This window comes from Streptomyces sp. NPDC000151, assembly GCF_040301705.1.
GTDB lineage: Bacteria > Actinomycetota > Actinomycetes > Streptomycetales > Streptomycetaceae > Streptomyces.
The window spans coordinates 1-57671 of the sequence record NZ_JBEPFC010000020.1; the positions used below are offsets into that span (position 1 = coordinate 1).

Here is a 57671-nt window from a genome sequence, read left to right on the forward strand (position 1 = left end):
GGCGCCCGGGGCGGCGACGGCCGGGGTCGCGAGCGGCGCCTTCTCCGGGGGCAGCGGCTTGCGCGCGGCGGGCTGCTCCTGGGGGGACGTTTCCGCTGGGGACGCCGGGGACGCCGGGGACGGTACGGCCGGCTTCCCGGCCGGTGCCGCCTTCATGGCCGGTGCCTTGGCGCTCTTCGCCCCGTGCCAGCTGGCCGCCCCCTGGGCGAGGTGGAAGGACGCGGTGTCCCGGTACCCGGGCGGCGCCGGACGGCTGGGCTTCGGCGGGACCGCGGGCCGGGGCGGAACGGCGGGGATGTCCGCCGCGGGTTCCTCGTGAGCGGCACCGGAAGGGGTGGCGCCGGAAGCGGCGGCGCCCGGGGCAGCGGCCCCCGGGGCAGCAGCGCCCGGGGCAGCAGCGGCCGGCCGGTACGGCGGTGGCGGAGGTATCGGAGGCAGGCGACGCGGGCCGGCGTAGTTCGCTTCGGTGCTCACCCGCGCTCCCCCTCGCGCAGTTCGGCCCCGTGCCCGGGCGGCGTGCGGGGCGGGACGGTATGGATCAGACCTGATGCCGCGGGTCTGCGGGCCGCGGTCTGCGCCACTTTACGGGCTGTCGCGCCCCCGGCCGCAACTCCTGTCCGGTACCGGTCCCTCCTTGTGTCCGGTCTGTCGCGATCTCTCCCCTACCCTGCGGTAATGCCGTCTGGCAGGCTGCCGTCATGAGCCGGTTCACGTCCGATTCCCCTGCCTTGGGGGCCCGTTACGACCGGGCCACCGCCCATCTCGACGCACCGCTGGCCATCGTCGACCTCGCGGCGTTCGATGCCAACGCCGCGGATCTGGTACGGCGCGCGCACGGCAAACCGGTGCGGGTGGCGAGCAAGTCCGTACGCTGCCGCGCCCTGCTGGAACGCGTGCTGGCCCGGGACGGGTTCGCCGGGATCATGAGCTTCACGCTCGCCGAGTCGCTCTGGCTGGCCCGCTCCGGCTTCTCCGACGTCCTGCTGGCCTATCCGTCGGCGGACCGGGCCGCGTTCGCCGAGCTGGCGGGCGATCCGAAGCTGGCCGCCGCGGTGACGGTACTGGTCGACGACGTGGCGCAGCTGGCGCTGATCGACGCGGCGCGGGGCGGCGGCCGGGCGGAGATCCGGGTGTGTCTGGAGCTGGACACGTCCTTCCGGACGGGCGGCGGCCGGGTGCGGGTGGGGGCACGCCGCTCGCCGCTGCGCGACCCCGCACAACTGGCTGAATTCGCGCGGGTGGTGGCGCGCCGCCCCGGCTTCAAGGTCGTCGGCCTGATGGCGTACGAGGGCCATGTGGCGGGCGTCGGGGACGCGGTGGCGGGCCGGCCGCTGTTCTCGCGCTCGGTGCGCGTCATGCAGGCCGCGGCGCGCAAGGAGCTGGCGCGGCGGCGCTGGGAGGCGGTGCGCGCCGTCCGGGCCGAGGCGCCGGACCTGGAGTTCGTCAACGGCGGCGGGACGGGCAGCGTGCAGCACACCGCGGCGGAGGCGGCGGTGACGGAGGTCGCGGCCGGATCGGGGCTGTACGTGCCGCGGCTGTTCGACAACTTCCGTTCGTTCAGCGGGCGGCCGGCGGCGCTGTTCGCGATGCCGGTCGTGCGGCGGCCGGGGCCCGGCGTGGTGACCGTACTGGGCGGCGGCTATCCCGCGTCCGGCGCGGCGGGCCCGGACCGGCTGCCGGAGCCGTATCTGCCCGCGGGGCTGGCGTACGACCCGCAGGAGGGGGCCGGCGAGGTGCAGACGCCGCTGCTGGGCGCGGCCGCCGACCGGCTGCGGGTCGGGGACAGGGTGTGGTTCCGGCACGCCAAGGCCGGTGAGCTGTGCGAGCGTTTCGACGCGCTGCGGCTGGTGGACGGGGACCGGGTGGTGGCGACCGTACCGACGTACCGGGGCGAGGGGCAGACGTTCCTGTGACCGGGGCGCGGGAGTACGGGGCGGCGGACCGCCCCGTACGCGCTACGCCGTCGGCTCGATGCCTTCGAGGATCTTGTCCATGTCGGCGAGCGGCGGGGCCTGGCCGCCGACGTCGAAATTGAAGCGGACGACGACCATCGAGCCGGAGCCGCCGGGCGAGGGGAAGGCGACGGACTGCGCGATGCCGTCCGGGCCCTTCTTGTTGGTGACCTTCCAGCGCACCAGGTAGCCCTGCTGGCCCGCGACGGTCACCTTCGCCGCCTTCAGCTCCTCGTGGTTCTCGACGCCGCCGTAGTGGTCCTTCTCCCCGTACTGGCCCTTGCCGTAGGTCTCCTCGACGTTCTTCTTGATGTCGGCCTCGGCGATGCCCCGGGCCGTGGTCTCGGCGAAGCCGGCCGCGGTCTCGGAGAGGACCTTGCCGCGCATGCACTGCTTGGACGCGTCGCCCTTGCACTCGTACGGACCGATGTACAGGTCCATGTCCCGGCCGAAGTCGTCCTTGTGCCAGCCGTCCAGGACCGGGATGGCGATGCTGTTCAGGGCGTCGACGAGGGTGTCCTCGTCGTCGCTGGGGGCCGGTTCGGGCGCGGCCGAGGTGGTGGCGGGCTCGGGGGACGGGCTCTCACTGGCACTCGCCGTCGCCGTCGGGCCTGGCTCGGGGTCGACGTGCGGCTCCTCACCGCCGCCGACGGCGAGGGTGATGCCGACGACGGCGGCGGCCACGACGACCGCCGCACCGGCGATCGCGGCGATCATCGGGCCGCGCTTCCTGCCCCCGCCGCCTTGCCCGGGGCCACCGGGCTGCGGGCCGCCGGGCTGCGCGGGCCCGAAACCGCCCGGCGCACCCTGCGGGTATCCGTAGCCGGGCTGCTGCTGCGCCTGCTGCGGATACCCGTAGGCGCCGGGCGTGCCTTGCTGCGGATAGCCGTACGCCGCCGGGGCGGCAGCCTGTGCCGCGCGGGTGTGGTCGGTCCACGCCGAGCCGTCCCACCAGCGTTCGGGGGCGGGACCGTTGCCTGTGTACCCCGGGTCTGGATACCAGCCCGGCGGTGTCGTCATGCTCACGCCGGACACCTTATGGCCGGAATCAGCCGCCGTACACACGGTCCTGCTGGTCGGGCACCACGCCGCCGTCGGCGCGGCGCAGCGGTCCGAAGCCGCCCTCGGGCTTGTTGTACGCCGCGGTGGAGCACGGGTAGCTGCCGGACTTGCGCGGCAGCGGCTCGATGAACATGGGGTTGACCACCCAGCGTCCGTCGGCGTTGTCGTAGGCCCGGCACATGACCTCGTTCTTGTTGCGGTTCAGCACGAGGTGCGCGCCGGTGGCGTCGCCGACGAAGGTGACGTCGGTGTCCGCGTCGCCGCCGCCCAGCGCGATGCGGTGCGCGAAGTCCTGCTGCTGCCACGCCTTCGGGCCCTTGATCCCGAAGATGTCCTGGTTGATCCAGCAGCGCTTGCCGTCGATGTACGGGATGGCCTCGCCCTTGGTGTCGCCGACACCGCCGCAGCCCTCGTTCTCGTACGTGATGCGGCCGTGCTTCACGACGCTGCGGATGGCGATGGTGTGCTTCTCGTCGACGCCGATGCCCTTCGACCAGACCTCGGTGACGGGCTCGGAGCCGGCGGAGACGATGTAGACGTCGAAGCCGGCGCGCTGGAGGGTGCCGACCAGGTCCCGCTGCTGCGCGTAGTAGCGGACGTAGCCGGGGACGGTGTGGCTGCCGACCTTGTCCTTGCTGCCGATCGGCGCGGCCAGGACGTGCTTGCGCGCGGCGGCGGCGTAGGAGCGCAGCTCGGCGACGGTGTGGCCGGCGAACAGCTGCGGGATCCAGGCGTACTGGGGCACGGTGCGCCGGTGGTTCCAGCTGCCCTCGAAGGCCGCTGCGCCGTCGGCGGTCTTGGCCTCGTCGCGGATGGCGAAGATCTCGTCGGCGCAGGCGGTGTTGGTGGAGGTGTGCAGCGGCGCGCCGACGGGCACGGAGGTGCCGCACGCCTTGGTCAGGGCGCGGTCGGCGGCCGGGGTCAGCCACTTGCTGGTGTCGCGCCAGTGCGCCGGGCGGAGGATCTTGTCGTGGTTCAGGGACCAGACGAGCGTCGCGTCGGTGACGTCGTTCTTGGTGATCGTGTTGTCCCAGTCGAAGGCGGCGACCGGGCGCTGCCCGTGGCCGTGCGCCAGTTCCGGATGGGAGCAGACGCCGCGTTCGTCGATGGTGCGCTGGAGCTTGTCGCGGTTGGTGCCGTACCACTTCAGGCTCTGCGACAGCTGCGGGCAGCCGGCCTGCGGGGTCTTCGGTGCGGCCGGGGCCGCGCCGGCGGGCACGGCGGCCGCCAGGGTCGCGGTGACGGCCAGGGCCAGGGCCGGGGCGAGGGTGTGCCGGATGCGCATACGTCCTCCGTTACGGGTGCGGGCCGTGGAGCGGAACGGCTCCGGGGCCGGCAGCCCCGTGCTGCCGGCCCCGTTCATGATCGGGAAACTTTACCCGTGGCGCTTACATGGGAGTGACATACGCTCCGGCGATTCCGCCGTCGACGAGGAATTCGGCCGCGTTGACGAACGAGGAGTCGTCGCTGGCGAGGAAGGCGACCGCGGCGGCCATCTCCTCGGGCTCGGCGAACCGGCCCACGGGCACGTGCACCAGGCGGCGCGCGGCGCGCTCCGGGTCCTTGGCGAACAGCTCCTTGAGGAGCGGGGTGTTGACGGGCCCGGGGCAGAGCGCGTTCACGCGGATGCCCTCGCGGGCGAACTGCACGCCCAGCTCGCGGGACATCGACAGCACGCCGCCCTTGGAGGCGGTGTAGCTGATCTGGGAGGTGGCGGCGCCCATGACGGCGACGAAGGAGGCGGTGTTGATGATGGAGCCCCTGCCCTGGCGCTGCATGTACGGGAGGGCGTACTTGCAGCACAGGTAGACGGAGGTGAGGTTGACCTCCTGGACCCGCTTCCAGGCGTCGAGCCCGGTGGTGAGGATGGAGTCGTCGTCGGGCGGCGAGATGCCCGCGTTGTTGAAGGCGACGTCGACGGAGCCGTAGGTGTCGTACGCGGTCTTGAACAGCGCCTCGACCTGGCCTTCGTCGGTGACGTCGACCTGGACGAAGAGCCCGCCGACCTCGGCCGCAGCGGCCTTGCCGGCGCTCTCGTCGATGTCGGCGCAGACCACGTTGGCGCCTTCGGAGGCCAGCCGGCGGGTGGTGGCCAGGCCGATGCCGCTGCCGGCACCGGTGATCACGGCGGTACGGCCGACCAGTCGGCGGCACACGGGGGTCTCGGCGGTCCGGTCGGTCATGTCACTGCTCCTCGGTGCTGATGAAGACGTTCTTGGTCTCGGTGAAGGCGGCGAGCGCGTCGGGGCCCAGCTCACGGCCGAGCCCGGACTGCTTGTAGCCGCCGAACGGGGTCCAGTAGCGGACGCTGCTGTGCGAGTTGACGGAGAGGTTCCCGGCGGCGACGGCGCCGGAGACGCGCAGCGCGCGGCCCACGTCGCGGGTCCAGATCGAGCCGGAGAGGCCGTAGTCGGTGGCGTTGGCGAGCCGGACGGCCTCGGCCTCGTCCTCGAAGGGCAGGACCACGGCGACCGGGCCGAAGATCTCCTCGGTGGCGGCGCGGTCCCCGGGCCGGCCCTCCAGGACGGTCGCGGGGTACCAGAAGCCCTTGCCCTCCGGTGCCTCGCCGCGGATGGCGACCGGGGCGCCGTCGGGGACGTAGGACCGTACGCGGTCGCGCTGGGCCGCGGAGATCAGCGGGCCCATGCCGGTGGCGGGGTCGGCCGGGTCGCCGACGGTGACGGCCTTGACCGCGGGCTCCAGCAGCTCCAGGAAGCGGTCGTACACGGACCGCTGGACGAGGATGCGGCTGCGGGCGCAGCAGTCCTGGCCGGTGTTGTCGAGGAAGGAGCCGGGCGCCGCGGCGGCTGCCTTCTCGATGTCGGCGTCGGCGAAGACGATGTTGGGGCTCTTGCCGCCCAGTTCGAGCGTCACCCGCTTCACGCCGTCGGCGCACTTGGCCATGATCTGCTTGCCGACGCCGGTGGAGCCGGTGAAGACGACCTTGGCGACGCCGGGGTGCTCGACCAGCGCGCTGCCCGCGACGGGTCCGGCGCCGGGCAGGACCTGGAACAGGCCCTCGGGGAGGCCCGCTTCCAGGCCGAGCTCGGCGAGCCGGAGGGCGGTGAGCGGGGTCGTCTCGGCGGGCTTGAGGAGGACGGCGTTGCCCGCGGCGAGGGCGGGCGCGGTGCCCCAGGCGGCGATGGGCATCGGGAAGTTCCACGGCGCGATGACGGCGACGACGCCGAGCGGTTCGTGGAGCGTGATGTTGAGGCCGCCGGCGACCGGGATCTGCGTACCGGTCAGCCGCTCGATGCCGCCGGCCGCGTATTCGAGCAGGTCGCGGGCGTTGCCGGCCTCCCAGCGCGCGTTGCCGACCGGGTGGCCGGCCTCCCGTACCTCCAGCTGGGCGAGCTCTTCGAGGTGGCTGTCGACGGTGGCGGCGAAGCGGCGCAGCAGCCGGGCGCGGTCGCCGGGGGCGAGCGCGGCCCACTGCGCCTGTGCCCTGGTGGCCCGCGCGACGGCGGCGTCGACGTCCTCGGCCGTGGCGGCCGGTACCGTCGCGATGACCTCTTCGGTCGCCGGGTTGAGGATCTGGTGCTCGGAAGACAAGTGCGTGGTCCTCACATGCGTTCGAAGGAGCGGAACCGCTCCCAGTCGGTCACGGCGGAGTCGTAGGCGTCGAGCTCCACCCGGGCCATGTGGAGGTAGTGCTCGACGACCTCGTCACCGAAGGCGGCGCGTGCGATGGGGCTCTTCTCCCACAGGTCGGCGGCCTCGCGGAGGGTGGTCGGCACGTGCTCGGCGTCGCCGGTGTACGCGTTGCCGGTACAGGCGTCCGGCAGCTCCAGCTTGTGCTCTATCCCGTACAGCCCGGCCGCGACCATGCCGGCCACCGCGAGGTACGGATTCACGTCGCCGCCGGGGAGGCGGTTCTCGAAGCGGTGGGCGTGGCCGTGGCCGATGACGCGGAGCGCGCAGGTGCGGTTGTCCGGGCCCCAGGCGACCGCGGTGGGCGCGAAGGAGCCGGGCCGGAAGCGCTTGTAGGAGTTGATGTTCGGCGCGTACAGCAGCGTGAAGTCGCGCATCGCGGCGATCTGTCCGGCCAGGAAGTGCCGCATCAGCGACGACATGCCGTACTCGCCGTCCGCGTCGGCCAGTACGGGGGCGCCGTCCTCGTCGCGCAGCGAGAGGTGGATGTGGCAGGAGTTGCCCTCGCGCTCGTCGTACTTCGCCATGAAGGTGAGCGCCATGCCCTCCTGGGCCGCGATCTCCTTGGCGCCGGTCTTGTAGACGGCATGCTGGTCGCAGGTGGTGAGCGCCTCGTCGTAACGGAAGGCGATCTCGTGCTGGCCGAGGTTGCACTCGCCCTTGGCGGACTCCACCGTCATGCCTGCCGCGCCCATCTCGTTGCGGATGCGGCGCAGCAGCGGCTCGACCCGGCTGGTGCCGAGCACGGAGTAGTCCACGTTGTAGAGGTTGGCGGGGTGCATGTCGCGGTAGCCGCGGGACCAGGCGTCCTCGTAGCTGTCCTTGAAGACCATGAACTCCAGCTCGGTACCGGCGTAGGCGCGCCAGCCGCGCTCGGCGAGCCGGTCCAGCTGGCGGCGGAGGATCTGCCGCGGGGAGGCGACGACGGGGCTGCCGTCGTGCCAGGCGAGGTCGGCGGTGAGCAGCGCCGTACCGGGGCTCCAGGGCGTGCGGCGCAGCGTCCCGGTGTCGCCGTGCATGCAGAAGTCGCCGTAGCCGCGCTCCCAGGAGGACATGGCGTAGCCGTCGACGGTGTTGAGGTCGACGTCGACGGCGAGGAGGTAGTTGCAGCCCTCGCTGCCATGGGCCAGGACGTCGTCGAGGAAGAACCGGGCCGCGAACCGCTTGCCCTGGAGCCTGCCTTGCATATCGGTGAAGGCGAGGACGACAGTGTCGATCTCCCCGGTGTCGACGAGCCTTCTCAGCTCCTCGACCGAGAGCGGGGGCGTGCGGTCTGCCACGGTGGTGCCTCCTGTCGCTGCGTCCGGAGGTCATAAGGTAGGCACACGAACCATTGATTGGGAAGGGGTTGCGGTGGACGGAGCGGCGGACCGACTGGCGCCGGTGCTGCGCCCGGTGCGGGCGGGCAACGGTTTCGAGGAGGCGCTGGAGCAGATACTCCAGATCGTGCGGCTGGGACTGGTCCCCCGGGGCGAGCGGCTGCCGGCCGAACGCGAACTGGCCGAGCGGCTGCAGATCAGCCGGGTCACGCTGCGCGAGGTGCTGAAGGTGCTGCAGGACGAGGGGCTGGTGGTCAGCAGACGCGGGCGGTACGGCGGCACGTTCGTACGGGAACGGGCGGAGACCCCCGGCGAGGACGAGCTGCGCCGCCGCATCGCGCAGGTCGACGTCGAGGACACGCTGCGGTTCCGCGAGGTGCTGGAGGTGGGCGCGGCCGGGCTGTGCGCGGGGTACGGGCTGGATGGGGAGCAGGCGGGGCGGCTGCGGGAGGCGCTGGCGGCCACGCACGACGCGCCGCTGGCCGACTACCGGCGGCGGGACACGCTGCTGCATCTGACGCTGGCCGAGCTGTCGGGCTCGGCGACGCTCGCCGCGCAGTACGCGGCCGTCCGGGCGACCGTCAACGACCTGCTGGACTGCATCCCGCTGCTGGTGCGCAACCTGGAGCACTCCCAAGCGCAGCACACCGCGCTGGTGGAGGCGGTGCTGGAGGGCGACGCGGACGGGGCGCGGGAGGTGATGCGCGAGCACTGCTGCGGGACGGCGGCCCTGCTGCGCGGCTTCCTCACGGGCCGGCCGCCGACGCCGTAACCGTTCTTTTACGGCACGGGTCTTGCGCCCCACCCTCTCGTACGACAAAGGTATGGTGCTAAACCTTTACCCCGCCGAGGCAGGAGCGGCTCATGGCCGACAGCACGGAACCGCGCACCGCACCGCCCACTCCCCCGCCACCCGGGGCCGCGCCCGAGGACGCCTACCTGGAGAAGCGCTCGCTGCGCCGGGGCAGCGCCGGCCCGCTGCTGCTCACGGGCCTGGGCGTCGCGTACGTCGTCTCCGGCGACTTCTCCGGCTGGAACAACGGCCTGGCCCAGGGCGGCTTCGGCGGTCTGGCGCTGGCCGCGCTGCTGATGGGCGTGATGTACACCTGCCTGGTCTTCGCGCTCGCGGAGCTGGCGTCCGTGCTGCCCACGGCGGGCGGCGGCTACGGCTTCGCGCGCCGCGCGCTCGGCACCTGGGGCGGCTTCCTGACCGGTACGGCCATCCTCATCGAGTACGTCCTCGCACCCGCCGCGATCTCCATCTTCATCGGCGACTACGTCGAGTCCCTCGGCCTGTTCGGCCTGACGTCCAGCTGGCCGGTCTACCTCGCCTGCTTCGTGATCTTCATCGGCATCCACCTGTGGGGCGTCGGCGAGGCGCTGCGCTTCAGCCTGGTCGTCACCGCGATCGCGGTGGCCGCGCTGGTCGTCTTCGCGCTCGCCGCGGTCACCGACTTCCACGTGAGCGCGCTGAACGACATCCCGGCGGACAAGGGCGCCTTCGGCGCGTCCTCCTGGCTGCCCTTCGGGATACTCGGGATCTGGGCGGCGTTCCCCTTCGGCATGTGGTTCTTCCTCGGTGTCGAGGGCGTGCCGCTGGCCGCCGAGGAGACCAAGGACCCGGCCCGCACCCTGCCGCGCGCGATGGCCGCCGCGATCGGCGTCCTGCTGCTGCTCGCCCTGGTCACCTTCCTCACCGCGACCGGGGCGCGCGGCGCCGCCGCCCTCCAGTCCGTCGGCGACCCGCTGGTCCAGGCCCTGCAGCCGCACGGCGAGCCGACCGTCACCTCCCGCATCGTCAACTACGCGGGCCTGGCGGGCCTGATCGCCTCCTTCTTCTCCCTCATCTACGCCGGGTCCCGGCAGCTCTTCGCCCTCTCCCGGGCCGGCTACCTGCCCCGCTTCCTCTCCCTCACCAGCCGCCGCAAGGCCCCCTACCTGGGCCTCCTCGTGCCCGGCGCGCTGGGCTTCGCACTGGCGGCGGCCACCGGCGACGGCGCCCGGATGCTGAACGTCGCGGTCTTCGGCGCCACCATCTCCTACGCCCTGATGGCCCTCTCCCACATCGTGCTGCGCCGCCGCGAGCCGGGACTGGCGCGCCCGTACCGCACCCCCGGCGGCATCCTGACCTCCTCGATCGCCTTCGTCCTCGCCTGTTCCGCGCTGGTCGCGACGTTCCTGGTGGACAAGGAGGCGGCCTTCATCGCACTGGGCGTGTACGCCGTCGCGCTGGCGTACTTCGCGCTGTACTCGCGGCACCGGCTGGTGGCCGCGGCACCGGAGGAGGAATTCGCAGCGCTGGCCGCCGCCGAGGCCGAACTCGACCGCAACTGACCGCTCACCTGCACCCCGACCGGAGGTCCCCGTGCCCACCCCGCCGCTCATCGGCATCAGCACCTACCTGGAAGACGAAGCCCGCTGGGGCGTGTGGACCCTCCCGGCCGCACTGCTGCCGGCCGGCTACCACCGCCTGGTCCAGCGCTCCGGTGGCCTCGCCGCCATGCTGCCGCCGCACGAGCCGGACCTGGACCGGGACGCGGCGAAGGAGGCGGCGGCCGCGGTCGTGGCCCGCCTCGACGGCGTGGTGATCGCGGGCGGCCCCGACGTACGGCCCGACCGGTACGACGCCGAGACCGATCCCCGCACCGGGCCGCCGGCCCTCGCCCGCGACACCTGGGAAACGGCCCTCATCGAGGCAGCCATCGACTCGGGCACGCCCCTGCTCGGCATCTGCCGCGGCATGCAGCTGCTGAACGTCGCGCTCGGCGGCACGCTGTACCAGCACATCGAGGGCCACGGCGGGCCACCCGGCGTCTTCGACCACCACAAGGTCACCGCCGTGGCGGACAGCCGGCTCGCCGGCATCCTGCCCGAGCCGGTCTCCGTACCGACGTACCACCATCAGTCCGTCGACCGGCTCGGCCGCGGGCTGCTGGCCTCCGCGTACGCCGAGGACGGCACGGTGGAGGCGCTCGAACTGCCGGACGCGCCGGCCTTCGCGCTGGGCGTGCAGTGGCACCCCGAGGCGGGCACGGACACCCGGGTCATGGACGCACTGGTGGCGGCCGCCGCCCGCTGACGCTGCCTCAGAAGGACAGCTGCCTCAGAAAGACATGGGCTCAGAGCCCGATGTCGTCCGCGACCCCCACCAGAAGCACCCGCGTGCCCGCCTCCCGGGCGCGCCAGCGGTGCGTCACGCCGCCCGTGCAGTAGAGCGTGTCGCCGCGCCCCAGCTCGTACCGCTCCCCCTCGGCCTCCGCCTCCACGGCACCCTCGACGACGTACAGCAGCTCGTCGTTCGGGTGCCGGAACTCCCGCCCCCACTCGTGGGCGCCGGTGAACTCCAAGGCGTGCAGCTGCTGTTGGCCGCGTACCAGCGGCCGCACCGTGCCCGCCGCGCCGTCCTCCAGCGCGGCCGCCGCATCCGCGCGCACGACGTCGACGGCGCGGCGGTCCTCCGCCGCGCCCAGCAGCTGGACCGCCGTGCTCTCCAGCGCGTCCGCGATCCGCTGCAGCGACCGCATGCTGGGGCGGGCCCGGTCGTTCTCGACCTGGCTGAGGAAGGGCTTGGACAGGCCGGTACGCCCGGCCAGCTCGGCGAGCGTCAGGTCCAGCGCGCGGCGGCGGCGCCGCACCGCCCGGCCGACCCGCGGCACCGGCCCCTCCTGATCTTCACGCATCCTGCACTCCCTCTCCCCTTTATCGCCACGTTCACGGCATTGCAACAAACGGTCCCTAGCATCGAACCTGTTTGATGTCATCAAACAAAGTTTGACACTCCGACGAACAAGGGACGGACCCGCCATGACCGCTGTCGATCAAAACACACGCCGCCGCCGCGGCACCGGCCTGCTCGCCCTCGACGAGGACGCCGCCTCCCCCGGCTACACCCTCTACGCGCCGCTCACCGGCACCGGCGAGGTCTACCTCGTCGACCTGCACGGCGAGGTCGTCCACCAGTGGAACCTCCCCTATCGCCCGGGCCGGCACGCCCGCATCCTCCCCAACGGCAACCTGGCCTACAACGGCGTACTCCCGGACCAGGAAGCCCTGTTCCCGATGTGGCACAAGTACCGCGGCGGCGTGATGCAGGAGATCACCCCCGACGGCACCGTCGTCCGCGAGCACATCGACCCGCTCCAGCACCACGACGCGCACCACTGCGGTGACGGCCGCATCCTCTACGCCGCGCTGGAGCCGCTCACCGGCGAGCGCGCGGCAGCGGTACGCGGCGGCGTCCCCGGCTCCGAGCCGACGACGGCCGAGGGCCCGACCGTCTATGCCGACACCATCAAGGAGGTCGACGCGGACGGCACCGAGCTGTGGTCCTGGCGCGTCGCCGACCACCTCGACCGCGACGAGTTCCCCCTGCACCCCGACTACTCCCGCGAGCACTACCCCCTCATCAACGCCGTCCTCCCGCTCGCCGACGGCAACATCCTCGCCAGCCTCCGCAGCGCCTCCGCGGTGATCGTCATCAGCCGCGAAACCGGCAAGATCCTCTGGCGCACCGAGCCCGGCATCGTCTCCCAGCAGCACAACCCCACCGAACTGCCCAACGGCAACATCCTCATCTTCGACAACGGCGTCTTCCGCCCCGGCTGGGACGTCCCCTTCTCCCGCGTCATCGAGGTCGACCGCTCCTCCGGAAAGATCGCCTGGGAGTACCACGACCCGGCCCGCGAGGCGTTCTTCGCCCCCTTCATGGGCAGCGCCCAACGCCTCCCCAACGGCAACACCCTCGTCTGCGACTCCCCCGCCGGCCGGATCTTCGAGGTCACCGCCGACGGCTACCTCTGCTGGGAGTACGTCGTCCCGCACTTCGGCGGCTACCGCGAGCCCGAGGTCGGCCGGATCTTCCCCGCCCAGCACAACGCCCTGTTCCGCGCGTACCGTTACGGTGCCGAGGAACTGCCCTGGCTGCCGGAACAGGGATGACCGGTGGCCGCCCCCGCCGGCACCACCCGCACCGGAGGCGACGCCCCTGACGGCGGACCGCCCGGCCCCGACGGCCGGCCGGTCCACCCGGTGGACGAGCGGCTCCCGCTGCTCCGTCTCCTCCCCCTGGCCGCGCAGCACGTCCTCGCGATGCTCGCGGCCCCGGTCTCCACGGCGTTCCTGATCGCCACCGGCCTCGGCCTGCCCCCGGACCGCACAGCAGCACTCCTCAGCGCAACACTTGTACTGTGCGGCGCGGGGGCCCTCCTCCAGTCCTTCGGCGTCCTGCGGATCGGCGCCCGGCTGCCGTTCATGATGCTGCCGGGCGGCGCGGCCGTCGCGATCTTCCTGCAGATCAGCAAGGAACACGGCCCGGCCACCGCGTCCGGCTCCGTCCTGATCGCGGCCGCCTTCCTGCTCGCCGTCCTCCCCCTCTACGGCCGCATCGTGCGCTTCTTCCCACCGGTAGTCCTGGGCTCCACCGTCCTCCTCATCGGCATCAACATGATCAACGTCACCGCGCCGATGATCGCCCACGACACCTGGCTCGCCCTCGTCACCATCGGCGCCACCGCGCTGTGCTACCTAGCACTGCGCGGCGTGTGGCGCCAGATGTCGGTACTGGCGGGCATCGCGGCCGGAACCGCGGCCGCGCTCCTGACGGGCACCGGCATGAAGGCCATGCCCGAAGGCGGCACGGTACTGGCCCTCCCGCATCCCTTCCCCTACGGCGCCCCGCACTTCGACCTGCTCGCAGCCGTCCCCCTCATCGTCTTCACCCTCGCCTCGCTCGCCGAGGCCACCGGGCAGACGGTCCTCAACAGCGAGGCGGTCGGCCGCACCCCGAACCCCGCCCGCGACGTCCCCCGCACGGTCCGCGCCGACGCACTCACCTCCCTCGCCGCGGGAGTGCTGGGCACCTCCATCATGGTCACCAGCGCCGAGAACATCGGCATCGTCCAACTCACCCGAGTCCGCAGCCGCTTCGTCACCGCCGGCGCCGGCGCCCTCCTCGTCCTCATCGGCCTGCTGGCCCCGGTCTCCCAACTCCTGGCCGCACTCCCCACCCCGGTCGTGGGCGGCGCGGGCCTCGTCATCTACGCGGTAATCGCCGCCATGGGCATAGGCATGCTCCGCCGCGCCGACACCTTCGAGGGCCCGGTCACCACAGTCCTGGCCCTCACCCTCCTGGCCGGCCTCCTCCCCGTCCTCGCCCCGGACCTCTACACCCCACTCCCGACCTGGGCCCGCACCCTCTTCGGCAGCGGGGTGCCGGCGGGGGCGATCACGGCGGTGGTACTTACGGCGTTGTTCACCAAGTCCTCCACGGCGCCATCCACTCCGGTCACCCCACCCCCCGAGTCAGCCCCAGCAGCTGCCGAGCCGGGCCCGCAGGGCGTTGGCCCGCCGGCCAGACCGCCCGCAAGTCGCGGCCCAGTCTGATCCCCGGTACCGGGATCTCGACCAGGCGCCTCGCCGCCAGTTCCTCGCCTACGGCGAGTTCGCTGAGGACCGACGGGCCCGCGCCGCTGACTGCTGCGGCCTTTACCGCCGTTGTGGAGGCCAGTTCGAGGAGGGGGGGTGCTAGTGGGGGGAGGGCTGCGTCCAGTACTTGGCGGGTGCCGGAGCCTTGTTCTCGGAGGATCAGGGGGGTTGCGGCCAGTTCGCGGGCGGTGAGTGGGGTGCGGCGGCGGGCCCAGGGGTGGGACGGGGCGGCGACCACCACCAGGCGGTCGTGGCCGATGACCGCGCCGTCCAGGCCGGGCGGCACGTCCAGGCCCTCCACGAAGCCGAGGTCGGCCTCGCCGGAGAGGACCCGCTCAGCGGCCACCGTGGAGTTGCCCGCGAAGAGTGACACCGCGGTGTCCGGGCGTTGGGTGCGCAGGGCGATCAGCCAGCCGGGCAGGAGGTACTCGGCGATGGTCATGCTCGCGGTCACGCGGAGGCGGGAGTCCCGTCGGCCGCGCAGCGCCTGCGCGCCCGCGTCGAACGCCTCGGCCGCTTCGACGATCCGGCGCGCCCAGTCCGTGACGAGCGTACCGGCGTCGGTCAGGCGCGAGCCGCGCGGCGAGCGTTCGACGAGGCCGACGCCCAACTGGCGCTCCATGGAACGGAGTCGGCTGGAGGCGGCGGGCTGGGAGATGCCCAGCTCCTTGGCGGCCCGGCCCAGGCTGCCCAGCCGGGCGACGGCGAGCAGTAGTTCCAGTGCGGCCAGATCCGGTACGCGGTATGCCAGCCTGCCGTTGTGCGGCCCCTCCGCCGCACCGATTTCAGATCCCCGCAATCCCCGCTCTGCTTCGCTCATAAGGCCAGCTTACCCGTTACTCATAACCCCAGCTTATGACCTCATAGACACGATGTCCCTGGTGGGGGCGGGCGCGCGGCGGAACCCTGGAGGCATGGCTACCCTCGCGCAACACCGCTCCCGCCCCGTGACGGGCTTCCAAGGCCGCGCCCGCGGCTCGGTACGGCACCTCGGCCCCAACTGGTACGCCGCCGTCATGGGCACGGCGATCATCGCCAACGCCGGTGCCACGCTCCCGGTGCAGGCCGGCGTGCTGCACGCTGCGTACGAGGTCGTCTGGGCGTTGTCGGCCGTCATGCTGGCCGTGCTGCTCGTCGCCCGCGCCGCGCACTGGATCCGCCACACCGACCAGGCCAGAGCCCACCTGCTCGACCCGATGGTGGCGCCGTTCTACGGCTGTCTGGCGATGGCCATGCTGGCGGTCGGCGGTGGCACGCTCGCCGTCGGCAAGGACGTGATCGGCGTGTCCGCCGCCGCGGCGGTCGACGGCGTGCTGTGGGTCGCGGGGACCGTGACCGGCCTGGTCGCCGCGGCGGCCATCCCGTACCTGATGGTGACCCGGCACCGGATCGACGTGGGGACGGCCTCCCCCGCCTGGCTGCTGCCGATCGTCGCTCCCATGGTCTCCGCGGCCATCGGCCCCGGCCTGATCCCGCATCTGCCGGCCGGCCAGTGGCGCTCCGCGATGCTGCTGGGCTGCTACGGCATGTTCGGACTGTCGCTGCTGACCGTGCTGGCGATGCTGCCGCTGGTCCTGTCGCGGCTGATCCACCACGGGCCGCTGCCGCTCGCCGCGACGCCCGCGCTCATCCTGGTCCTCGGCCCGCTCGGCCAGTCCACGACCGCGGTGAGCAACCTCGCGAACGCCGCGCCCGCCGCGGGCTCCTCGTACGCCGACGCGATGACCGCCTTCTCCGTGCTGTACGGCGTGCCGGTCATGGGCTTCGCGCTGCTGTGGCTGGGGCTGTCCGCCGCGATGGTGGTCCGCGCCTTCCGGAGCGGGATGCGCTTCTCGATGACCTGGTGGGCCTTCACCTTCCCCATCGGTACGTGTGTCACCGGCGCCGCCGGGCTGGCGGGCCACACCGGCCTGGCCCTGTACGACTGGCTCACCGTGGGCCTGTACCTGCTCCTGGTGGCGGGCTGGCTGACGGCCTTCGTGTACACCGCGCGCGGCCTCTTCCGCGGCACGCTCCTCGCGCCGCCCGCCTCGGCGCCGGCCCCGCAGCCCGCGGCCGTCTGAGCAGTCACTTCCCTACCCGGCGGTGCACCGGCCCTTGGCCCCGGTGCACCGCCGTACTGTCATGCGGCCGCCGCCAGCGCCGCCCTCAGCACGCCCGGCGCCTCCGCCAACGACGGCCCGTACCAGGTGAGATGGCGGCCGCTGACCAGCGCGGCGGGCAGCCCGGGGAAGGCCTCGGGCCCGTCGTCGGCGGCGAAGCGGTACGGCTCGTCGGGGAGTACGACGAGGTCGGCACCGCGGTCGTTCAGCTCGTCCAAGGGGATGCGCGGGTAGCGCTCGGCGTGGTCCGCGTACAGGTTGCGCACGCCCAGCCGGGCCAGCAGGTCGCCCGCGAAGGTGTCCCGGCCGAGCACCATCCACGGCCGCCGCCAGATGGGCACCACGGCCGCCGACCGCGGTTCCCCGGCCGGCACCTCCCGCCAGGCCGCCTCCGCCGCGTCCAGCCAGCCGGGGCGGGCCAGCCCGCAGCCGCGCACGAGGACGCGGTCCAGTTCGCGGAACGCCTGCGGCAGGTCGCGGACCTCGGTGACCAGCACGTCCAGGCCGGCGGCGCGCAGCGCGGCGAGGTCGGCCGGGCGGTTCTCCTCCTCGTTGGCGATCACCAGGTCGGGGCCGAGGGCGGCGATCCGCGCGGTGTCGGGGTTCTTGGTCCCGCCGATGCGCGGCACGTCGAGCCCTGCGGGGTGGCTGCACCAGTCGGTGACACCGGCCAGCAGCCCGGGCGCGGTCGCGGCGACCGCCTCGGTCAGGGAGGGAACGAGGGAGACCACACGGCGTACGGGGGTACGAGCGCTCATCGGCCCACCGTACGCGGACGGGCCCCGCCACCGGAGTGCGGTGGCGGGGCCCGTTCCCGAAGGGGTGTGACGGCCGGTCAGTACCAGCCTTACGGCCGGTCAGTACCGGTACGGCGTCACTTCACCGGGGCCATCTCATCGACGATGCCCGGGTGCGCGTCGACCCACTTCTTGACGCCTTCCTCCTCGTGGCCGGTGCCCGCGTCGTTGACGGCCTTCTCCAGGCTCGCCAGGTCATCGGGCTGCATGTGCCAGTTCTTCAGCCAGCTGTTGAACTCGGGGAACTTCTTGGGGAAGCTCTTGTGCGCGACCGACTTGATCTTGTTGCCGGCCCCCCAGGTGCCCTTCGGGTCCTTCAGCTTGGTCAGGGGGTACTTGTCGTACGCCCAGTGCGGCGACCACAGGACGACCGCGATCGGCTCCTTCTTGCCGATCGCCCGCTCCAGCTCGGCGAGCATGGCGCTGGTACCGGCCTCGGTGACCTTCATGTTCTGCAGGCCGTACGCGGGCAGGACCTTGCTCTTCAGGCGCTTCATCTCGCCGGTGCCCGGCTCGATGCCGATGATCTTGCCCTTGAACTCGTCCTTGTGCTTGCGCAGGTCGTCCATGGACTTCACGCCCTTCACATAGGAAGGCACCGCGATCTCCAGGGACGTCTTGTCGTACCACGCACCGAGGTCGACCAGATCGTTCTTGTACTTGTCCCAGTACTGCTTCTGCGCGACCGGCAGCCAGGCGTCCATCTCCACGTCGACCTGGCCGGTCGACAGCCCGGTCCACATCGGACCCACGTCGAGGTTGCGCATCTTCGGCTTGTAGCCGCGCTGCTCCAGGACGTACTTCCACAGGAACGAGGTGGCGATGCCCTCGTCCCAGGACGGGTAGCCGATGTTCGGCGCGGCGCCCGCGTCCTTGCCCTTGGCGTACGAGCCCGGGGCCGGGGCCAGCTTGTCGGCCATGCCCGGGTTCTTCTTCAGCCAGGCGCGGACACCGTCCTGCTCGTGCCCCTTGCCGGCGTCCTGGATCGCCGCCTCCAGGCCGGTGAGCTGCTTCTCGTCCAGGTGGAAGTTCTTCATCCACGAGGCGACCTGCGGCTCTTCCTTCGCGAAGCCCTTGCGGCCGAGCGTGTGGATGCCGTCACCGGAGCCGAAGGAGCCCTTGGTGTCCTTGAGCTTGGTCAGCTTGTACTTGCTGTACGCCCAGTGCGGGGACCACAGGGTCACCGCGATCGGCTTCTTCGCCTTGATGGAGCGGTCCAGCTCGGCCAGCATCGAGGAGGTGCTGGAGGACTGGAGCTTGTACTCGCCGTCCAGGCCGTAGTCCTTGAGGACCTTGTCCTTGACGATCTTCATCTCGCCGGCGCCCGGCTCGATGCCGACGATCTTGCCGCCGAACTCCTTGCCCTTGCCCTTGAGGTCGTCGAGCGTCTTGACGCCCTTGACGTAGGACGGGACGGCGACCTCCAGCGAGGTCTTGTCGTACCAGGCGCCGTAGTCCTCGAGCTTGTCCTTGTACTTCTTCCAGTACGACTCGTGCGTCACCGGCAGCCAGGAGTTGGTCTGCACGTCGATGTCGCCCTGGGCCTGGCCCGTGTAGAGCGCGCCGGCCTCCAGGGCCTGCGCCTTGGGCTTGAAGCCGCGCTGCTCCAGCAGCTCCTTCCACAGGTACGTGGTGGCCTTGCCCTCGTCCCAGTTGACGTAGCCGAGGTTGATCTGGCGGCCGTCGCCGATGCCGGCGGCGGCGTCGCCGCCCTTGCTGCCGAAGGCGTTCAGACCGCCGGCGGCCAGCGCGAGCACGACCACACCGGTCATCGCGAGCGAGGTCGCCGGGCGCCACTGCAGGAACTTCAGACCGCCGAGCGTGGCCTGTGCCTTGGCCAGCGCGCGCCGGCCGAGCGGCGAGACCCGCTGGTTCAGGGCGCCGGTCATGCGGTCGAGGTACATCGCGAGGATGACCACCGCGAGGCCGGCCTCGGTACCCAGGCCCACGTCGACGGAGCTGATCGCGTCGTAGACGGAGGAGCCCAGACCGCCGCCGCCGACCATGCCGGCGATGACGACCATGGACAGCGCCAGCATGATGACCTGGTTGATGCCGGCCATGATCGTGGGCAGCGCGAGCGGGATCTGCACGCGGAAGAGCGTGCGGCGCGGGTGCGTGCCGAACGCGTCGGCCGCCTCCACCAGCTCCTGGTCGACCTGGCGGATGCCCAGCTCGGTCATGCGGACGGCGGGCGGCATGGCGAAGACGATGGTCGCCACGATGCCGGGGACCACGCCGAGGCCGAAGAAGAGGATGCCCGGGATGAGGTAGACCATCGCCGGCATCGTCTGCATCAGGTCCAGCACCGGGCGCACCGCGCCGCTGACCGCGCGGTTGCGGGCGGCCCAGATGCCCAGCGGCACCGAGATGACCACGATGACCAGGCAGGCCACCAGGACCAGGGAGAGACTCTCCATGGTGGTGTCCCACTGTTCGATCGAGTCGATCAGTGCGAAACCGAGGAAGGTCAGGACGGCGGCCAGCAGGCCGCGCAGCCACCAGGCGAGCACCGCGAGGATGCCCGCGAGGATCAGCGGCTCGGGCGCGGCGAGCACCATGTGGAAGAAGCCGTACACCGCGTTGAGCACGTGGGTGATGAAGCCGAAGAGCCAGTCGACGTTCGACTGCAGCCACTTGACGGCCCCGGCGGCCCATGTGCCGATCTCGATCCTAGGCACCGGCGATCACCTTGCTCTCGTCGGCGTCCTTGCCGTCCGTGTCCTCGGGCGCGGCGTCCTCGGCGTCCTTGGCCGCGTCGTCCTTGGACAGGGGCTGCTTGTCCCCGGGCTTCTCGTCCTCGGGCTGCGCGCCCGCGGGCTTCGCGTCCTCGGGCTGCTTGTCCTCGGGGGCGGGCTGGGCCGGTACGGCGGCGACGGCGTCGTCCGGCGCCTGCGGCTCGGGCTCGCCGAGCGCGGCCAGCAGCTTCTGCGCCGGCACCGCGCCGATGAGCTCCCCGGCCGCGTCGGCCACGGCCACCGGGACCGCGCTGGCGGAGCAGGGCGCGAACAGGTCGACGAGCGGGGTGTCCTTCGTGACCGTGGCGGGCGCGGCGGCACGGAACTGCTCGGCGGTGGATATCTCCGTACCGTCGGCGTCCTTGCTGCCCAGCACCGACGCCACGTCCGTCATGATCGCGCCGGCGGTCAGCACCCGGGTGCGGTCGACGTCCTGGATGAAGGACGCGACGTAGTCGTTGGACGGCCGTACGAGGATGTCCTCGGCCGAGCCGTTCTGCACGATCCGGCCGTCGCGCATGACGGCGATCCGGTCGCCGAGCCGCATGGCCTCGTTCAGGTCGTGCGTGATGAAGACGATCGTCTTCTTCAGCGTCTTCTGCAGCTCCAGCAGCTGGTCCTGCATGTCGCGGCGGATCAGCGGGTCCAGCGCGCTGAAGGACTCGTCCATCAGCAGCAGGTCCGCGTCGGTCGCCAGCGCGCGGGCCAGGCCCACGCGCTGCTGCATGCCGCCGGACAGCTCGTCGGGCCAGGACTTCTCCCAGCCCTTCAGGCCGGCCAGCTCCAGCGCCTCATGGGCGCGCCGCCGGCGCTCGGCCTTCGGTACGCCCTGGACCTCCAGGCCGTACGCGGCGTTCTCCAGGACGCTGCGGTGCGGGAAGAGCGCGAAGTGCTGGAAGACCATGGAGATCTTCTGCGAACGGACCCTGCGCAGCTCTTTGGGGCTGAGCGTGGTCAGGTCCTGGCCGTCGAACCGCACACTGCCCGCGGTCGGCTCCAGCAGCCCGTTCAGCATGCGCAGCAGCGTGGACTTGCCGGAACCCGACAGACCCATGACGACGAAGATCTGGCCTTCGTCCACGGTGAACGACGAGTCGATCACCGCTGCCGTCGTACCCTCGGCGCGCAGCTCGTCACGGGTCGCCCCGCCCTCGAGTTTCCGCACGGCGTCATCGGGTCGTCTGCCGAACACTTTGTACAGGTGCTCGGCTTGCAGCCTGGACACATGCACCTCTCTGGTCGAACCAAGGAACGGCCCGTCCCAGCCATGGGTGATCCCCAGGCCGAAAGGCTGGGGAGGGGCCGTGGAGCGGCACGGCTTCGGGCCGCTTGCGCCGGGACAGAAAAAGTTGAATTCCTTACCGGTTCCGCTCCGGATGCGCGCCTGCCCCCCTTTATTCACGTCAAACACAACAGTGACTCGCCTCACAAGCGGCACACGTTTGACGCGAGGTCACACGCGACCCGGACACGGCGGCTCGCGACCCAGACGCGAGGGGGTGCGCGGCGTTGTCAGCGGCGTTGTCAGCGGCGTTGTCAGTGGCGTGCGGCATCATCGGCGTGTGACCCGACGCCTGATGCTCCTCGACACCGCCTCGCTGTACTTCCGCGCGTACTTCGGCGTGCCGGACTCCGTCCGCGCCCCGGACGGCACGCCCGTCAACGCCGTCCGCGGCCTGCTGGACTTCATCGCCCGCCTCCTCCAGGACCACCACCCGGACGACCTCGTGGCCTGCATGGACGCCGACTGGCGCCCCCAGTGGCGGGTCGACCTCATCCCGACGTACAAAGCGCACCGCGTCGCCGAGGAGGCCCCCGAGGGCTCCGCGGCGCCGGACGTCGAGGAGGTCCCGGACACGCTCTCGCCGCAGGTCCCGGTGATCGAGGCGGTACTGGACGCGCTGGGCATCGCGCGCGTGGGCGCGGCGGGATACGAGGCGGACGACGTCATCGGCACGCTCGCCACGCGCGCCGCCGGCCCGGTCGACATCGTCACCGGCGACCGCGATCTGTACCAGCTCGTCGACGACCGGCGCGGCGTGCGCGTGCTGTATCCGCTCAAGGGCGTCGGCACCCTCCAGGTCACCGACGAGGCCTGGCTCCGCGAGAAGTACGGCGTGGACGGCGCGGGCTATGCGGACCTGGCGCTGCTGCGCGGCGACCCGAGCGACGGCCTGCCGGGCGTGCCGGGCATCGGCGAGAAGACCGCGGCGAAGCTGCTGGCGTCCTTCGGCGACCTGGCCGGGATCATGGCCGCGGCCGACGACCCGGCGGCGAAGCTCACGCCCGCGCAGCGCAAGCGGCTGACCGAGGCCCGCCCGTACCTCGACGTCGCGCCCACGGTCGTCCGCGTCGCCTCGGACGTCGCGCTGCCCGACTTCGACCCGGAGGTGCCGAAGGAGCCGGCCGACCCCGCGACGCTGGAGGAGCTGGCCGGGCGGTGGGGCCTGGGCGGCTCGCTGCAGCGCGTCCTCTCGGCGCTTCCGGCGTGAACTGTTAGGTTAGGTGAACCTAACTTTTCATTCGCAGCGCCCAGGGGGCCCACCGTGGCAGCAGACCGTCCCGCCGAACGTCCCGCCCGTAGGAAGGCCGTCACCTACCGCGCCCGCGTGGTGCACACCGAACGCCTCAGCCCGCACATGATGCGGGTCGTCCTGGGCGGCGCGGGCCTGGCGGAGTTCCCCGCGGGCGAGTACACCGACCACTACATCAAGCTGCTCTTCCCGGTGCCGGGCGTGACTTACCCGGAGCCGTTCGACATGGCGCAGATCCGCGCCGACTTCCCGCGCGACCAGTGGCCGCGCACCCGGACGTACACGGTGCGCTCCTGGGACCCGCAGAGCCTGGAGCTGACGGTCGACTTCGTGATCCACGGCGACCAGGGGCTGGCCGGGCCGTGGGCGCAGCAGGCCGAGGCGGGCGCGGAGATCCGTTTCCTCGGCCCGGGCGGCGCGTACGCCCCGGAGGCCGCGGCCGACTGGCACCTGCTCGCCGGGGACGAGAGCGCGCTGCCGGCCATCGCGGCGTCGCTCGCCGGGATGCCGGAGGACGCCGTGGTGCGCGCCTTCATCGAGGTTCCGGACGCCCGCGAGGAGCAGAAGCTGCGGGCGCCGGCCGGCGCGGAGATCGTCTGGCTGCACCGCAACGCCGAGCCGGTGGGCGAGCGGCTGGTCGAGGCCGTGCGCGCGCTGGAGTTCCTCCCCGGCCGGGTCCAGGCGTTCGTGCACGGCGAGGCGGGCTTCGTGAAGGAGCTCCGCCGGCTGCTGCGGGTCGAGCGCGAGATCCCGCGCGCGGACCTCTCCATCTCCGGTTACTGGCGCCGCGGCCACGACGAGGACGGCTGGCAGGCGTCGAAGCAGGAGTGGAACGCGACGGTGGAGGCGGAACAGGAGACGGGTTCGGCGACGGGTTCGGTGACGGATTCAGTGACGCCGAACGCCTCCTGAGCGCGCAGCGGCTGACGTTGCGTCAGCTTTGACGCGTCAGCCTTGAGGCGTCAGCCTTGAGGGGAGCGGGCGCCTGCCGGGTGGCGGGCGCCCTCTTCGCGCGCCGGGCGGCGGGCGCCCTCGGCGCACGCACCGCCGTCCCCCGCCGAGCGACTCACCCCGCCTCGCCCCCGTACGCGCGCGACGAGGCGTCCGTGTGGGCCAGCCGACGCAGCGCCGCGAGGACGGCGTCCCCGATCACCGTGCCCACGACCACCCCCTCGACCAGCCGCTCCACGTCCGGCGCGCGCCGCACGTACGCCAGGTCCGCGGCCGCTATCCGCTCACAGGCGTCGGCGTAGACGTCGAGCACCTCCTCGAACCCGCCGTGCCCCAGCCCGCGCAGCGTGACCAGCGCGCCGGCCAGCGCCTCGCCCGGCGGGCCGTCCGGCGCCACCCGCCACCCGCGCCGCGCCACCAGCTCCGCGACGGCCTCCCGCGCCTCCGCCAGCTCCTCCGGCCCGGCACCCTGCGGCGGCGTCAGGCTCTTCTGTGCCGCGCCGAGCACCTTGTGCACCGGCCGGTCCGCGTCCTCGACCGCCGCCAGCACCTCGCGCACGGCCGAGACCGACAGCCCGCCGACGTCCAGCAGGCCGCGGATCAGCCGCAGCCTGCGCTCGTGCGCCTCGCCGTAATCCGCCTGGTTCGGGCTGGTCAGAGAGCCCGCCGGGAGCAGCCCTTCGCGGACGTAGTACTTGATCGTCGGTACCGCCACTCCGGTCCGCCGACTCAACTCCCCGATGCGCACTCGCTCTTCACGCCCTTCCGAAGTTCTTCAAGGGGTTGCCAACCACTCCCCCCATCATAGATAGTCCCACTATCAGATAGCGGCAAGTGCCACTATCTATTCAGCACCATGACGATGACGGGGGTTACTCATGTCTGCTCCACTCCTGCCCGCCCTGCGCTCGGCGGCCGTGCACCGCCCACTGACCTGGTTCTCGATCACGATGGCCGTCCTGGCCGTCGTCTCGGCGGTCGGCCTGGTCGCCGACGACCGGGTGCTCGTCGGTTCGCCGATCTGGTTCAAGCCGCTGAAGTTCGCGGTCTCGTTCGCCCTGTACGGGCTGACGCTCGCCTGGATGCTCGCCCGGCGCCCTGCGCCGAGCCGAATCGGCTGGTGGGCCGGCACGGTCGTCGCCGTGACCGGCGCCGTCGAAATGGCCGTCATCGTCGGCCAGACCGTCCGCGGCCGGCGCAGCCACTTCGACGTCGCCACCCCGCTGGACCAGGCGCTCTTCCAGGTCATGGGCGCGACCATCGTCGCGCTGTGGCTCGCCACCTTCGTGATAGCCGGGCTCCAGTTCCGCGGCGGCCGGGGCACCGACCGCGCCGCCACCTGGGCCGTTCGGCTCGGCGCGGTGATCGCGCTGGTCGGCCTGGCGCTCGGCGGCCTGATGCTCATGCCCACCCCCGACCAGCAGGCCGCCGCGGCCCACGGCATCCGGGACGTGATCGGCGCGCACAGCGTGGGCGTGCCGGACGGCGGGCCCACGATGCCGCTGACCGGCTGGAGCACCACCGGCGGTGACCTGCGCATACCGCACTTCGTCGGGATGCACGCGATGCAGGCCCTGCCGCTCTTCCTGCTCGGTCTCGACGCGCTCGGCCGCCGGGCGCCGCGGCTGCGGGCCGCGCGCGTACGGCTGCGGCTCGTCCTGGTCGCGGCCGGCTTCCTCACCGGGCTGCTGGCGCTGGTGACCTGGCAGGCGCTGCGCGGTCAGCCGCTCGTGCACCCGGACGCGGCGACGCTGGGCGCGCTGACGGCCCTGCTCGCCGCGACCGCGGGCGGCACGTACGCCGCGCTGCGCGCCCCTTCCCGTACGGACGACTCCGCAACGCCCTCCGCCATCGCCCAGGAGGTGACGGCATGACCGCCTTCCTCTTCGACCTCTCGTTCTGGCTCGCGGCGCCCGTCTGGGCACTGCTGATCCTCGCGCCCGGCCGGCGGTGGACCGATCGGATCGCCGCCTCCCCGCTGCCGATGGTCCCGGTGCTCCTGGTCTACCTGGCGCTGGCCGTACCGGTCTTCCCCCGGCTCTGGACCGCCGTGTCCCACCCCGAACTCGGCGGCTTCCAGGACCTGATGGCCCTGGACGGGGGCGCGGCGGCGATCTGGGCGCAGGTCATCGCCTGGGACCTCTTCCTCGGCCAGTGGATGTACCGCGAGGCCCGCCGCCTGGCCATCCACCCGCTCGTGATGGGCCCTCTGCTGGTCCTGACCGTCCTGCTCTCCCCGATCGGCGTCCTGCTCTTCCTCGCCATCCGCGCCACACGGCTGCGCACGACACGGGCCAACGAACCAAGCCCGTCCGGTCTTTGAGGACGGGCCCACCCGCGGCCCCCGTCCCTCCATCGGATGGCCGACCTCCGTTCCACCCACCCGGCCGGCCCGTACGGCGTACCGTATGGGCCCCGGCTGTCGGCACTTTGGACGGGTTACATGGCAGTTGAGTTCAGTCGGCGCAGTGGCACCCTTCCCCTCGAGCTGACCGGCTTCGTCGGCCGCACGGAAGAACTCGCGCAGGTGCGCCGGATGCTGGCCGAGGCCCGGCTGGTGACGCTCATGGGGCCGGGCGGGGTCGGCAAGACGCGGATCGCGCTGCGCACGGCCGCCGCCGTCAGGGAGGACTTCGCCGACGGCGTCCGCGTGGCCGAGCTGACCGCTCTGCGCGACCCCGAACTGCTGCCCAATGCCCTGTGTACGCTGCTCGGCGTCCCACCGCAGTCCGCCGCCGAGCCACTGGACGCCCTCGTCGACCATCTGCAGGACCGGCAGCTGCTGCTGATCATGGACACCTGTGAGCATCTGGTCGACGCCTGCGCGATGCTCGCCGACATCGTGCTCGGCGCGGCGCCCGGGGTGACCGTGCTCGCCACCAGCCGCCAGCCTCTCGACGTACCGGGCGAGCACGTCTTCCCGGTGCCACCGCTGCCCCTCGGTACGGCCGTCGAACTGTTCGCGCAGCGCGCCGCGGCCGTCACCCCGGGCTTCGCCCTCACGGACCGGAACCGCCCCGACGTCGAGGCCCTCTGCCGCCGCCTGGACGGCATTCCGCTGGCGATCGAACTGGCCACCGTCCGGCTGCGGGCCGTGGGACTCAAGCACCTGGTCGCCCTGCTCGAGGAGCGCTTCCGGGTGCTGACCGGTGGCCGGCGCACCGCCCTGGCCCGTCACCAGACGCTGCGCACGGCCATCGGCTGGAGCCACGAGCTGTGCACGGACGCCGAACGGCTGCTGTGGGCACGGCTGTCGGTCCTCGCGGGCTCGTTCGATCTGGAGGCCGTACGGCGCGTGTGCGGGGGCGGTGCGCTGCCCGCCCACGAAGTGGTCGAAACGCTCATCGGGCTCGTCGACAAGTCCGTTGTCATCCGCCTGGACGGCTCCGAGGCCGAGGAGGTCCGCTACCGCCTCCTGGACACGATCCGCGAGTACGGCGCCGACTGGCTCGCCGGGCTCGGTACGGACGAGGAAACCGCCTGCCGGGAACGGCACTTGGCGCACTACCGGGCATTGGCGCAGCGCTTCGCGGACCGCTGGTGCAGCAGTGAGCAGGTCGAGCTGTTCTGGACGGTGGACCGCGAGCGCGCCAATGTACGGGCCGCGCTCGAATACGCCTGCCTGCGGACGGGCCACGAACGGGAAGCGCTGGCCTTCGCGGTCACGCTCGGGCACTACTGGGGCCTCGGATCGTACTTCCGGGAGGGGCGGCGCTGGCTGACGCAGTGTCTGGAGCAGGTGCCCGAGCCGGTGCCGGAGCGGGCGGACGGGTTGCGCCTGCTGTGCTGGTACGCCATCCGTCAGGGCGACCGGGGACCGGCGCGGGCCACGGCCCGGGAGTCCCGGGCCGTCGCCGAGCGGCTGGGCGACGAGCGACTGCTCGCCCTCGCCGCCCACTACGTGGGAACCCAGAGCCTGATCTGCGGAGACCCGGCCACCGCCATCGCCGCCTTCGAGGAGGCCCGCGAGCGGTTCCCACGCCTCGGCGACCACCCCGGCCTGGCGCAGGCCCTGATGGACTACGCCGCCATGCACGCCATCGTCGGGGAGCCCGACAAGGCACTCGCCGTCGCCGAGGAGGCCCTGGACCTCCTCGCCGAGCATCCGGGCGAGGGCTGGGTCCGCGGCAATGTGTTCGCCGCGCAGGGCATCGCGTACTGGCGCGCCGGAGACATCGCGGCGGCCTCTTCCGCCGCGCGGGCGGCGGTCCGGCAGAAGTACCGGATGGCCGACAAGCACGGTGCGGCCGCCTGTCTGGCCATCCTGACCTGGCTCGCCGCCGCCCAGGGCCGGTACGGCCGCACCGCATGTCTCGTGGCGGCGGCCGAGCAGCTCGGCGAGGACCTGTCGGCCGTCCTGCTCGGCGTACCGGTCCTGATCGACGCCTACGACCGCGCGCGGGCCGAGGCCGGCAAGGCGCTGGGCGAAACCCGCTTCGAGCGCCTGCGCCGGTACGGCGCCGAGCTGTCCATGCGGGAAGCGGTCGACTTCGCGGAGGCGGACGAGGACACCCCCTGCACGATGACGCCGGCCGCCGACGCGCGGCGCGCGGGCGACGGCCTGACCCGGCGCGAGCACGAGGTCGCCGAGCTGGTGGGGCAGGGCCTGTCCAACCGGGAGATCGCCGAGCGGCTGGTGATCTCCAAACGCACCGCGGACGCGCACGTCGAGCACATCCTGGGCAAACTCGGCTGCTCGTCACGCACGGAGATCGCGCCCACGCTGGCGGAGAGGCAGCCCTGAGGCGCTCCCGCTCGATCGGGCCCCGGCTGCCGCCCCGACACCGGGGAGCCGGCAGCCGCCCCCGCCGACGCCCGGCACCGCGGTAACGAGGAAGCCGCTCCCACCGACGCCCGACACCGCGGTAACGAGGAAGCCGCAGTAACGAGGAAGTCCCCTGGAGGTCAGGGCCTACCCCACCGACGAGTAAGCCACCACTCCCCGCAGCACCCCGTCGACCGCCTTGCGGGCCGCCTTCGTCACCGTCGAACCCTCCGGGGCCGCGGCAGCGATCTGCCCCAGTACGTCGATCAGCTGCTTGCACCAGCGGACGAAGTCACCGGCCGGCATCTCCGCCTCGCGGAGCACCGCGTCGAGCCCCACTCCGGACGCCCACTGGTGTGCCGCCCACGCGAACCCGAGGTCCGGCTCGCGCTGGCCGACGCCCTCCGCCTGGCTGATCCGGTGGTCCTCCTCCAGGGCGTCCAGCCGCCCCCAGATCCGGACCATCTCGCCCAGCGCCGCCCGCGCCTTGCCCGAGGGCAGCTTCGGCGCGACCGCGTCGTCCGCCTGCCGTGCCTCGTACACCAGGGCCGACGCGCACGCCGCGAGCTCCTGGGGCGACAGCCCCTCCCAGACGCCCTCGCGCAGGCACTCGCTCGCCAGCAGGTCCAGCTCGCCGTACAGCCGCGCCAGCCGTCGGCCCTCGTCCGTGACCGTGTCGCCCTGCAGATAGTCCAGCTCGGTCAGCAGCGAGCAGATCCGGTCGAAGGTGCGCGCGATGGTGTTCGTACGACCCTCGATGCGGCGCTCCAGCTGACGCGTGTCCCGCCGCAGCCGGTGGTACCGCTCCGCCCACCGCGCGTGGTCCTCGCGCTCGTCGCAGCCGTGGCACGGATGCGCCCGGAGCTCGGTGCGCAGCCGCGCGATCTCCCTGTCGTCCGCGGCCGGGGACCGCTGCTTGCGGTGCCGCTCCGGCCGGATGTGCCCGGCCTTCGTACGCAGCGCGGACGCCAGGTCGCGGCGCGACTGGGGACTGCGCGCGTTGAAGGACTTCGGGATGCGCATCCGGTCCAGCGCCTGCACCGGCACCGGGAAGTCGATCGACGCCAGCCGCTTGACCTGCCGCTCCGCGGTGAGCACCAGCGGCCGCGGCCCGTCCTCGGCGTGGAATCCACGATGGCCGTTCGTCCGCCCCGAGGGCATCCCCGGATCGAGCACCAGCGCCAGCCCCGCGAACTTCCCCGTCGGTACGTGGATCACGTCGCCCGGCTTCAGCTTCTCCAGCGCCGCCGCGGCGGCCGACCGGCGCTGCGCCGCGCCCTGCTTGGCCAGCTCCGTCTCGCGGTCCTTCAGCTCCCGGCGCAGCCGCGAGTACTCCTCGAAGTCCCCGAGGTGGCAGGTCATCGCCTCGCGATAGCCCTCCAGCCCCTCTTCGTTCTTCTGCACCTGCCGCGAGATGCCGACGACCGACTTGTCGGCCTGGAACTGCGCGAAGGACATCTCCAGCAGCTCGCGCGAGCGGTGCCGGCCGAACTGGGAGACGAGGTTGACCGCCATGTTGTACGACGGCTTGAAGGAGGAGCGCAGCGGGTACGTACGCGTGCCCGCCAGGCCCGCGACCGCGGCCGGGTCCATGCCGCGCTGCCACAGGACCACCGCGTGGCCCTCGACGTCGATGCCGCGCCGCCCGGCCCGGCCGGTGAGCTGGGTGTACTCGCCGGGGGTGATGTCCGCGTGCTGCTCGCCGTTCCACTTGACGAGCTTCTCCAGGACGACCGAGCGCGCCGGCATGTTGATGCCGAGGGCCAGGGTCTCGGTGGCGAAGACCGCCTTGACCAGGCCCTTCACGAACAGCTCCTCGACCACCTCCTTGAAGGTGGGCAGCATGCCGGCGTGGTGCGCCGCGATGCCGCGCTCCAGGCCCTCCAGCCACTCGAAGTAGCCGAGGACGTGCAGGTCCTCGTCGGGGATGCCGGCCGTGCGGGCCTCAACGATCTTGCGGACCTTCTCCCGCGCCGCCTGGTCGTTCAGCCGCAGGCCCGCGTACAGGCACTGCTGGACCGCCGCCTCGCAGCCGGCCCGGCTGAAGATGAACGTGATCGCCGGGAGCAGGCCTTCATTGTCCAGCCGGTCGATCACCTCGGCGCGGCTGGGCGTCCAGATCCGGCTGCGCTGCCGCCGCTCGCGCTCGCGGTCCGCCTCGCGCAGGTTGTTGCGGCCGCGGCGCTTGTCGCGGCCGAAGGTGGGGCGGCTGTTCTCCATCCGGGCCAGCCGCACCAGGTCGGGGTTGACCTCGCGCTTGCCCTGGCCGGGCTCGGCGCCGTCCCGCTCCTCGAAGAGGTCGTACATCCGGCGCCCCGCCAGCACGTGCTGCCACAGCGGCACGGGGCGGTGCTCGGAGACGATCACCTCGGTGTCGCCGCGCACGGTGTCCAGCCAGTCGCCGAACTCCTCGGCGTTGGAGACCGTGGCGGAGAGCGAGACCAGCGTCACGGAGTCGGGGAGGTGAATGATCACCTCTTCCCACACCGCGCCGCGGAAGCGGTCGGAGAGGTAGTGCACCTCGTCCATGACCACATAGCCCAGGCCATTGAGGGTCTGGGAGCCGGCGTAGAGCATGTTGCGCAGCACTTCGGTGGTCATCACGATCACCGGTGCGTCGCCGTTGACGCTGTTGTCTCCGGTCAGCAGGCCGACCTTCTCCGCGCCGTACCGCTTGACCAGGTCCTGGTACTTCTGGTTCGAGAGGGCCTTGATGGGGGTCGTGTAGAAACACTTGCGGCCCTGTCTCAGGGCCAGGTGGACGGCGAACTCGCCGACAATCGTCTTACCGGATCCGGTCGGAGCGGCGACCAGCACACCCTTACCGGCCTCCAGGGCCTCGCACGCCTCGATCTGGAACGCGTCCAGCGCGAAGTCGTACATCTCCTTGAAGGGGAAGAGTGCGGTGGCCTGCTCGGCCGCGCGCGATCGCGCGGCGGCATAGCGCTCAGCAGGGGACATGTCCTCGGTCATCGTGTCTACGAGCCTACCGGCCACCTCTGACAGTCACGCGATCTTTAACCGACCCCTCCCGGAACGCCCTCCCCCTCCCAGCGGCCTGCCCACCTGAACGAGGGTGACTGTCCCTCCCCGAGCCGGCGTTCCGAACGCTCCGTGACCGAGTCACCAACGCGGAGTATCCGGCCGAAAATCGTCACTCTCCCACCAAGATCACCCAAACGCTGTACTATCCCTCGCGCTGCGCAAGATCATCTTGCGGCGTGGTTTGACCTTCCATAAGCGAAAAATGACAGAAAGGGTACGACTATGCGCTTCGGGACACGCGCCACTGGTGTGGCGATCGGCCTGGCGGCCACTCTCGGACTGGCGAACGCCGCTCCCGCGATGGCCGCCGACATGAGCACCCAGGCCGTACACAGAGGCAGCACCGGCTGCTTCAACTACTCCTGGGGCGATGGCACCGTCACGTGGACCGTCTATTACAGCAACACCTGTAACAGCAAGCAGGCGTTCTGGGTGAAGACCGGCATCGGGTCCGTCGGCGAGACCTGCATATCCGTAGGAGCCAAGGGCAACGGCTCCAAGGTCTTCTACAACAAGCCCATGAGCTTCGGAAACTCCAAGAGCTGCTGAGACCGGCGACTGCCGCCCGGGCCCGGTAACGCACTGGATCCCGCGGAACGAAAACGAGGGCGGGCCACCCGCAGGTGGCCCGCCCTCGTCGGCGTGTGCAACGTGACGGCTCTTACGTGATGTCGTCCATGTCGTCCCGGCGGGACTCCAGGGCGCGGCCGGGGCCGGACTGCTCCGGGAGGGCGCGCGGGGCGTCGACGGAATCGATGCTGCCGATGTCCTCGGGGGTGAGGTCCAGCTCGGAGGCTTCGTCGTCGGCGGGGCCTTCGGCGATGGCTCGGGCCTTGCGGCTGTCATTCAGGAGGGAGATGGCCACGGCGCCGAAGTACAGGAGCACGATGGGCGCAGCGAGCCCGATCATGGAGAAGGGGTCGACGCTGGGAGTGGCGATCGCCGCGAAGACGGTGATGCCCATGATCATGCCGCGCCACCAGCCGAGCATCCGCTTCCCGGAGAGCACACCGCCGAAGTTGAGCAGGATCAGCAGCAGCGGCAGCTCGAAGGAGAGACCGAAGACCACGATCATCCGGGTCACCAGGTCGAGCAGCTTGTCCAGCGTCAGGAGGTTGTCGATGCCCATCGGGGTGAAGTCGATGAGCACCTTCGCCGTCGTAGGCAGCATCTGGTACGCGAAGTACCCACCCATGAGGAACAGTGGGAAGCCGGCGCCCACGAAGCTGAGCGCGTACTTCTTCTCGTTGCGGTGCAGGCCGGGCGCGAGGAATGCCCAGAGCTGGTAAAGCCAGACCGGCGAAGACATGATCATGCCCGCCATCAGGGACACCTTCAGCGCGAGGGTGAAGGGTCCGAGCAAGTCCATCATCACGATGCGGGCGCAGGTCTCCCCGCCGCCCTTCTGCGCCAGCTCGGAGAACGACAGGCCGCAGCCCACCGTCTGCAGCACCGGCTTCGTGATCAGGTTGATGATGTCTTCGTAGAAGAAGGCCGAGACGACGCTCGCCACCACAATGGCCAGCACGGACTTCGCGAGCCGGTTGCGCAGCTCGCGGAGGTGCTCCGCGAGGGGCATCCGACCCTCGGGGTCCCTGTCCTTTTTATCCTTCTTCGGGGCAGACTTGAGCAACCCACGTCCTCATCTCGTGCGGCGGGCAGCGGTACCGGGCCGCCGCCCCAGTCGTCGGCCCTGGGTCAGCGCTTGGTCGTGCTGTCGGTCGGCTCGGCGACCGGGCGGGAGCTGTTCACGTCACCGGGCGACGCCTGGATCGTCTTCGGGGTCTCGCCCTGCGCGTCGTTCGGCGGGTCGGCCGGCGCGGACTGCGACTGCGAGCCCTCCGACTTCATCGCCTTGGCCTCGCTCTTGAGGATGCGCGCCGACTTGCCGAGGGAGCGGGCCATCTCGGGGAGCTTCTTGGCACCGAACAGGAGGATGACGACGACGAGGATGAGGATGATCTCGGGAGCGCCGATCTTTCCAGTGAACATAAGTGGTTACCTTCTCACCGAGGCGGCTGGGGTGGGGCTGCCCGACTGGTCGGACAAGCGTCCGTTTCGCCGTGCTGCCAGCGATCGTAACGCGCGGGGGTTAACCGGCGGCAATCCCTGTGCATACTCCCGATTGCGGGCCGTGCCTCGCTCGTCGTCCCGCATCCAGCAGCGTACCGCCCCCGCGCGGCCGATTTCAGACCCTCTGCCCGCCGGGTCCCGCCATCGCCCCGGCGTCCCCGGCCAGCGGCCCCGCGGCCCGCTCCAGGTCCTGCGCGGCGTGCTGGATCCGGCGGGAGGCCTCGTCCACCTGGCGGGCCAGCCTGCGCACCTCCACGAAGACGCGGACGGCCAGGACGCCGAGCACGGCGAGGCCGAGGAAGCCGAGGGCGATGGCGATCATGGGCCAGAGCATGGGGCGAGCCTACCGGCGCCTACGGGGCAAATCGAACGCCCCCGCACCCCCACCGGGGGATTACCCAGGGGAGCCGCGCGGGAACCGCTCGCGGCACCGCCCCCGCCCCCGCCCCGCCCGTGCGCAGGCGAAGCCCGTATGCGACTGTCGCTCGCCTCGTACGCGGCCGACGCTCACCCCGTATGCAGCCGCAGCGTCCGTACCCCGCCGCCGGTCAGCAGTTCCACGATCCGTTCGCCGGCCGGCTTGCGGACGGCGGAGCCGCAGTCGGGGCAGGTGAAGGAGTAGAAGGTGGTACGGCGGCTGCCGCCGATCGCCAGCCGCAGCGCGTCCGAAGCCAGCTCGAAGTGGCCCCGGCAGTCCGGGCAGGCCGCCTTGAAGATCACGGGCGCGGCCGGCGTGGTCACGGTCGTCATCGCACTCACAGCTCCCCTGCGGTTTCCTCGACTGTCCCTGCCTGCTCCGGGCCGCGCGCCTCAGCCGCCGTACGCGGCGAGCGCACGCGCCGCCGCGTCCCGCGCGCTGTCCGCCAGTTCCTGCGGGGCGACGATCCGCCCGTCCCGGCCCAGCCGCAGCGCGAGGCGCCGCAGCGAGGCGGGCTCCGGGGTACGGAGGGTGATGCGCAGGCCCCCCTCGGGCAGCTCCTCGGCGGTGTCGTGCGGGTAGTACTCCGCGACCCAGCGGCCGCCGGGCCCCACCTCGATCACGACCTCCGGGTCCTCGGCGGCCGGCTGCACCAGCCCCTCGGACAGGTCCCGCAGCTCGACGGGCGGCGGGTCGGAGGGCGCGTCCAGCAGCTTGATTTCGGCCACCCGGTCCAGCCGGAAAGTACGGCGCGCCTCGGAGAGCCGGCACCACGCCTCGACATAGGTGTGGCCGACGGCGAAGAGGCGGATGGGGTCCACCTCGCGCTCGGTGAGCTCGTCGCGGGCGGGCGAGTAGTACTTCAGCCACAGGCGACGGCGCTCGGCGATGGCCCGGTCCACGTCGGCGAAGACGCCGCCCTCGGACTCGAAGGTGACCGACAGCCGGGCGCTGGCCCCGGCCGCCTCGCCGGCGGCCGCCTCCAGCTTGGCGGTGGCGCGCAGCAGCGCCTGCCGGTCGCCTTCGCGCAGGCCGGGCAGGGTGGACACCGCGCGCGCCGCCACCAGCAGCGCGGTCGCCTCGTCGGCGGCCAGCCGCAGCGGCTCGGCGACGTCGTCGGGGTTGTGCCACCAGATGCGGTCGCCGTCGGTGTCGATGTCCAGCAGGTCGCCGCCGCGGAAGCTCGTACCGCACATGGGCAGCACGTCGAGGTCCGCGATCAGCTCGTCCTCGGTGATGCCGAAGGCCCTGGCCACGTCGCTGACGCGGGCGCCGGGGCGCTCGCGCAGGTACGTCACCAGGGACAGCATCCGGCGGGTCTGGTCGATGGCATTGCTCGCCATGGTCTGGTCGCTCCCCCTCAGCCCTTGGCCACGGCACGCAGCCGGTCCACGACGTCGGCCCGCAGCTCGGCCGGTTCCAGTACGACCACGTCCGGGCCCAGCTCCACGAGCCAGGCGTCCAGGCCGTGCCCGTACGGGATCTCCAGCTCGTCCCAGCCCCCGCCCGCCTCACGCACGGACAGCGCGCGGGCGCGCAGCGGGTAGCCGTGGTCGGCGCGCAGCTTGATGCGCGCGGTGCCGGTGGCGGTCTCGCCCGCCCAGCTCTCCACCGTCTCCCGTACGGTCACGTGGTCGGGCACCTCGGCGGTGAACTTCCCCGCGCGCGAGCGGACCTTGCCGGTGATGCGGGAGAGCCGGAAGACCCGCTCGGCCTGCCGGTCGCGGTCCCAGCCGGCGAGATACCAGTGGCCGCGCCAGCATTCGAGGATCCACGGCTCCACCTGGCGCTGCTCGGGCCGGGCCGCGTTGGCCTTGCGGTAGTCGAAGACGATCGGGCGGCGGTCCCGGCAGGCCAGCATCAGCGGCTCGAAGGCCGCCTCGTGGGCGGGGATGCGCGGCTCCAGGGCGCTGTGCGGCTGGGCGGGGTCGTACGGGCCCTCGTCCTCCGCCGCCAGCGGCATGCCGGCGGCGCGCAGCTTCTGGAGTGCGCCGCTGGCCGCGCCCGCGAGCCGGGCCTGCTGCCAGATCTTCGCGGCCAGGCCGAGGGCCGCGGCCTCCTCGGCGTCCAGGGTGATCGGCGGGAGCCGGTTGGAGTCCCGGCGGGCCAGGTAGCCGGTATCCCCCTCCAGGCCCTCGACGGTCTCGATGACCATGCCGAGCTCGCGCAGGTCGTCCTTGTCTCGCTCGAACATGCGGTTGAACGCGTCGTCGCCCGCGCCCGCCGGACCGTCCCCCGGGCCGAACGCCTCGACGTACGCCTCGATGGATCCGCGCAACTCCCGCTTGGTGAGCGGGCGCCGGGTCCCCAGCAGGCACAGCGCCAGGTTCATCAGCCGCTCGGCCTTGGCAATGGCCATCGACGCCCTTTCTCTAGCTCCCGACCGATGACCGTACCGCTACCGGGAGCCGCTTCAAAAGCCGAGGGCCCATACCCCCGAGGGGGGCATGGGCCCTTAAGGCTCGCGCCACGCGCCGTGCCGGTGCCGCACAAGGACGCAACCGGCGTCCGGACACGGTGTCCGCGTGGGCGAAGATCAGCGCCGGACCGGTATCCGGTCGCGGACGCTCCGTCTCCGGCCGGTTCTCAGACCGAGACCAGGTCGCAGACGAAGATCAGCGTCTCGCCCGGCGCGATGCGGCCGCCACCGGCGCCGCGGTCGCCGTACGCGAGGTGCGCGGGGATGGTCAGCCGGCGGCGGCCGCCGACCTTCATGCCCTGCACGCCCTGGTCCCAGCCGGCGATGACCTGGCCGGCGCCCAGCTGGAACTGCAGCGGCTTGCCGCGGTTCCAGCTCGCGTCGAACTCCTCGCCGGTGCTGAAGGACACGCCGACGTAGTGGACGGAGACGGTGTCCCCCGCCTTGGCGACCGGCCCGTCACCCTCCCACAGGTCCACGATCTCCAGATCGGCGGGCGCGGGGCCCTCGGGGAAGTCGATCTCGGGCTTGTCGATGCTCACGTGTGTGCTCCTACGAACGAATCGTTCTACAACGCGGGACAGTCTCGCAGATGGCCGGGCCGTGATCATCGCGGCGGGCGGCGTACCGCCCCGGCGCCCTCAGAACGTGTCGAGGATGTCCACCGAGAAGACCAACGTCTGGTTGGCCAGCTCGCCGCCCTGCGGGCTCGTACCGTACCCGTCCTTGGGCGGCACGACGATCTCGACACGGTCGCCGACGTGCTTGCCGACCAGGGCCTTGTCCCAGCCCTTGACGACCGCGTTGGTGCCGATCTGGAAGGCGGTCGCGCCGCCGTGCTTCCAGGAGGAGTCGAACATCTTGCCGTCCTCCCACTTCACGCCCGTGTACTGCGCGATCAGGCCCTGCCCGGCCTTCACCTTCGGGCCGTCGCCCTTGATGAGCACCTGGCTCTTGGTCTCCTTGGGGGCCTTCTCGCCCTTGGGGACGGTGATCTTCGCGGGCTTCCGGCTCGGCGCCTTCACCTCCGGCATACCGGCCTCCGGCGCCGCCTGCTCGCCCTTCGCCTCGCCGTTCTTGTCGGCCTTCTTGGCGGCGACCACGTCGACGACCCAGACCAGGCCGTCGGTGGGCTTCACGCCCGCCTGCGGGTTCAGCTGGTCACCGATGATCGCCTTCGCGGTGCCCTCGATCTCGAAGCGGGTGCCGACCTTCTTGCCGGTCACCGCCTCCATCACCTTCGTCGGCAGCTCCCGGGTCGCCTGCCCGGCCACGCCGACGGACTGCGAACGCGGCGCGTCCGCCTTCGCGCCCGGCTGCTTGGTCCAGCTGCTGCCCAGCGACTGACCCTTCGTCATCTGGCCCACGAAGTCGAGCCGGACGAACTCACCCTTCTGCACGGTCGCGCCCTTGCCCTCGGAGAGGGTCTTCACGACCGCCTTGTCCGGCGCCTTGGCCTTCTTGTCGACCTTGATCTTGGGCTGCTCGCCGGCCTTGCCTTCCACCGACGCGACGCTCGCGCCGGAGCCCTCGTCGTCGGACCCGCACGCGGCGGTGAACAACAGGAGGGGCACGGCGATCGCCGCGGCCGCGGCACGGCGGGTGTTCTTCGTGAGCTTCATCAGTCCAACTCGGGCTAGAGGGGTGGGTGGGCAATGCCCGCCACTCTACGACCTGACCCCCACCGCAATTCCAGAGACAACACGGCAGGAGACAACACGGCGGTGTGCCCCGGCGCAAAGGCCGTTGACACACCGCCGTGCCACGAATCGGGTCACATTCCCGCGATGAGCTTCTCCACCCGGTCATCCACCGACCGGAACGGGTCCTTGCACAGCACCGTGCGCTGCGCCTGGTCATTGAGCTTGAGATGCACCCAGTCGACCGTGAAGTCCCTGCGCTGTTCCTGTGCCCGGCGGATGAAATCGCCGCGCAGTCTCGCCCGCGTCGTCTGCGGCGGCACGGACTTGCCCTCGAAGATCTTCAGATCGTTGCACACCCGGGCCGCCTGGCCCTTTTTCTCCAGGAGGTAGTACAGACCCCGGCGGCGGTGGATGTCGTGGTACGCGAGGTCTATCTGCGCCACCCTCGGGTGTGACATCGTGATGTTGTTCTTCGCGCGGTAACGGTCGATCAGCTGGTACTTCATGACCCAGTCGATCTCCGTCGCGATCCGGTCCAGCTGCTCGTCCCGGATCGCCTCCAGCGTGCGGCCCCACAGCTCCAGGACCCGCTCGACGGTGCCCGTGCGGATGCCGCGGCGGTCGCAGAAGTCCACCGCCTTCTCGTAGTACTCCTGCTGGACTTCGAGGGCCGACGCCTCCCGGCCGCTCGCCAGCCGCACCTTGCGCTGACCGGTGATGTCGTGGCTGACCTCGCGGATCGCCCGGATCGGGTTCTCCAGCGTCAGGTCCCGCATCACCGTGCCCGCCTCGATCATGCGCAGTACGAGGTCGGTGGCGCCGACCTTCAGCAGCATGGTCGTCTCGGACATGTTGGAGTCACCCACGATGACGTGCAGCCGGCGGTACCGCTCGGCGTCGGCGTGCGGCTCGTCACGGGTGTTGATGATCGGCCGGGAGCGGGTCGTCGCCGAGGAGACCCCTTCCCAGATGTGTTCGGCGCGCTGACTGACGCAGTACACCGCGCCGCGCGGGGTCTGCAGCACCTTGCCGGCGCCGCACAGCAGCTGACGGGTCACCAGGAACGGAATGAGGATGTCCGCGAGCCTGGAGAACTCCCCGTGCCGCGCCACGAGGTAGTTCTCGTGACACCCGTAGGAGTTTCCCGCCGAATCGGTGTTGTTCTTGAAGAGATAGACGTCTCCGGCGATTCCCTCCTCGTGCAGGCGGCGTTCGGCGTCGACGAGCAAGCCTTCGAGAATGCGCTCGCCGGCCTTGTCGTGGGTGACCAGCTCGGTCACGTTGTCGCACTCGGGAGTTGCGTATTCCGGGTGCGATCCCACGTCCAAGTACAGGCGGGCACCGTTCCGCAGGAAGACATTGCTGCTGCGGCCCCATGACACGACACGGCGGAAGAGGTACCGCGCCACTTCGTCAGGAGACAGGCGGCGCTGTCCCCTGAACGTACACGTGACGCCGTACTCGTTCTCCAGCCCGAAAATGCGGCGGTCCATGACTGAACATTACGCCTGATGGCCTGCTCTGAAACCGGGTTCGACAGCACCGTTTCGATCATTTTCCGCCTGGCCGCCACCCACCGGACGCATGCCGGACGGCAGCAGAAAACGCCGCGCCGCGACCATCACCGCCAGCGCGGCGACACCACCGCCGCCCGCGACCGCGAAACCCGCCGCCGCGCCGCCCAGCTCCACCGCCGGGCCCACCACTGACGTACCCACGGCGGCCCCCACTCCGAACGTCGTGACCAGCCACGAGAACGCCTCCGTCACCGTGCCGCGCGGCGCGTGCCGGTCCACCACGATGAACGCGCAGGCCAGCGCAGGCGCCAGGAACACCCCCGCGAGCCCCGTCAGCGCCGTCATCCCCGCCACTCCCGGGACCAGCGCCAACGGCAGATACCCGAGGGCCAGCAGCCCGATCAGTATCCGCAGCCGGTGCTCCGGCTCCCCCGGCCACTCCCGCGCCCCGTACACCACGCCGCCGATCAACGCCCCCACGCCCAGCGCCGACAGGAGATAGCTGGAAACCATCTGCCCGCCGTGCGTATCGGCGTACGCCACCGCCGCCACCGCGATCGAACCGAGCGCGAGCCCCACGAAGAAGAACGACCCGATGAGGACGAGCATGCCGCGCGAGCGCAGCGCCCCCAGCCAGTGCGCCTCACGCGGCGCGCTGCGCCACTGCCGGGACGGCGGCGAGACCACCACCGACAGCGCGCCCAGCACCCCCAGCGCGTTGATGACCAGCAGCGCCACCCGCTCGGACCACGCCGCCACGCTCAGCGTCACCAGCAACGGGCCCACCGCGAACATCACTTCCTGCGCCACCGCGTCCAGTGCGTACGCCGCGTGCACCCGCTCCGGGCGCTTCAGCACCCCCGGCCACAGCGCGCGCAGCCCGCCCTCCAGGGGCGGCGTGAAGAGCCCGGCCACCACCATGGCCGCGTACGCCGGCCACAGCGGGTCGATGCCGACAACGGCCAGCAGAACCATGCCCAGCGCCGACAGGACGGCCGCGGGCAGCATGACGCGCGGCTGGCCCCACAGGTCCACCGCGCGGCCCAGCAGCGGCTGTCCTACGGCCGTACAGAGGCCGTACACGGCCGAGAGCACCCCGGCCAGGGCGTAGCTGCCACCCTCGGCGCGGGTGAAGAGGACCACCGCCAGCGCCGCCGTCGCGTTCGGCAGCCGTCCGATCAAGGTGCCGGTCAGCAGCCGCGCCGCGTGGCGCGTCCTGAGCAACTCCGCGTAACCCGCGGCCATACCCACCCCTCTCCGCCGGCCGTCCGGGCCGGGTACGTCCAGTGTTACGTATAACGTCGCCCGCCATACGTACCATGGCCGCTGACCGCGGGTCCACCGCAATTGAGGTGGCGCGCGCACGAGGCAGGGCACGGCGCGCAGCCGCCGACACGAAAGGGCAGCCACACCAGTGACGGAGCAGGCGACCACGTCCGGACGCGTCACCAGCAAGGACGTGGCGCGCGCCGCCGGTGTCTCGCAGGCGGCCGTCTCTCTCGTACTCGGCGACAAATGGCGCGGCCGCGTCTCCCTGGCCAAGGCCGACGCCGTACGCGCCGCCGCCCGCGAGCTCGGCTACCGCCCCAACCTCGCGGCCCGCAGCCTCCGCCTCGGCCGCACCCGCACGGTCCTCCTCGTCGTCCCCGTCCTCACCACCGAATTCTTCGCCCGGGTCTATACGGGCGCCGCCCGCATCGCCGCCGACAGCGGCTTCGGCCTCGTTCTGTACCCCTCCCCCGAGGGCATCGGTCCGGCCCGCGACCCCTTCGACTCCGCCCGTGCCACCCTGGACGGCGTCATCGCCTCCTCCATGGCCACCGACGCGCTCACCGCCCTCTACGGCGAGGGCCTGCCCCTGGTCATGCTCGACAACGACCCCGACGACACACCGGCCGCCGCCACCGTCAACCTCGACATCGCCGACGGCGCCCGGCAGACCGCCCGCCACCTGCTCGGCCTCGGCCACCGCCGGCTGACCCACCTCGCCGCCGCCGTCGACTCCTGGACCTTCCGCCGCCGCGGGGACGCCCTCGCCGAAGCCGTGGCCGCCGTGCCCGGCGCGACCCTGGAGGTACAGGCCGCGCCGCTCGACGTCGACGCCGGGCTGCGCGCCGCGCACGCGGCACTGACCGCCCCGGGGCCCCGCCCCACCGCCCTGGTCTGCGACGACGACATCCTCGCCGCCGGCGCCTGCAAGGCCGCCCGCCGGCTCGGCCTGCGCGTCCCCGAAGACGTCTCCGTCACCGGCTTCGACGACCTCGCCCTGGCCACCGCCGTCGAACCGGAGCTGACCACCGTACGGCTGCCCGCCGAGGAGTTCGGCGCGGCCGGTATGCGCGCCCTGATCGACGTACTGGCCGGCCGGCCGCCCGCCGCGCCCACCACGCTCCCGGTCGAGCTGATCACCCGCGGCTCGACGGCCGCCCCGCCCCAGGGACGACACTCCTGAAGCACCCCTGAAACGCCGCGCGCCCCGGCGGGCTGTGAACCCACCGGGGCGGCGCGACGAACGAGCGGAGCACGCGCACTCCCGTGCGCGCTCCGTGCGGTACTTACTCCGCCGAGCCTTCCGAGCCCTCCGAGCGCTCGGATCCGGTGTCCTCGGCCGGCGTACCGGACTCCGACTCCTGGTCCTCGGCGGAACCCGCCTCGGTGGCCGACTCCGACGACCCCTCCGAAGCCAGCAGCCGGGACAGCTGACTGCCCAGCACCCGCTTGAACTTGCGCTGCTGCGGCCGCTTGCGGTCCAGGACCGCGACCTCCAGCTGCTCGGGGGTCAGCGTGCGCTCCCCGCCGTTGTTGTCCCGCGACAGCGACTCCACGGCGAGGTTCAGCGCCTCGCCCAGCGACATGCCGTCCCGGTGATGCTGATCGAGGTAAGTACTGATCTGATCGGCATTGCCGCCGACCGCGACCGAACCGTGCTCGTCCACGATCGAACCGTCATGCGGCAGGCGATAGATCTGATCGTCCTCGGAGGTGCTCCCCACCTCCGCGACCAGCAACTCCACCTCGTACGGCTTCTCGGCCGCGCTGGAGAAGATCGCACCGAGCGTCTGGGCATACGTATTCGCCAGCCCGCGCGCGGTCACGTCCTCACGGTCGTAGGTGTACCCCCGCAGATCGGCGTAGCGCACCCCACCGATCCGGAGGTTCTCGAACTCGTTGTATTTACCGACCGCCGCAAAGGCGATCCGGTCATAAATCTCACTGACCTTGTGCAGTGCACGGGAAGGATTCTCGGCGACGAAAACGACGCCGTCGGCATACTGCAGAGCGACGACACTGCGCCCGCGCGCGATGCCCTTGCGGGCGTACTCGGCGCGGTCCGCCATGGCCTGCTGGGGTGAGACATAGAACGGCGTCGACACCGGCTATCCGTCCCTTTCTGTCAATGGCTCTCTCACTGGCGAAAGCACCTCCGGATCATCCGTCATCCGCAAGTCCGCTGCCGCCCCGTCAGAGCAGCGCCGCCCGCGGACCGTCCGGCTGCTCCAGGCGCCGCTCGTGCACCGCACGGGCGATCCGGGAGACCTCGTCATCGGGGAGCCTCTTGAAACCCTCATCGGTGATCACCGTGACGATCGGGTAGATCCGCCGGCCCATGTCCGGGCCGCCGGTCGCCGAGTCGTCGTCCGCCGCGTCGTACAGCGCCTGCACGACCGCGGTCGCCGCTTCGCTCTCCGAGAAGTCGTTCCGGAAGAGCTTCTTCAGCGCGCTGCGCGCGAACACCGAACCGGAACCGGTCGCGGCGTACCCGTGCTCCTCCGACCGCCCGCCGGTCACGTCGTAGGAGAAAATACGGCCCTTCTCCCGGTCGACGTCGAACCCCGCGAACAGCGGCACCACGGCCAGGCCCTGCATGGCCATGCCGAGATTGCTGCGGATCATCGTCGAGAGGCGGTTCGCCTTGCCCTCCAGGGACAGCTGCGCGCCCTCGACCTTTTCGAAGTGCTCCAGCTCGAGCTGGAAGAGCTTCACCATCTCCACGGCGAGCCCGGCCGTACCGGCGATCCCGACCGCGCTGTACTCGTCCGCCGGAAAGACCTTCTCGATGTCGCGCTGCGCGATGACGTTGCCCATCGTCGCCCGGCGGTCACCGGCGAGCACCACACCCCCGGGGAACGACGCCGCCACGATGGTCGTCCCGTGCGGCGCCTCGATCGCCCCCTGCACGGGCGGCAGCGGCCGGTTCCCCGGCAGCAGCTCCGGCGAGTGCTCGCTGAGAAAGTCCATGAAGGAGGAGGACCCAGGCGTCAGGAAGGCAGCTGGTAGACGCCCGGTGCTTCGAGTATTGGCTTCCACACGTTTCCTTCCGGATACTCGGCCGCCCGCCCGAGGCGGCCGGCCGATCCTTGACTTGGCCCAGCGCTGCGCCGCAGCTGAAGCACGTTGCGCCCCGGACCTTGTGCATACCGTTTACATGATCCACATGCGGCGAAGCGCATCGCCGGGCGCCCCCGACCTTTCGTCGGGACGCGCCCTGGCGGAATGCGCGTTACTCTCCGCCCTTCTGAACAAATGAGCGAACGAAGTCCTCGGCGTTCTCCTCGAGCACGTCGTCGATCTCGTCCAGCACGGAGTCCACGTCGTCCGACAGCTTTTCCTGGCGTTCCTTGAGGTCCTCGGACGCTTCCGCGTCCTGGGTCTGCTCCTCGACCTCTTCGGTGGTACGCGAAGCCTTCTGCTGCCCGCCGCCGGTGTCCTTGGTCGCCATATCCCTCACCCCGCTCGGTTCGCCCCGCTCGATGTGACTGTCAAGATCAGACCCTACAAGCTGGGTCCGACATCGGCCCTGTACTTTCCCTCAACGTCCGGGACTCACCTTGATGATTCCCGCCGGGCGGACTTTTCAGCCGCCCGGCGGGCCCCGGATCGGTCACGATCGGACCGCGAATGGGCCGTGAGCGGCCCGTACGCGCGCTTGCCGCCTCAGCCGCCGGAGAGGACCCGGACCAGGTCCTCGGCGGTGCGACAGCGGTCCAGGAGCTCCTTGACGTGATTGCGGGTGCCGCGCAGCGGCTCCAGTGTGGGGACCCGCTGGAGCGAGTCGCGGCCCGGCAGATCGAAGATCACGGAGTCCCAGGAAGCCGCCGCGACATCGTCCGCGTACTGCTCGAGGCAGCGGCCCCGGAAGTAGGCCCGGGTGTCCTCCGGGGGCTTGATCTCCGCCCTCTCGACGTCCGCCTCGGTCAGCAGGCGCTTCATCTTGCCGCGCTCCGCCAGTCGGTTGTACAGGCCCTTGTCGGGCCGTACGTCGGCGTACTGGAGGTCGACCAGGTGCAGCCGGGCCGCGTCCCATTCCAGGTTGTCGCGGCGCCGGTAGCCCTCCATGAGCTCCCGCTTGGCGACCCAGTCCAGCGTGCCCGACAGGCTCATCGGGTCGTTCTCCAGCCGGCCCAGCACGTCCTCCCACCGGGTGAGGACGTCCTTGGTCTGCTCGTCCGCGTCGGCCCCGAAGCGCTCCTCCACGTACTTGCGCGCCAGCTCGTAGTACTCCATCTGGAGCTGCACAGCGGTGAGTGTCCGGCCGCTGCGGAGCGTGATCAGGTGCTGGAGGCTCGGGTCGTGGGAGACCTGGTGCAGGGTGCGTACGGGCTGGTCGACGGCGAGGTCGACGTTGATGAAGCCGTCCTCGATCATGGAGAGGACCAGCGCCGTCGAGCCCAGCTTCAGATACGTGGAGATCTCGGAGAGGTTCGCGTCGCCGATGATCACGTGCAGCCGGCGGTACTTCTCGGCGTCCGCGTGCGGCTCGTCGCGGGTGTTGATGATGGGCCGCTTGAGCGTCGTCTCCAGGCCCACCTCCACCTCGAAGTAGTCCGCGCGCTGGCTGAGCTGGAAGCCGTGCTCGTGGCCGTCCTGGCCGATGCCGACCCGCCCGGCACCCGTGACGACCTGCCGGGAGACGAAGAACGGGGTCAGGTGGCGCACGATGTCCGAGAAGGGGGTCTCCCGCTTCATCAGGTAGTTCTCGTGCGTGCCGTAGGAGGCGCCCTTGTTGTCGGTGTTGTTCTTGTAGAGGTGGATCGGCTGGGCGCCGGGGACCTGGGCGGCCTTCTCGGCGGCCTCGGCCATGATGCGCTCGCCGGCCTTGTCCCACAGGACGGCGTCGCGCGGGTTGGTGACCTCGGGAGCGCTGTACTCGGGGTGCGCGTGGTCGACGTAGAGCCGCGCGCCGTTGGTGAGGATGACGTTGGCCAGACCGATGTCCTCGTCCGTGAGCTGGCTGGAGTCCGCGTTCTCACGTGCGAGGTCGAAGCCGCGGGCGTCCCGCAGCGGGTTCTCCTCCTCGAAGTCCCAGCGGGCGCGGCGCGCCCGGTGCATCGCCGCCGCGTAGGCGTTGACGACTTGGGACGAGGTGAGCATGGCATTGGCGTTCGGGTGGCCGGGGACGGAGATGCCGTACTCCGTCTCGATGCCCATTACTCGCCGTACGGTCATGCGGCCCTCCTTGCCCGGCGGCGCCCCCTGCTGGGGTCGGCGCTCAAGTACCGCTGCGCTTCCGGTCCGTATGCGGTCCCCGCTTCCGCACTGTGTGGTGGTGCGGTGGTACCGAAGAGCCTAGAACGCCGATGCGGCGCTGGGGAGATCATTACAGTCATTGCTCCAGTCCGGTTTTCCCTGTTCCGCCGGGTGATCTCCAGGGTGCGTCCCGGCCCCTGGAAAGCGTCCGGCTGCGGACGCCCCGTCTGGGACATCCGCAGCCGGTGAGCGGTGTTACAGGTACTGCCCGGTGTTCGCCACCGTGTCGATGGAGCGACCGGTGTCCGCGCCTTGCTTGCCGGTGACCAGGGTGCGGATGTAGACGATCCGCTCGCCCTTCTTGCCGGAGATCCGGGCCCAGTCGTCCGGGTTGGTCGTGTTGGGCAGGTCCTCGTTCTCCTTGAACTCGTCCACACATGCCTGGAGCAGGTGGGCGACGCGGAGACCCTTCTGGTTCTGTTCGAGGAATGCCTTGATGGCCATCTTCTTGGCGCGTCCGACGATGTTTTCGATCATGGCGCCGGAGTTGAAGTCCTTGAAGTACAGGACTTCCTTGTCACCGTTGGCGTAGGTGACCTCCAGGAAGCGGTTCTCCTCGGATTCCGCGTACATCTGCTCGACGACCGACTGGATCATGCCGCTCACCGCGGCCTTCTTCGAGCCGGCGTGCTCGGCGAGGTCGTCGGAGTGCAGCGGGAGCCGGTCGGTGAGGTACTTCGAGAAGATGTCCTTGGCCGCTTCGGCGTCCGGACGCTCGATCTTGATCTTGACGTCGAGCCGGCCGGGCCGCAGGATCGCCGGGTCGATCATGTCCTCTCGGTTCGAGGCACCGATGACGATCACATTTTCCAGGCCCTCCACACCGTCGATCTCAGAGAGCAGCTGCGGGACGATGGTGTTCTCCACGTCCGAGCTGACGCCCGAGCCCCGGGTGCGGAAGAGGGAGTCCATCTCGTCGAAGAAGACGATGACGGGCGTGCCCTCGCTGGCCTTCTCCCTGGCCCGCTGGAAGACCAGGCGGATGTGCCGCTCGGTCTCGCCGACGTACTTGTTGAGGAGCTCGGGGCCCTTGATGTTGAGGAAGAAGCTCTTCCCCGCGGGCTTGCCGGTCACCTCGGCGACCTTCTTGGCGAGGGAGTTGGCGACCGCCTTGGCGATGAGCGTCTTGCCGCAGCCGGGCGGGCCGTAGAGCAAGACGCCCTTGGGCGGGCGCAGTTCGTGCTCCTTGAACAGATCGGGGTAGAGATACGGGAGCTCGACGGCGTCCCGGATCAGCTCGATCTGGCCGCCCAGACCGCCGATCTTGGTGTAGTCGATGTCCGGTACCTCTTCGAGGACCAGCTCTTCGACCTCGCTCTTGGGAATGACTTCATAGACGTAGCCGGAGCGGGGCTCGAGAAGCAGGGCGTCGCCGGGGCGGATGGTGACGTCCATCAGAGGCTCGGCGAGCCTCACCACCCGTTCCTCGTCGGTGTGCCCGATGACCAGGGCGCGCTCGCCGTCCTCAAGGATTTCCTTGAGGGTGACGATGTCCCCGGCGCTCTCGAACTCCATGGCTTCGACCACGTTGAGCGCTTCGTTGAGCATGACCTCCTGGCCACGCCTGAGCTCTACGAGCTCGACGCTCGGGCTGACGTTCACCCGGAGCTTTCGGCCTCCGGTGAAAATGTCGGCCGTGCCGTCCTCGTTCGCCTGCAGGAAGACACCGAAGCCGGCCGGCGGCTGTGCGAGCCGGTCGACCTCCTCCTTGAGTGCGACGATCTGGTCGCGGGCCTCACGGAGTGTGTTGGCGAGTCGCTCGTTCTGAGCCGAAACGCCGGCCAGGTTGGTCTGCAGCTCGACGATCCGCTCTTCGAGAATCCTCGTGTGACGCGGAGAGTCGGCGAGCTTGCGTCGCAGGACGGCGATCTCCTGCTCGAGATAGGCAACCTGGCCGGCAGGGTCTTCAGACCCCCGCCCCGGCCGGATGCCGCGGTTGATGTCGTCGTCGTGGGCTGCCACGGTCCTCACCTCCTCCAAGGGGAGCTGGACGCTTCCTGACCCTACCTGGGCCGGTGCAGGTTGAAACCCCTAGATCGAAAAGACTGTCGGGGTGTGTCCGATCTTCACCCTTGCGCACGTCCTCACCCTGGGGTGATACCCACCCGACAACATCGGAAAGCGACCGGTTGTATCGTCGACACGGTCAACACCCGTCAGTGCTGGCACTACTTAGACAACATCGGTTAAACGTACGCAGGAACGGCAGGCGAGATGAGCGCCCAGGAAGAAGCCACCGAGCTCGAGGTCTGGATCGACCAGGACCTCTGCACCGGCGACGGCATCTGCGCGCAGTACGCGCCGGAGGTCTTCGAGCTCGACATCGACGGGCTGGCGTACGTGAAGAGCGCCGACGACGAGCTGCTGCAGGCGAAGGGCGCCACGACTCCGGTCCCGTTGCCGCTGCTCAACGACGTGCGGGACTCCGCGAAGGAGTGCCCCGGCGACTGCATTCACGTGCGCCGCGTGTCGGACAAGGCCGAGGTGTACGGGCCCGACGCCGAGTAACCGGAGGCCGGGCGGCCGTACGGCGAGCAGTCGGCCGAGCGGCCCGGCGACAGGGAGCAACGGACCGTGTCCGGCCGGAAACCGACGGCCGGACACGTAGCGAAACCGCGGACACCTCGTGATGCCGCGGTCACGCAACGGCGCGATCAGACCCCGCGGGCGGGGGGAAGCTCGCCCCCGTCGCTCTCCGCGACGGAAATTTCGCTCTGGACGAACTTGCCGTTCTGCCAAGTCCACTTGGCGCCCTTGTGGACATCGGGGCAGCAGCGCGGCACGTCGGTGCTGGAGTATCCCGAGAGCGTGGCGCTCAGCGCACGGCCGGTCAGTGTGAGGTCCTGCACATTCAGCTTGTCGGCGGGGTCGACGAGGGTGGCCACGACGCGCGGCGCGGCGCCTTTCACGGACGGCGCGGCGAGGACGTACACGCCGCTGGGCGGGGTGCCCATCTCGGCGTGGCAGCGGACCACGGCGACGGTCTCGGGGCCGCCGTCGCCGTCGAGGTCGCCGGAGAGCTTGTCCGTCACATCGACCTTGTTCGGTCCGCAGTCGAGCGGGTAATGGGCGGCGCGGGCGTCCGGAGCGGTGGCCGCGGGGGCGGAGCGGCCGGCGGTCGAGGTCGCGGCGGAGGCGGTGGAGACCGCGGCGCCGGCGGGCTGGACGAAGGAGGCCAGGGCCACCACACCCGCGACAGCGGTCGCGGTGGCGAGCCACTGCATGGGGGTCGTGCCGGTGTGCGGAAGGTCCGGGCCTGCCAAGGACTGCACGCGGAATAACTCCTGGGAAGAGCTGTGGCGGTGGGGGTTGCCCGGCATCGTTCCACACGACGCCCCGCCACGGAACCAACAAGTCCGGACCAAGAAGAAAACTTGAGGAACTCGGTCCTTGCCTTGGGAACGCGGGGCCCACGCCGGTGGTTCCCGGCTGTCCGGAAACGCTTCGGCGCCGCCGGGTTCCCGTGGGGGAACTCACCGGCGGCGCCGCGCGGTTCGGTACGGCTGCGAGCGCGTCAGCTCTCGGCGGCGTCCTGGCCGGCCTCGTCCCGCTGCTCGCGTTCCTTCTTCTCGCGGAGCTTCTGGGCCGGGGTCTTGTGCACCGGCTGCTCCTCGGCGGGAGCGGACTGGCCACCGGGGCCGCTGTAGTCCTCGCCGTACGCGCCCTTGGCGGGCCGGCGGCGGCGCAGCGGCGGCTCCACGCCGTCCGCGAGGCGGCGGGCGGTGAGCAGGAAGCCGGTGTGGCCGATCATGCGGTGGTCGGGGCGGACGGCCAGGCCCTCGACGTGCCAGGTGCGGACCATGGTCTCCCAGGCCGACGGCTCGTTGAAGGTGCCGTGCTCGCGGATGGCCTCGACGGTGCGCGCCATCTGTGTGGTCGTGGCGACGTACGCGCAGAGGATGCCGCCGGGGACGAGCGCCTTGGATACGGCGTCCAGGCACTCCCAGGGGGCGAGCATGTCCAGGATGACGCGGTCGACGTCGGTGTCGGAGAGGTTGTCCTGGAGGTCACCGACGGTGAGCGTCCAGGCGGGGTGCGGGCCCCCGAAGTACCGCTCGACGTTCTGGGTGGCGATCTCGGCGAAGTCGGCGCGCCGCTCGTAGCTGTGCAGCATGCCCTGGTCGCCGATGGCGCGCAGCAGGAAGCTGCTGAGCGAGCCGGATCCCACTCCCGCCTCGACGACGCGGGCGCCGGGGAAGATGTCGGCCATCGCCAGGATCTGCCCCGCGTCCTTGGGGTAGACCACGGCGGCACCGCGGGGCATGGACAGGACGTAGTCGGGGAGCAGGGGGCGCAGCGCGAGGTAGGCGACGTTCCCGGTGGTACGGACAACACTGCCCTCGGGAGCGCCGATCAGCTCGTCGTGGGGGAAGGCTCCCTTGTGGGTGTGGAAGCTCTTCCCCGCTTCGAGCGTGAACGTGTAGTGGCGACCCTTGGGATCGGTGAGCTGGACCTGGTCCCCGACCTTGAAGGGCCCGCGACGGCGGGCGGCACCGGTCGGTTCGGACATGTGACCAGCCTACCGGGCGTGCGGAGCGCTCCGTACCAGGGCGGGTCCGGGGGTGGGCGGCGCTGCGCTACGGGGGCGGTCGAACACCCGCGGCCCCCCAGCAGGGGGTTACCCAGGAGAGGCGGGGGATTACCCAGGAGAGGCGGGGGATTACCCGGGCGGGGCGGCGGAATGCGGCGGGAAGTGCGGCGTGGAGTCGCTCAGGACGGGCGGGCCATTGCCGCCACGAAGGCCTTCTCGACGTCGGCGGTGGAGAGCACGCCGTAGATCTCGCCGGTGTCCTCCACGACGAGGTACTCGGTCGCCGGGGTGGCGCGGAGGTGGTCCAGCAGGTCCTCGCCGGCCAGCTCGGCCGGGACCCGCATGCCCTCCTTGAGGTCCTGGGCGAGGCCGCTGACGGCGACCCAGGGGCGGCGGTGTTCCGGGATGCCCACGATGGCGGCCTCGCGGACGACGGCGGTGGGCACGCCGTGCCCGTCGACGACGACCAGCGCGCGGGCGCCCGCGTCGTTGGCCCGGCGCAGCGCCTCGGAGAGCGGCGTGTGCGACTCCACGGGGACGGCGCGCCGGGTGAGCGCACGGGCGCGGAGGTCCGGGAGGTGCGCGCGGAGCCGGGCCATGCGCAGGCTGTTGCCGGCGCCGGTCCAGATGATCGCGGCGAGGATCGCGGCGAGCAGGGCGTCGGTGAGGGAGTCGACGCCGCCGATGTCGGGGCGTTCGTTGCCCAGCGCCCCGGTGTGGGTGAGCAGCGGCAGTCCGACGAGGACGGCGACGGCGAGCGCGCGGCCGACCCAGGCGGCGGCGACGGTGCCGGTCATCGGCTTGCCGCTGATGGCCCAGACGACGGCGCGGAGCATCCGGCCGCCGTCGAGCGGGAGCCCGGGCAGCAGGTTGAAGATCGCGACGATGAGGTTGGAGATCATCAGGCCGGCGACCAGGACGCCGGGGACGGTGCCGGGCTCGACGAGGTACATCGCGCCGTAGAAGACGCCGGCCAGCACGAGGGAGAGCAGCGGGCCGACGAAGGCGAGGACGAATTCGCGGCCGGGGGTCTCGGACTCCTTCTCGATCTCCGAGACGCCACCGAAGAACTGGAGCTGGATACGGCGCACGGGGAGCTTGAAGCGGAGCGCGGCGACGGTGTGCGCCAGCTCGTGCACCAGGACGGAGGCGTAGAAGGCGACGGCGAAGAAGAGGGAGACGAGGTAGCGGGCGCCGCCGAGCTCGGGCAGTACGCGTTCCAGCTGGCCGCCGAAGACCCAGGTGATGAGGGCCGCGACGAGGAACCAGCTGGGGGCGACGTACACGGGGACGCCGAAGGGCTTGCCCATGAGGATGCCGCCGCCGAGACCGCGGCGTCCGTTGGCGGCGCCGTTGACGGAGCCGGGCGTGGCGCCGCGGCGCGGCTTCCCGGACGCGTTCCCGGCAGCGGTGCCGGGCGCGCTCTCCGCGGCCGTACCGGGCGTGTCGGTGTCCTCCCGCGGTGCTTCCGGGGAGCGCGGGGTGCCGCTCGGCTCGTCCGGTGCCCGCTCGGGCAGGTCCTTTCCGGCCTCCGGCGCCGCCTCCTGGGCAGTGTCCGGTGCGGTGGCGGACTCCTGGGCGTCCTGCGGGCCCTGCGGCTTCCCGCTCTCGTCCACGGTGTCCCCTCGTCGGTGTACGGCCTTCGCCCGTGACCGGCCTGTCCGGTCCGATACCACGATCATGCAGGGCGAAGCGGTCCGCCGTCGATGGTATGCGGAGTGTTGTCAGTGGCGGGCCGTAGGGTCTAGGGCTATGGACACGAGCACCGAGAAGGCCGTACGGGCCGCGCCTGCCCCGGCGCGCCCGGTGGCGCTGTCGCCCTCCCGCGCGAGCGACTTCATGCAGTGCCCGCTGCTGTACCGCTTCCGGGTGATCGACAAGCTGCCGGAGAAGCCCAGCGAGGCGGCGACGCGGGGCACGGTGGTGCACGCGGTCCTGGAGCGGCTCTTCGACGCGCCGGCGACGGAGCGTACGGCGCCTAGCGCGCGGGCGATGGTCCCCGGGGAGTGGCACAAGCTCCTGGAGAAGCGTCCCGAGCTGGCGGAGCTGTTCGCGGACGATCCGGAGGGCGAGCGCCTCGCGCGCTGGCTGTCGGACGCCGAGGCGCTGGTGGAGCGGTGGTTCACGCTGGAGGACCCGACGCGCCTGGAGCCGGCCGACCGCGAGCTGTACGTGGAGACGATGCTGGAGTCGGGGCTGCGGCTGCGCGGCTTCATCGACCGGGTGGACGTGGCGCCGACGGGCGAGGTGCGGCTGGTCGACTACAAGACGGGCAAGGCGCCCCGCCCGGAGTACAGCGAGGGCGCGCTCTTCCAGATGAAGTTCTACGCGCTGGTGCTGTGGCGGCTGCGCGGGCTGGTGCCGCGCCGGCTGCAGCTGGTCTATCTGGGCAGCGGTGACGTGCTGACGTACGACCCGTCCGAGGCGGACCTGCGCGGAGTGGAGCGCAAGCTCCTGGCGCTGTGGGACGCGATCCAGAAGGCGACGGACTCGGGCGACTGGCGGCCGCGCCCGACGAAGCTGTGCAACTGGTGCGACCACCAGGCGGTGTGTCCGGAATTCGGCGGCACTCCCCCGCCATATCCCTTGGCGAAGGAGCCCTCGGCGAAGGATCCGCTTCCGGTGATCCCCGGACCGCCGTCCGGTGACGCCGCTGCGGGGCAGAATGGGGCCGCAGGCCAATCGAAGGAGAGTTCGTGACTATCCGCGTCCTGCTGGTCGACGACCAGCCGCTGCTGCGTACGGGCTTCCGGATGATCCTGGAAGCCGAGCAGGACCTCGCGGTCGTCGGCGAGGCCGGTGACGGCATGCAGGCGCTGGATCAGGTGCGGGCGCTGCAGCCCGATGTGGTGCTGATGGACATCCGCATGCCGCGGATGGACGGGGTGGAGGCGACCCGCCGGATCACGGGCCCGGCGAAGGACGGCCCGGCGAAGGTCCTGGTGCTGACGACGTTCGATCTGGACGAGTACGTCGTGGAGGCGCTGCGGGCCGGTGCCAGCGGCTTCCTGCTGAAGGACGCCCCGGCGAACGAGCTGGTGCAGGCGATCCGGGTGGTGGCGGCGGGCGAGGCGATGCTCGCGCCGAGCATCACGCGCCGGCTGCTGGACAAGTACGCGACGCATCTGCCGTCGGGCGAGGAGCCGGTGCCGGACGCGCTCGGCACGCTCACCGAGCGCGAGGTGGAGGTGCTGAAGCTGGTCGCGCGGGGCCTGTCGAACGCGGAGATCGCGGCGGATCTGTTCGTGAGCGAGACGACGGTGAAGACGCACGTGGGGCATGTGCTGACGAAGCTGGGCCTGCGGGACCGGGTGCAGGCGGCGGTGTACGCGTACGAGAGCGGGCTGGTGCGCCCCGGCGCGCAGTAGGGCCGCCAACGGAGGAAGGCCCGGCGCGGTCCCCATGGCAGGGCGAAGGCCCGGCGCGAGCGATCGCGCCGGGCCTTTCCCGTGCCGTCGCGGCCGAAGGCCGCGGGCCGGCTACTCCTCGGCGCTCTTGCTGATCTCCCAGAAGCGGAAGACCGTCGAGGAGTCCAGCGTCCACTCCAGGCCGGAGACGGTGTCCCGGGCGACGGCGTACTGCTTGCCCTGCCACAGCGGGATGAGCGGCAGTTGGTCGGCGACGATCTGCTGGACCTCGCGGTAGTCCTTCTTGGTGGCGCCGCGGTCGGGCTCGGCCGCGGTCCTGGGCAGCAGGCTGCCGGTGATGCGCGAGGAGTCGAAGCCGTTGTTCAGGACGTTGCCCTTGCCGAAGAAGGGCTGGGTGAAGTTGTCGGGGTCCGGGTAGTCCGGGACCCAGCCCTTGACGTACACGCCGTACTTGCCGGCGGCGACGCCCTTCTCGTAGTCCTCGAACGGCACGCTCTTGACCTTGGCGTCGAAGAGGCCGCTGGCGTTGAGCTGCTGGGCGAGTTCTTGGAGGGCCGCGTCGGTGTCGGGGCCGTACCGGGTCGGGGTGGACCAGAGCGTGACCTTGGCCTTGCCCTGGACGCCGGCGGAGCGCAGCGCCGCCTCGGCCTTGTCGCGCTGCGGGCGGGAGCCGTAGGTGTCGAAGAAGGCCGTGGTGTGGCCGGTGATGCCGGCCGGGACGATGGAGAAGAGCGGCTCGACGGTGCGCTGGTAGACGTCGCGGACCAGGGAGGCGCGGTCGATGGTGTACGCCATGGCCTTGCGGACGCCGAGCTTGCCGACGACCGGGTCCTTCATGTTGAAGACCAGGTGCATGACCTCGGCGCTGTCGCCCTCGACGACCTGGGTGTGGCCGCTGTCGACGGCGTGGTCGAGGTCGGCGATGTCCTTGTTGGCGAGGCCGCGGTAGGCCAGGTCGATCTTCCCGTCCTGGACGGCGTGCTTCAGGGCCGTCTGGGAGTCGAAGAACTTCATGGTCATGCCGGAGTTCTTGACCTTCGCGGGGCCCTTGTAGGACCCGTTGACGGAGAAGACGGCCTGCTTGGTGCCGTAGCTGTCGAGCTTGTAGACGCCGGAGCCGATGGCCTCGCCGTCGGTGCGGAGCTTGTCGGCCGGGTATTCCTTGCGGTCGACGATGGAGCCGGCGCCGGAGGCGATCTTCATGGGGAAGGTCGCGTCGGGCGTCTTGAGGTGGAAGACGACAGTCTTCTCGTCGGGGGTGTCGATCTTGTCGAGCCCGGCGAGCATGACGGCGGGGCCGTTCTTGTCGTTGATCCGCAGGGTGCGGTCGAAGGAGTACTTCACGTCCTTGGACGTGAGGGCGTCCCCGTTGCTGAACTTCAGGCCGTCCTGCAGCCTGCAGCGGTAGACCTTGCTGCTGTTGTCGGTGAAGGTGCAGCTCTTGGCGGCTTCCGGCTGGGGCGTGGTGCCGCCCTTGGGGAAGCTGATCAGGGACTGGAAGACGTTGTTGAACAGCAGCCAGGAGCCGGGGTCGTAGCCGGACGCCGGGTCGATCGACTGGACCTTGTCCGTCATGCCCATGACCACGGGTTCACCGACCCCGGCACCCTCGTCGTCGCCCGAGCCGCAGCCTGCCAGCAGGGCTGCGGCCAGCCCCGCACACAAGGGGGCGGCGAGCAGCTGGTCACGTTTCCTCACGTGCGCGTTCCTCACAGTTGGTGTCGCGGTTGCCTGCCGACGAGGCCGTCGGCCGATGAGCGGGGAACCCGCTCTGCGGGCCGGCCGGCCGGTGCCCGTACTGCGGGCGCCGGCCGGCCGGTGCTCCGGCGTCAGTCGGCGACGCCTCGGCCCAGTTCCCAGATCTGCAGCGCGGAGGAGGAGTTGAGCGCCCACTCCACGCCGGTGATGTCGTCACGCGCGGCGACGTACTGCTTGCCCTGCCACAGGGGAAGGACCGGAACGTCGTCGGCCACGATGTTCTGCGCCTGCTTGAAGCTGCCGGCGGCGGCGTTGCGGTCGGTCTGCTGACGCGTGGCCGGGATCAGCTGGTCCTCGATCCGGTGGTTGCGGTACGGGGAGCCGAGGAAGTTGCCCTTGCCGATGAACGGCGCGAGGTAGTTGTCGGCGTCCGGGATGTCGGCGTACCAGCCCATGCCCCAGACCGGGTACTTGCCCTTGGCGGAGTCCTCGCGGAAGGTCTGCCAGTTGTCGACGCCCTTGAGCTTCACATCGAAGACGCCGCCCTTGTTCAGCTGCTTCCGCAGCTCCTTGAACTCGTCCTCGGTGATCGAGCCGTAGTGGTGCTCGGTGTAGGCGAGGGTGAGCTTGACCGGGGTGTTGATGCCCGCGCGCTGCAGGATGCGCTTCGCCTCGGCCGGGTCCGCGTTGCCGTACTTGCTGAAGAAGGAGTTGATGTGGCCGGTGAGGCCGGTCGGCACCAGAGAGTACAGCGGATCGCCGGTGTGCGCGTACACGTCGCGGACCAGCGCCGGGCGGTCGACCAGCTGGGCGATGGCCTGGCGCACCGCCTTGTTGCGGACGGCGGGCGCGTCGGTGTCGAAGGCGAGGTAGCGGATCTCCTGGCCCGGCATCTCCTGGAGCACGACGTGGGAGTCCCTGGAGCTCTGCAGGCCCTGCACCTGATGCGGCGACAGGCTGCGGTTCATCAGGTCGATGTCGCCCTTGCGGAGCGCCTTTTCCATGGCGTCCGAGTCGGCGAAGAACCGCATCTCGACCTTGTCGTTCTGCGGCTCGATGCCCCCCTTGTAGTGGGGGTTGCGGGTGAAGACGGCCTTGGTGACGCGGTTGCCGCTGTGCTCGGCCCGGAGCTGGTACGGGCCGGAGCCGACCAGGTCGAAGCCCTTGTAGAGGGCGCTTCGGGGATAGACGTTGCGGTCGACGATCGCGGCGGCGGGGGTGGCGAGCTTCTGCGGGAAGGTGGCGTCGGGCTTCTTGAGGTGGAAGACCACCTCACTGCGGCCGGCCGTCTCGACGGTGTCGACGTTGTTCATGAGCGACACCGGGCCGTTGGCGTAGTTGATCCGCAGCATCCGCTCGACGGAGAACTTCACGTCGGCGGCGGTGAGCGGGTCGCCGTTGCTGAACTTCAGGCCGTCCCGCAGGGTGCAGCGGTACTGCTCGTTCCGGGTGTCGCGGAAGCCGCAGGAGCGGGCCGCCTCGGGGACCGGTGCGGTACCGGTGCGGGGCAGCCGCATCAGCGTCTGGAAGGTGCCGCGCAGCACGTTCCAGGCGCCGACGTCGTAGGTCTGCACGGGATCGAAGGGGGCCGGGGCCGCCTTGGACGCCTCGACGGTGTCCGTGGTGCCGACGACGATCGCCTTACCGTCTCCGCCTGCGCTGTCGCCGCTCCCGCAGGCGGCCAGTACAGGGGCGAGCAGACCGGCCAGGGCCGGCAGCACCAAGGTCTTGCGATTCATCGTCGGCAGGTTCCTTATCAGCGCAGAGGTGTTGCTCGCGTCGACATTAGTAGGAACGGTCAGCGGGTCCGTGACACAGCAGAGTTGAGCGCATATCACGCCCAGATAACGCCCGCAGGGTGACCGATATCCGGACACCGGAACGATTCGTACGCCGATTGACCAATGCGGACACTTACCCCCGCCCGACCTTCCTCAGCACCCTCATGGAACACCATTCACCCCGCTTGTCGATGGCCCGACGCGTGATAAACGTCACGGATTGCAATGCAACCGGTGACATGAGAATTCAGCACCGCTATTCGTCACGGAAAATGAGCGGGCCACTCCTCAGCGTCCCTTCCGACCCCGTTCGGCCTTTCTCGCCACAACGCTCAGTGCACGGTCATCGCTTTTCC

At 71.1% G+C, this 57671-nt stretch carries 50 protein-coding genes and 1 pseudogene (1 of these 51 running past the window's edge); 18 read left to right on the top strand and 33 right to left on the bottom strand.

Annotated elements, in window-relative coordinates; translation table 11 throughout:
* Positions 1-319, top strand: a pseudogene (locus ABT381_RS09155) (hypothetical protein); the annotation flags it as partial.
* A 379-nt stretch (positions 320-698) separates the two neighbouring features.
* Entirely contained in the window at positions 699-1913 is a 1215-nt protein-coding gene (locus ABT381_RS09160; protein WP_351590083.1) for an amino acid deaminase/aldolase, read from the top strand.
* Positions 1914-1955: 42 nt separating this feature from the next.
* Here ABT381_RS09160 and ABT381_RS09165 read toward each other — a convergent pair whose 3' ends face one another.
* The 5 genes from ABT381_RS09165 to ABT381_RS09185 form a co-directional block, all read right to left on the bottom strand.
* Positions 1956-2972, bottom strand: a complete 1017-nt coding sequence (locus tag ABT381_RS09165; RefSeq protein WP_351590243.1) for a DUF2510 domain-containing protein — start codon at positions 2970-2972, stop codon at positions 1956-1958.
* 28 nt (positions 2973-3000) lie between these two features.
* Positions 3001-4299 (bottom strand): HAD family hydrolase, encoded by a 1299-nt coding sequence (locus ABT381_RS09170; protein WP_351590085.1) that lies wholly within the window; start codon positions 4297-4299, stop codon positions 3001-3003.
* Between the two features lie 103 nt (positions 4300-4402).
* Positions 4403-5197, bottom strand: coding sequence for a 3-oxoacyl-ACP reductase (locus ABT381_RS09175; RefSeq protein ID WP_351590086.1), 795 nt, complete (start codon positions 5195-5197; stop codon positions 4403-4405).
* Position 5198: 1 nt separating this feature from the next.
* Positions 5199-6566 carry an aldehyde dehydrogenase family protein gene (locus ABT381_RS09180; RefSeq protein ID WP_351590088.1) on the bottom strand — a complete coding sequence of 456 codons (1368 nt, stop codon included), beginning with the start codon at positions 6564-6566 and terminating at the stop codon, positions 5199-5201.
* Positions 6567-6577: 11 nt separating this feature from the next.
* Entirely contained in the window at positions 6578-7945 is a 1368-nt protein-coding gene (locus ABT381_RS09185; protein WP_351590090.1) for a glutamine synthetase family protein, read from the bottom strand.
* 73 nt (positions 7946-8018) lie between these two features.
* Between ABT381_RS09185 and ABT381_RS09190 the strand changes: the two genes are divergently transcribed.
* The 3 genes from ABT381_RS09190 to ABT381_RS09200 all read left to right on the top strand — a co-directional run bounded on the left by ABT381_RS09190 (position 8019) and on the right by ABT381_RS09200 (position 11063).
* Positions 8019-8756 carry a FadR/GntR family transcriptional regulator gene (locus ABT381_RS09190; RefSeq protein ID WP_351590092.1) on the top strand — a complete coding sequence of 246 codons (738 nt, stop codon included), beginning with the start codon at positions 8019-8021 and terminating at the stop codon, positions 8754-8756.
* Between the two features lie 92 nt (positions 8757-8848).
* Positions 8849-10318 (top strand): ethanolamine permease, encoded by a 1470-nt coding sequence (gene eat, locus ABT381_RS09195; protein ID WP_351590094.1) that lies wholly within the window; start codon positions 8849-8851, stop codon positions 10316-10318.
* A gap of 31 nt (positions 10319-10349) precedes the next feature.
* Positions 10350-11063, top strand: a complete 714-nt coding sequence (locus ABT381_RS09200; RefSeq protein WP_351590097.1) for a gamma-glutamyl-gamma-aminobutyrate hydrolase family protein — start codon at positions 10350-10352, stop codon at positions 11061-11063.
* 40 nt (positions 11064-11103) lie between these two features.
* Here ABT381_RS09200 and ABT381_RS09205 read toward each other — a convergent pair whose 3' ends face one another.
* On the bottom strand, positions 11104-11664 hold the full coding sequence (locus tag ABT381_RS09205) for a helix-turn-helix domain-containing protein (RefSeq protein WP_351590100.1): 561 nt from the start codon (positions 11662-11664) through the stop codon (positions 11104-11106).
* A 124-nt stretch (positions 11665-11788) separates the two neighbouring features.
* Here ABT381_RS09205 and ABT381_RS09210 point away from each other — a divergent pair, with 124 nt between their 5' ends.
* Together ABT381_RS09210 and ABT381_RS09215 are read left to right on the top strand one after the other, a co-directional pair.
* Positions 11789-12922, top strand: a complete 1134-nt coding sequence (locus ABT381_RS09210) for an arylsulfotransferase family protein (RefSeq protein ID WP_351590103.1) — start codon at positions 11789-11791, stop codon at positions 12920-12922.
* Between the two features lie 3 nt (positions 12923-12925).
* Positions 12926-14365, top strand: coding sequence for a solute carrier family 23 protein (locus ABT381_RS09215; protein ID WP_351590106.1), 1440 nt, complete (start codon positions 12926-12928; stop codon positions 14363-14365).
* On the opposite strand, the gene ABT381_RS09220 is transcribed toward ABT381_RS09215, so the two are convergent.
* Positions 14268-15227: a LysR family transcriptional regulator gene (locus tag ABT381_RS09220; protein WP_351590109.1), complete on the bottom strand. Its 960-nt coding sequence runs from the start codon at positions 15225-15227 to the stop codon at positions 14268-14270. The two genes, ABT381_RS09215 and ABT381_RS09220, sit on opposite strands and share 98 nt — an antisense overlap.
* Before the next feature lie 94 nt (positions 15228-15321).
* Here ABT381_RS09220 and ABT381_RS09225 point away from each other — a divergent pair, with 94 nt between their 5' ends.
* Positions 15322-16470: a TDT family transporter gene (locus tag ABT381_RS09225; protein WP_351590112.1), complete on the top strand. Its 1149-nt coding sequence runs from the start codon at positions 15322-15324 to the stop codon at positions 16468-16470.
* 59 nt (positions 16471-16529) lie between these two features.
* On the opposite strand, the gene ABT381_RS09230 is transcribed toward ABT381_RS09225, so the two are convergent.
* The 3 genes from ABT381_RS09230 to ABT381_RS09240 all read right to left on the bottom strand — a co-directional run bounded on the left by ABT381_RS09230 (position 16530) and on the right by ABT381_RS09240 (position 21269).
* Positions 16530-17267: a helical backbone metal receptor gene (locus tag ABT381_RS09230; RefSeq protein WP_351590115.1), complete on the bottom strand. Its 738-nt coding sequence runs from the start codon at positions 17265-17267 to the stop codon at positions 16530-16532.
* 116 nt (positions 17268-17383) lie between these two features.
* Positions 17384-19987, bottom strand: a complete 2604-nt coding sequence (locus ABT381_RS09235) for an ABC transporter permease/substrate binding protein (protein ID WP_351590118.1) — start codon at positions 19985-19987, stop codon at positions 17384-17386.
* Positions 19980-21269, bottom strand: a complete 1290-nt coding sequence (locus ABT381_RS09240) for a quaternary amine ABC transporter ATP-binding protein (protein ID WP_351590121.1) — start codon at positions 21267-21269, stop codon at positions 19980-19982. Before ABT381_RS09240 ends, ABT381_RS09235 begins: the two co-directional genes overlap by 8 nt.
* Positions 21270-21621: 352 nt before the next feature.
* On the opposite strand from ABT381_RS09240, the gene ABT381_RS09245 reads away from it, so the two are divergent.
* The gene (locus ABT381_RS09245; RefSeq protein WP_351590246.1) at positions 21622-22536 is read left to right on the top strand and encodes a 5'-3' exonuclease; all 915 of its coding nucleotides are present in this window, start codon (positions 21622-21624) and stop codon (positions 22534-22536) included.
* A 54-nt stretch (positions 22537-22590) separates the two neighbouring features.
* Positions 22591-23490 carry a siderophore-interacting protein gene (locus ABT381_RS09250; RefSeq protein ID WP_351590124.1) on the top strand — a complete coding sequence of 300 codons (900 nt, stop codon included), beginning with the start codon at positions 22591-22593 and terminating at the stop codon, positions 23488-23490.
* Between the two features lie 154 nt (positions 23491-23644).
* On the opposite strand, the gene ABT381_RS09255 is transcribed toward ABT381_RS09250, so the two are convergent.
* A complete protein-coding gene (locus ABT381_RS09255; protein ID WP_467754486.1) occupies positions 23645-24244 on the bottom strand; it encodes a MerR family transcriptional regulator in 600 nt (199 codons plus the stop codon).
* 235 nt (positions 24245-24479) lie between these two features.
* Here ABT381_RS09255 and ABT381_RS09260 point away from each other — a divergent pair, with 235 nt between their 5' ends.
* From ABT381_RS09260 to ABT381_RS09270, 3 genes are all read left to right on the top strand, one after another.
* Positions 24480-25403 carry a hypothetical protein gene (locus ABT381_RS09260; protein WP_351590249.1) on the top strand — a complete coding sequence of 308 codons (924 nt, stop codon included), beginning with the start codon at positions 24480-24482 and terminating at the stop codon, positions 25401-25403.
* Positions 25400-25852: an ABA4-like family protein gene (locus ABT381_RS09265; protein WP_351590129.1), complete on the top strand. Its 453-nt coding sequence runs from the start codon at positions 25400-25402 to the stop codon at positions 25850-25852. The genes ABT381_RS09260 and ABT381_RS09265 overlap by 4 nt, the downstream gene beginning before the upstream one ends.
* A gap of 120 nt (positions 25853-25972) precedes the next feature.
* Positions 25973-28273, top strand: coding sequence for an ATP-binding protein (locus ABT381_RS09270; protein ID WP_351590132.1), 2301 nt, complete (start codon positions 25973-25975; stop codon positions 28271-28273).
* Positions 28274-28441: 168 nt separating this feature from the next.
* On the opposite strand, the gene ABT381_RS09275 is transcribed toward ABT381_RS09270, so the two are convergent.
* Positions 28442-31267 carry a DEAD/DEAH box helicase gene (locus tag ABT381_RS09275; protein ID WP_351590134.1) on the bottom strand — a complete coding sequence of 942 codons (2826 nt, stop codon included), beginning with the start codon at positions 31265-31267 and terminating at the stop codon, positions 28442-28444.
* 294 nt (positions 31268-31561) lie between these two features.
* Between ABT381_RS09275 and ABT381_RS09280 the strand changes: the two genes are divergently transcribed.
* Positions 31562-31888, top strand: coding sequence for a hypothetical protein (locus tag ABT381_RS09280; protein WP_351590136.1), 327 nt, complete (start codon positions 31562-31564; stop codon positions 31886-31888).
* A gap of 112 nt (positions 31889-32000) precedes the next feature.
* On the opposite strand, the gene tatC is transcribed toward ABT381_RS09280, so the two are convergent.
* From tatC to ABT381_RS09330, 10 genes are all read right to left on the bottom strand, one after another.
* Positions 32001-32972 (bottom strand): twin-arginine translocase subunit TatC, encoded by a 972-nt coding sequence (gene tatC / locus ABT381_RS09285; protein WP_351590139.1) that lies wholly within the window; start codon positions 32970-32972, stop codon positions 32001-32003.
* 65 nt (positions 32973-33037) lie between these two features.
* Entirely contained in the window at positions 33038-33331 is a 294-nt protein-coding gene (gene tatA / locus ABT381_RS09290; protein ID WP_351590142.1) for a Sec-independent protein translocase subunit TatA, read from the bottom strand.
* A 196-nt stretch (positions 33332-33527) separates the two neighbouring features.
* Complete coding sequence (locus ABT381_RS09295; protein ID WP_351590145.1) at positions 33528-33746, bottom strand: hypothetical protein; 219 nt, start codon at positions 33744-33746, stop codon at positions 33528-33530.
* Positions 33747-33919: 173 nt separating this feature from the next.
* Entirely contained in the window at positions 33920-34162 is a 243-nt protein-coding gene (locus tag ABT381_RS09300; protein WP_223731428.1) for a hypothetical protein, read from the bottom strand.
* A 60-nt stretch (positions 34163-34222) separates the two neighbouring features.
* On the bottom strand, positions 34223-35173 hold the full coding sequence (locus tag ABT381_RS09305) for a helix-turn-helix transcriptional regulator (RefSeq protein WP_351590148.1): 951 nt from the start codon (positions 35171-35173) through the stop codon (positions 34223-34225).
* A 17-nt stretch (positions 35174-35190) separates the two neighbouring features.
* Positions 35191-36189, bottom strand: coding sequence for a helix-turn-helix transcriptional regulator (locus ABT381_RS09310; RefSeq protein ID WP_351590152.1), 999 nt, complete (start codon positions 36187-36189; stop codon positions 35191-35193).
* A gap of 227 nt (positions 36190-36416) precedes the next feature.
* On the bottom strand, positions 36417-36791 hold the full coding sequence (locus tag ABT381_RS09315) for an FKBP-type peptidyl-prolyl cis-trans isomerase (RefSeq protein WP_351590155.1): 375 nt from the start codon (positions 36789-36791) through the stop codon (positions 36417-36419).
* A 99-nt stretch (positions 36792-36890) separates the two neighbouring features.
* A complete protein-coding gene (locus tag ABT381_RS09320) occupies positions 36891-37871 on the bottom strand; it encodes an FKBP-type peptidyl-prolyl cis-trans isomerase (RefSeq protein WP_351590158.1) in 981 nt (326 codons plus the stop codon).
* A 152-nt stretch (positions 37872-38023) separates the two neighbouring features.
* A complete protein-coding gene (gene pafA / locus ABT381_RS09325) occupies positions 38024-39385 on the bottom strand; it encodes a Pup--protein ligase (protein WP_351590161.1) in 1362 nt (453 codons plus the stop codon).
* Between the two features lie 9 nt (positions 39386-39394).
* Positions 39395-40654, bottom strand: a complete 1260-nt coding sequence (locus ABT381_RS09330) for an MFS transporter (protein ID WP_351590164.1) — start codon at positions 40652-40654, stop codon at positions 39395-39397.
* 169 nt (positions 40655-40823) lie between these two features.
* Between ABT381_RS09330 and ABT381_RS09335 the strand changes: the two genes are divergently transcribed.
* On the top strand, positions 40824-41861 hold the full coding sequence (locus ABT381_RS09335; protein ID WP_351590167.1) for a LacI family DNA-binding transcriptional regulator: 1038 nt from the start codon (positions 40824-40826) through the stop codon (positions 41859-41861).
* A 103-nt stretch (positions 41862-41964) separates the two neighbouring features.
* Here the strand turns inward: ABT381_RS09335 and prcA are convergent, their stop codons facing one another.
* The 5 genes from prcA to arc all read right to left on the bottom strand — a co-directional run bounded on the left by prcA (position 41965) and on the right by arc (position 47899).
* A complete protein-coding gene (prcA, locus tag ABT381_RS09340; protein WP_351590170.1) occupies positions 41965-42783 on the bottom strand; it encodes a proteasome subunit alpha in 819 nt (272 codons plus the stop codon).
* Between the two features lie 88 nt (positions 42784-42871).
* Entirely contained in the window at positions 42872-43717 is an 846-nt protein-coding gene (gene prcB, locus ABT381_RS09345) for a proteasome subunit beta (RefSeq protein WP_351590173.1), read from the bottom strand.
* Between the two features lie 193 nt (positions 43718-43910).
* Positions 43911-44129: a ubiquitin-like protein Pup gene (locus ABT381_RS09350; protein WP_030616454.1), complete on the bottom strand. Its 219-nt coding sequence runs from the start codon at positions 44127-44129 to the stop codon at positions 43911-43913.
* A gap of 215 nt (positions 44130-44344) precedes the next feature.
* Positions 44345-45856: a depupylase/deamidase Dop gene (gene dop / locus ABT381_RS09355; protein WP_351590177.1), complete on the bottom strand. Its 1512-nt coding sequence runs from the start codon at positions 45854-45856 to the stop codon at positions 44345-44347.
* A 276-nt stretch (positions 45857-46132) separates the two neighbouring features.
* Positions 46133-47899: a proteasome ATPase gene (arc, locus tag ABT381_RS09360; RefSeq protein WP_351590180.1), complete on the bottom strand. Its 1767-nt coding sequence runs from the start codon at positions 47897-47899 to the stop codon at positions 46133-46135.
* Between the two features lie 252 nt (positions 47900-48151).
* Between arc and ABT381_RS09365 the strand changes: the two genes are divergently transcribed.
* Entirely contained in the window at positions 48152-48445 is a 294-nt protein-coding gene (locus ABT381_RS09365; RefSeq protein WP_351590183.1) for a ferredoxin, read from the top strand.
* Positions 48446-48591: 146 nt separating this feature from the next.
* On the opposite strand, the gene ABT381_RS09370 is transcribed toward ABT381_RS09365, so the two are convergent.
* From ABT381_RS09370 to ABT381_RS09380, 3 genes are all read right to left on the bottom strand, one after another.
* Positions 48592-49209 (bottom strand): hypothetical protein, encoded by a 618-nt coding sequence (locus ABT381_RS09370; protein WP_351590186.1) that lies wholly within the window; start codon positions 49207-49209, stop codon positions 48592-48594.
* Positions 49210-49451: 242 nt separating this feature from the next.
* Complete coding sequence (locus tag ABT381_RS09375) at positions 49452-50447, bottom strand: tRNA (adenine-N1)-methyltransferase (RefSeq protein WP_351590189.1); 996 nt, start codon at positions 50445-50447, stop codon at positions 49452-49454.
* A gap of 200 nt (positions 50448-50647) precedes the next feature.
* On the bottom strand, positions 50648-52084 hold the full coding sequence (locus ABT381_RS09380; protein ID WP_351590192.1) for a site-2 protease family protein: 1437 nt from the start codon (positions 52082-52084) through the stop codon (positions 50648-50650).
* Between the two features lie 136 nt (positions 52085-52220).
* On the opposite strand from ABT381_RS09380, the gene ABT381_RS09385 reads away from it, so the two are divergent.
* Both ABT381_RS09385 and ABT381_RS09390 read left to right on the top strand, forming a co-directional pair.
* Complete coding sequence (locus ABT381_RS09385; RefSeq protein ID WP_351590195.1) at positions 52221-53168, top strand: RecB family exonuclease; 948 nt, start codon at positions 52221-52223, stop codon at positions 53166-53168.
* Entirely contained in the window at positions 53165-53836 is a 672-nt protein-coding gene (locus tag ABT381_RS09390; RefSeq protein WP_030252059.1) for a response regulator, read from the top strand. The genes ABT381_RS09385 and ABT381_RS09390 overlap by 4 nt, the downstream gene beginning before the upstream one ends.
* A 111-nt stretch (positions 53837-53947) precedes the next feature.
* Here ABT381_RS09390 and ABT381_RS09395 read toward each other — a convergent pair whose 3' ends face one another.
* From ABT381_RS09395 to ABT381_RS09405, 3 genes are all read right to left on the bottom strand, one after another.
* Positions 53948-55534, bottom strand: a complete 1587-nt coding sequence (locus ABT381_RS09395; RefSeq protein WP_351590199.1) for an ABC transporter substrate-binding protein — start codon at positions 55532-55534, stop codon at positions 53948-53950.
* Positions 55535-55665: 131 nt separating this feature from the next.
* On the bottom strand, positions 55666-57273 hold the full coding sequence (locus ABT381_RS09400; RefSeq protein WP_351590202.1) for an ABC transporter substrate-binding protein: 1608 nt from the start codon (positions 57271-57273) through the stop codon (positions 55666-55668).
* Between the two features lie 385 nt (positions 57274-57658).
* On the bottom strand, positions 57659-57671 hold the end of the coding sequence (locus ABT381_RS09405) for an HAD family hydrolase (RefSeq protein ID WP_351590204.1). It continues 689 nt past the right edge of the window; only the last 13 of its 702 coding nucleotides appear in the window; its start codon lies off the right edge, out of view — the gene reads right to left on this strand; its stop codon occupies positions 57659-57661.

Bases quoted from the DNA above. Each gene is read 5' to 3' on its own strand.
- ABT381_RS09160 (WP_351590083.1), top strand. From the start codon at position 699: ATGAGCCGGTTCACGTCCGATTCCCCTGCCTTGGGGGCCCGTTACGAC.
- ABT381_RS09165 (WP_351590243.1), bottom strand. From the start codon at position 2,972: ATGACGACACCGCCGGGCTGGTATCCAGACCCGGGGTACACAGGCAAC.
- ABT381_RS09170 (WP_351590085.1), bottom strand. From the start codon at position 4,299: ATGCGCATCCGGCACACCCTCGCCCCGGCCCTGGCCCTGGCCGTCACC.
- ABT381_RS09175 (WP_351590086.1), bottom strand. From the start codon at position 5,197: ATGACCGACCGGACCGCCGAGACCCCCGTGTGCCGCCGACTGGTCGGC.
- eat (WP_351590094.1), top strand. From the start codon at position 8,849: ATGGCCGACAGCACGGAACCGCGCACCGCACCGCCCACTCCCCCGCCA.
- ABT381_RS09205 (WP_351590100.1), bottom strand. From the start codon at position 11,664: ATGCGTGAAGATCAGGAGGGGCCGGTGCCGCGGGTCGGCCGGGCGGTG.
- ABT381_RS09210 (WP_351590103.1), top strand. From the start codon at position 11,789: ATGACCGCTGTCGATCAAAACACACGCCGCCGCCGCGGCACCGGCCTG.
- ABT381_RS09220 (WP_351590109.1), bottom strand. From the start codon at position 15,227: ATGAGCGAAGCAGAGCGGGGATTGCGGGGATCTGAAATCGGTGCGGCG.
- ABT381_RS09225 (WP_351590112.1), top strand. From the start codon at position 15,322: ATGGCTACCCTCGCGCAACACCGCTCCCGCCCCGTGACGGGCTTCCAA.
- ABT381_RS09230 (WP_351590115.1), bottom strand. From the start codon at position 17,267: ATGAGCGCTCGTACCCCCGTACGCCGTGTGGTCTCCCTCGTTCCCTCC.
- ABT381_RS09245 (WP_351590246.1), top strand. From the start codon at position 21,622: ATGCTCCTCGACACCGCCTCGCTGTACTTCCGCGCGTACTTCGGCGTG.
- ABT381_RS09260 (WP_351590249.1), top strand. From the start codon at position 24,480: ATGGCCGTCCTGGCCGTCGTCTCGGCGGTCGGCCTGGTCGCCGACGAC.
- ABT381_RS09265 (WP_351590129.1), top strand. From the start codon at position 25,400: ATGACCGCCTTCCTCTTCGACCTCTCGTTCTGGCTCGCGGCGCCCGTC.
- ABT381_RS09270 (WP_351590132.1), top strand. From the start codon at position 25,973: ATGGCAGTTGAGTTCAGTCGGCGCAGTGGCACCCTTCCCCTCGAGCTG.
- ABT381_RS09275 (WP_351590134.1), bottom strand. From the start codon at position 31,267: ATGACCGAGGACATGTCCCCTGCTGAGCGCTATGCCGCCGCGCGATCG.
- ABT381_RS09280 (WP_351590136.1), top strand. From the start codon at position 31,562: ATGCGCTTCGGGACACGCGCCACTGGTGTGGCGATCGGCCTGGCGGCC.
- tatA (WP_351590142.1), bottom strand. From the start codon at position 33,331: ATGTTCACTGGAAAGATCGGCGCTCCCGAGATCATCCTCATCCTCGTC.
- ABT381_RS09295 (WP_351590145.1), bottom strand. From the start codon at position 33,746: ATGCTCTGGCCCATGATCGCCATCGCCCTCGGCTTCCTCGGCCTCGCC.
- ABT381_RS09300 (WP_223731428.1), bottom strand. From the start codon at position 34,162: ATGACGACCGTGACCACGCCGGCCGCGCCCGTGATCTTCAAGGCGGCC.
- ABT381_RS09305 (WP_351590148.1), bottom strand. From the start codon at position 35,173: ATGGCGAGCAATGCCATCGACCAGACCCGCCGGATGCTGTCCCTGGTG.
- ABT381_RS09310 (WP_351590152.1), bottom strand. From the start codon at position 36,189: ATGGCCATTGCCAAGGCCGAGCGGCTGATGAACCTGGCGCTGTGCCTG.
- ABT381_RS09320 (WP_351590158.1), bottom strand. From the start codon at position 37,871: ATGAAGCTCACGAAGAACACCCGCCGTGCCGCGGCCGCGGCGATCGCC.
- pafA (WP_351590161.1), bottom strand. From the start codon at position 39,385: ATGGACCGCCGCATTTTCGGGCTGGAGAACGAGTACGGCGTCACGTGT.
- ABT381_RS09330 (WP_351590164.1), bottom strand. From the start codon at position 40,654: ATGGCCGCGGGTTACGCGGAGTTGCTCAGGACGCGCCACGCGGCGCGG.
- ABT381_RS09350 (WP_030616454.1), bottom strand. From the start codon at position 44,129: ATGGCGACCAAGGACACCGGCGGCGGGCAGCAGAAGGCTTCGCGTACC.
- dop (WP_351590177.1), bottom strand. From the start codon at position 45,856: ATGACCGTACGGCGAGTAATGGGCATCGAGACGGAGTACGGCATCTCC.
- ABT381_RS09365 (WP_351590183.1), top strand. From the start codon at position 48,152: ATGAGCGCCCAGGAAGAAGCCACCGAGCTCGAGGTCTGGATCGACCAG.
- ABT381_RS09375 (WP_351590189.1), bottom strand. From the start codon at position 50,447: ATGTCCGAACCGACCGGTGCCGCCCGCCGTCGCGGGCCCTTCAAGGTC.
- ABT381_RS09385 (WP_351590195.1), top strand. From the start codon at position 52,221: ATGGACACGAGCACCGAGAAGGCCGTACGGGCCGCGCCTGCCCCGGCG.
- ABT381_RS09400 (WP_351590202.1), bottom strand. From the start codon at position 57,273: ATGAATCGCAAGACCTTGGTGCTGCCGGCCCTGGCCGGTCTGCTCGCC.